General features: G+C 68.9%; 34 protein-coding genes and 1 pseudogene (1 of these 35 only partly in view). 17 read left to right on the top strand and 18 right to left on the bottom strand.

All coding sequences use genetic code 11. From position 1 onward, the window contains the following. Positions 1–71: 71 nt before the first annotated feature. Positions 72–1,259, top strand: coding sequence for a benzoate/H(+) symporter BenE family transporter (locus tag J3A72_RS02010; protein WP_075076419.1), 1,188 nt, complete (start codon positions 72–74; stop codon positions 1,257–1,259). Between the two features lie 23 nt (positions 1,260–1,282). On the opposite strand, the gene J3A72_RS02005 is transcribed toward J3A72_RS02010, so the two are convergent. From J3A72_RS02005 to egtB, 6 genes are all read right to left on the bottom strand, one after another. Next, positions 1,283–1,828, bottom strand: a complete 546-nt coding sequence (locus J3A72_RS02005; protein ID WP_075076418.1) for a DUF2628 domain-containing protein — start codon at positions 1,826–1,828, stop codon at positions 1,283–1,285. 71 nt (positions 1,829–1,899) lie between these two features. Beyond that, entirely contained in the window at positions 1,900–2,670 is a 771-nt protein-coding gene (locus tag J3A72_RS02000; RefSeq protein ID WP_032960164.1) for a DUF2628 domain-containing protein, read from the bottom strand. A gap of 26 nt (positions 2,671–2,696) precedes the next feature. Beyond that, on the bottom strand, positions 2,697–3,587 hold the full coding sequence (locus J3A72_RS01995; RefSeq protein WP_075076417.1) for a D-hexose-6-phosphate mutarotase: 891 nt from the start codon (positions 3,585–3,587) through the stop codon (positions 2,697–2,699). 61 nt (positions 3,588–3,648) lie between these two features. Continuing rightward, positions 3,649–4,896: a lytic murein transglycosylase gene (locus J3A72_RS01990; protein ID WP_014648917.1), complete on the bottom strand. Its 1,248-nt coding sequence runs from the start codon at positions 4,894–4,896 to the stop codon at positions 3,649–3,651. 84 nt (positions 4,897–4,980) lie between these two features. Next, positions 4,981–5,955 carry an L-histidine N(alpha)-methyltransferase gene (gene egtD / locus J3A72_RS01985; RefSeq protein WP_049405566.1) on the bottom strand — a complete coding sequence of 325 codons (975 nt, stop codon included), beginning with the start codon at positions 5,953–5,955 and terminating at the stop codon, positions 4,981–4,983. After that, complete coding sequence (egtB, locus tag J3A72_RS01980; protein WP_075076416.1) at positions 5,952–7,223, bottom strand: ergothioneine biosynthesis protein EgtB; 1,272 nt, start codon at positions 7,221–7,223, stop codon at positions 5,952–5,954. The genes egtD and egtB overlap by 4 nt, the downstream gene beginning before the upstream one ends. 151 nt (positions 7,224–7,374) lie before the next feature. Between egtB and J3A72_RS01975 the strand changes: the two genes are divergently transcribed. Next, a complete protein-coding gene (locus tag J3A72_RS01975) occupies positions 7,375–8,655 on the top strand; it encodes a GGDEF domain-containing protein (protein WP_075076415.1) in 1,281 nt (426 codons plus the stop codon). A gap of 3 nt (positions 8,656–8,658) precedes the next feature. Here J3A72_RS01975 and J3A72_RS01970 read toward each other — a convergent pair whose 3' ends face one another. Then, the gene (locus tag J3A72_RS01970; protein ID WP_041863982.1) at positions 8,659–9,051 is read right to left on the bottom strand and encodes a YchJ family protein; all 393 of its coding nucleotides are present in this window, start codon (positions 9,049–9,051) and stop codon (positions 8,659–8,661) included. Positions 9,052–9,153: 102 nt separating this feature from the next. On the opposite strand from J3A72_RS01970, the gene J3A72_RS01965 reads away from it, so the two are divergent. Next, positions 9,154–9,933: a sulfite exporter TauE/SafE family protein gene (locus J3A72_RS01965; protein WP_032960169.1), complete on the top strand. Its 780-nt coding sequence runs from the start codon at positions 9,154–9,156 to the stop codon at positions 9,931–9,933. 96 nt (positions 9,934–10,029) lie between these two features. On the opposite strand, the gene J3A72_RS01960 is transcribed toward J3A72_RS01965, so the two are convergent. The 4 genes from J3A72_RS01960 to folE form a co-directional block, all read right to left on the bottom strand. Beyond that, entirely contained in the window at positions 10,030–13,410 is a 3,381-nt protein-coding gene (locus J3A72_RS01960; RefSeq protein ID WP_075076414.1) for an SbcC/MukB-like Walker B domain-containing protein, read from the bottom strand. A gap of 16 nt (positions 13,411–13,426) precedes the next feature. Next, positions 13,427–14,128, bottom strand: a complete 702-nt coding sequence (locus tag J3A72_RS01955) for a DUF4194 domain-containing protein (protein ID WP_005421303.1) — start codon at positions 14,126–14,128, stop codon at positions 13,427–13,429. Beyond that, positions 14,115–15,584 (bottom strand): DUF3375 domain-containing protein, encoded by a 1,470-nt coding sequence (locus J3A72_RS01950; RefSeq protein WP_032960145.1) that lies wholly within the window; start codon positions 15,582–15,584, stop codon positions 14,115–14,117. The genes J3A72_RS01955 and J3A72_RS01950 overlap by 14 nt, the downstream gene beginning before the upstream one ends. Before the next feature lie 112 nt (positions 15,585–15,696). After that, a complete protein-coding gene (folE, locus tag J3A72_RS01945) occupies positions 15,697–16,308 on the bottom strand; it encodes a GTP cyclohydrolase I FolE (RefSeq protein ID WP_004141296.1) in 612 nt (203 codons plus the stop codon). Between the two features lie 599 nt (positions 16,309–16,907). On the opposite strand from folE, the gene J3A72_RS01940 reads away from it, so the two are divergent. From J3A72_RS01940 to J3A72_RS01915, 6 genes are all read left to right on the top strand, one after another. Then, positions 16,908–17,363 (top strand): MarR family transcriptional regulator, encoded by a 456-nt coding sequence (locus J3A72_RS01940; protein WP_012481667.1) that lies wholly within the window; start codon positions 16,908–16,910, stop codon positions 17,361–17,363. Positions 17,364–17,471: 108 nt separating this feature from the next. Further along, a complete protein-coding gene (locus J3A72_RS01935) occupies positions 17,472–17,681 on the top strand; it encodes a DUF1656 domain-containing protein (protein ID WP_010487502.1) in 210 nt (69 codons plus the stop codon). After that, positions 17,678–18,595: an HlyD family secretion protein gene (locus J3A72_RS01930; protein WP_014648927.1), complete on the top strand. Its 918-nt coding sequence runs from the start codon at positions 17,678–17,680 to the stop codon at positions 18,593–18,595. Before J3A72_RS01935 ends, J3A72_RS01930 begins: the two co-directional genes overlap by 4 nt. Further along, positions 18,592–20,052 (top strand): efflux transporter outer membrane subunit, encoded by a 1,461-nt coding sequence (locus J3A72_RS01925; protein ID WP_075075958.1) that lies wholly within the window; start codon positions 18,592–18,594, stop codon positions 20,050–20,052. Before J3A72_RS01930 ends, J3A72_RS01925 begins: the two co-directional genes overlap by 4 nt. A 3-nt stretch (positions 20,053–20,055) precedes the next feature. After that, positions 20,056–22,095, top strand: a complete 2,040-nt coding sequence (locus tag J3A72_RS01920; protein ID WP_014648929.1) for an FUSC family protein — start codon at positions 20,056–20,058, stop codon at positions 22,093–22,095. Positions 22,096–22,189: 94 nt separating this feature from the next. Beyond that, on the top strand, positions 22,190–22,588 hold the full coding sequence (locus tag J3A72_RS01915; RefSeq protein WP_014648930.1) for a hypothetical protein: 399 nt from the start codon (positions 22,190–22,192) through the stop codon (positions 22,586–22,588). A 220-nt stretch (positions 22,589–22,808) separates the two neighbouring features. On the opposite strand, the gene recD is transcribed toward J3A72_RS01915, so the two are convergent. From recD to recC, 3 genes are read right to left on the bottom strand one after another with little or no spacing between them, the layout of a single operon-like run. Continuing rightward, positions 22,809–24,689, bottom strand: coding sequence for an exodeoxyribonuclease V subunit alpha (gene recD, locus J3A72_RS01910; RefSeq protein WP_049442554.1), 1,881 nt, complete (start codon positions 24,687–24,689; stop codon positions 22,809–22,811). Further along, entirely contained in the window at positions 24,686–28,363 is a 3,678-nt protein-coding gene (recB, locus tag J3A72_RS01905; protein WP_075075957.1) for an exodeoxyribonuclease V subunit beta, read from the bottom strand. Before recB ends, recD begins: the two co-directional genes overlap by 4 nt. Next, complete coding sequence (gene recC, locus J3A72_RS01900) at positions 28,360–31,704, bottom strand: exodeoxyribonuclease V subunit gamma (RefSeq protein ID WP_075075956.1); 3,345 nt, start codon at positions 31,702–31,704, stop codon at positions 28,360–28,362. The genes recB and recC overlap by 4 nt, the downstream gene beginning before the upstream one ends. A gap of 189 nt (positions 31,705–31,893) precedes the next feature. On the opposite strand from recC, the gene J3A72_RS01895 reads away from it, so the two are divergent. The 6 genes and pseudogenes from J3A72_RS01895 to J3A72_RS01870 all read left to right on the top strand — a co-directional run bounded on the left by J3A72_RS01895 (position 31,894) and on the right by J3A72_RS01870 (position 35,993). Continuing rightward, positions 31,894–32,682: an ATP-binding cassette domain-containing protein gene (locus J3A72_RS01895; RefSeq protein WP_014648934.1), complete on the top strand. Its 789-nt coding sequence runs from the start codon at positions 31,894–31,896 to the stop codon at positions 32,680–32,682. Beyond that, entirely contained in the window at positions 32,682–33,431 is a 750-nt protein-coding gene (locus J3A72_RS01890; protein WP_005414955.1) for an MlaE family lipid ABC transporter permease subunit, read from the top strand. The genes J3A72_RS01895 and J3A72_RS01890 overlap by 1 nt, the downstream gene beginning before the upstream one ends. Before the next feature lie 59 nt (positions 33,432–33,490). Then, positions 33,491–33,955 (top strand): annotated as a pseudogene (mlaD, locus tag J3A72_RS01885) (outer membrane lipid asymmetry maintenance protein MlaD); the annotation flags it as partial. A 56-nt stretch (positions 33,956–34,011) separates the two neighbouring features. After that, positions 34,012–34,680 (top strand): ABC transporter substrate-binding protein, encoded by a 669-nt coding sequence (locus J3A72_RS01880; RefSeq protein ID WP_014648935.1) that lies wholly within the window; start codon positions 34,012–34,014, stop codon positions 34,678–34,680. Continuing rightward, positions 34,670–34,981 (top strand): STAS domain-containing protein, encoded by a 312-nt coding sequence (locus tag J3A72_RS01875; RefSeq protein ID WP_014648936.1) that lies wholly within the window; start codon positions 34,670–34,672, stop codon positions 34,979–34,981. The genes J3A72_RS01880 and J3A72_RS01875 overlap by 11 nt, the downstream gene beginning before the upstream one ends. Position 34,982: 1 nt before the next feature. After that, positions 34,983–35,993: a VacJ family lipoprotein gene (locus J3A72_RS01870; protein WP_053494824.1), complete on the top strand. Its 1,011-nt coding sequence runs from the start codon at positions 34,983–34,985 to the stop codon at positions 35,991–35,993. Between the two features lie 85 nt (positions 35,994–36,078). On the opposite strand, the gene J3A72_RS01865 is transcribed toward J3A72_RS01870, so the two are convergent. The 3 genes from J3A72_RS01865 to rmuC all read right to left on the bottom strand — a co-directional run bounded on the left by J3A72_RS01865 (position 36,079) and on the right by rmuC (position 38,770). Further along, complete coding sequence (locus J3A72_RS01865; RefSeq protein WP_014648938.1) at positions 36,079–36,624, bottom strand: glutathione peroxidase; 546 nt, start codon at positions 36,622–36,624, stop codon at positions 36,079–36,081. A gap of 126 nt (positions 36,625–36,750) precedes the next feature. Continuing rightward, positions 36,751–37,140, bottom strand: coding sequence for a hypothetical protein (locus J3A72_RS01860; protein ID WP_075075955.1), 390 nt, complete (start codon positions 37,138–37,140; stop codon positions 36,751–36,753). A 61-nt stretch (positions 37,141–37,201) separates the two neighbouring features. Further along, complete coding sequence (rmuC, locus tag J3A72_RS01855) at positions 37,202–38,770, bottom strand: DNA recombination protein RmuC (protein ID WP_014648940.1); 1,569 nt, start codon at positions 38,768–38,770, stop codon at positions 37,202–37,204. A 56-nt stretch (positions 38,771–38,826) separates the two neighbouring features. Between rmuC and J3A72_RS01850 the strand changes: the two genes are divergently transcribed. Then, a complete protein-coding gene (locus J3A72_RS01850) occupies positions 38,827–39,432 on the top strand; it encodes a glutathione S-transferase N-terminal domain-containing protein (RefSeq protein WP_075075954.1) in 606 nt (201 codons plus the stop codon). A gap of 64 nt (positions 39,433–39,496) precedes the next feature. Here the strand turns inward: J3A72_RS01850 and J3A72_RS01845 are convergent, their stop codons facing one another. Next, on the bottom strand, positions 39,497–40,504 hold the full coding sequence (locus tag J3A72_RS01845; RefSeq protein ID WP_014648942.1) for a zinc-binding alcohol dehydrogenase family protein: 1,008 nt from the start codon (positions 40,502–40,504) through the stop codon (positions 39,497–39,499). 91 nt (positions 40,505–40,595) lie between these two features. Here J3A72_RS01845 and J3A72_RS01840 point away from each other — a divergent pair, with 91 nt between their 5' ends. After that, positions 40,596–40,818, top strand: partial view of a LysR family transcriptional regulator gene (locus J3A72_RS01840; protein WP_014648943.1) — the 5' portion only. Its footprint extends 749 nt past the window's final position; only the first 223 of its 972 coding nucleotides appear in the window; the start codon lies at positions 40,596–40,598; its stop codon lies beyond the right edge, outside the window.

The raw sequence follows: 40,818 nt of genomic DNA, 5'->3' as shown, positions 1-40,818 counted from the left end.
CGTTGCCCGCGCGTTGCGCGGTCAACGCCGAAACCCTTATCAATGCAGGGATGCACAGTGGAGACAGGGCAATGAGCATGCAGGTGCGGCGCGCGTGGTGGCGCGATCTTTCGATGCCGGCAATCGTCGCTGGCTTCATTACGGTACTGGTGGGCTTCGCCAGCTCGGCCGTGATCGTGTTCCAGGCGGCACAGGCCGTCGGTGCCGACCAGGCGCAGATCGCCTCCTGGATGTGGGCGCTGGGGCTGGGCATGGGCGTGACCTGCATTGGCCTGTCGCTGCGCTATCGGGTGCCGGTGGTGACAGCGTGGTCGACCCCGGGTGCAGCGATGCTGGTGGTGGGTGCCGGCGGTGCTTCGCTCTCCGAGGCCACGGGCGCATTCCTGCTGGCCGCCGTGCTGGGCCTGCTTGCGGGTTTCTCGGGGGTCTTCGCGCGACTGATGCAACGGGTACCGATGGCGCTGGCCGCCGGCATGCTGGCCGGTGTGCTGCTGCGCTTCGGGCTGGATGTGTTCGTCGCCATGAACACCCAGCTGGTGCTCGCGCTGGCAATGTTCGCCACCTGGCTGGCCGGGCGCCGGCTGTTCCCGCGCTATGCGGTGATCGCCACATTGCTGGTCGGCATCGCCGTCGCCGCGAGCCGTGGCCTGCTGCACGCCCAGCAGGTGCATCTGCAACTGGCGATCCCGCAGTGGGTGACGCCCTCGCTGTCGTGGACCGCCGTGGCCGGCATTGCCCTGCCCCTGTTCGTGGTCACCATGGCCTCGCAGAACATTCCCGGTGTGGCGGTGATGCGCGCGTCCGGCTACGACGCCCCGGTGTCGCCGTTGATCGGCTGGATCGGTGCAGTCAATACGCTGCTGGCGCCGTTCGGTGCGTATGCACTGAACCTGGCGGCGATCACCGCCGCCATCTGCATGGGCCGCGATGCGCACGAGGATCCGGCGCGCCGCTACACCGCAGCGATGGCGGCCGGCGCCTTCTACATTGTCATCGGGCTGTTCGGCGCCACGGTGGCCGCACTGTTCGCGGCCTTCCCCAGGGAGCTGGTGGCCTGCGTGGCCGGTATCGCGCTGTTCGGCACCATCGGCAACAGCCTGGCCAGTGCATTGGCGGTGGAGCGCGACCGCGAGGCGGCGCTGGTCACCTTCCTTGTTACCGCCTCCGGAGTTTCCCTGGCCGGGATCGGCTCGGCGTTCTGGGGACTGCTGGCCGGTGCGCTGTGCCTGCTGGTGTTGCGGGCACGGACAACGGCCTGAGCAACCCTATCAGGCCGGCATGATCAGGCCGCCATGCGGGCGACGGTATTGATCACCGCGTTGGCCGCCATGCCGATCACCACCGCCCACACGCTGGTGCCGCCACGACGCTGCAGTTCGGCACGGATGCGGTTGTGCTGCCCGGCGTGGGCAGCCTTCACTTTGCCCAGCAGTCGCGTGCAGTAGCGCAGGCACAGGGTATTGGCGGTCACCGCGATGGCGAACCGAGGCACCGCCAGCAACGCCACCGTGAGCAGCGGGTTGGCGCGGGCCGCCAGCAGCGCGATGCCGATCAGGACCAGCTCGAAGAGGATGGCTGCCAGGTACATCTTCCGGTGCAGCAGCCAGTACGTCGGCACCAGGAAGGCGGGCCAGTGCCACGGTCGCGGCGGCTTCGGCACCGGGCTGCCCAGGTGCCAGCGCTGGCGATAGAGCGCCGCGTTGGGGCCGACGAGGAGGTTCAGGTAGTCCGCGTCGGACGGAGCGGGCGCGTCGTCCACCTCTGTGGCGGGCGCAAGATAGGGATTGTCATCCGCCGGGGAAACCGGCGGAGTATCCAGATGATTCATGTCGGCGATTCCTTGCCCAGGACGATCCCGCGGTAGCGGCAGCCACCGCTGGATCTGAAGCCTTCCCGGCCTCAGCCTGCCAGCGCCTGCCCCACCAGCATCACCGCAACGACGGCGATGGCCACCACCGCCGCCGCCAGTGCATTGGTGTCACCCCGTCTGGCCAGCTCGCTGCGCAGGCGCGCCTCGTCATCTCCCACCAACGCGCGCGCGCGGGCGATCTCACGCTGGCAATGCGCCAGGTACCAGCGGTTGGCATACACCGCGGCGGTGATGTTGATGACGAGGGTGATGACCGTCGACACGCCTTCCGGAACGCCCAGCAACGCCTCGGCGATGCTGAAGAACACCAGCACGCCGGCCCAGATCGCTGCCAGCCGGTACATCCTGCGGTACACCATCCAGATCACGCCGATCAGGAACGCCGGCCAGTGCCAGGTGCCGTTGCCGTCGGCAATGCCCTGGTCGAGCCGCCAGCGCTGTCGATAGATCGGGAAGTTGCCGCCGACCACGGCGGCGTACAAGGCGATGTCGCCTTCCAGCTGCGGCGCGGTCGCGGCCACCGGCGAAGCTGCCGGCGCACGATAGGGGTCGGACGGATCAGCGGTCGATGCGCCGCTGGCGCTGACGGCCTGCGCCGGTTCAATCGACGGCGGGGTCGGATCCATCGGCGCCACCGAAGGATCCAGCTCGGCCAGCGGCCGCCACGATGCCATTCCTTCCCGCCACATCAGCGTACGGGCGGTTACCGTGCCGTCCTGCTGCAGACGGCGCAGCCCGGCCAGGTCCACCGGCCCTTCGCTCTGCTTGCTGTTGGCGTACCACCACTGTGCGTCCTGCATGCCATCCATTCCTGTCGATCCCATGGTTACTCCGAACACCCCGCCACGGCCTGCAGCGGTTCACTGGCCAGTACCTGCACCAGCTGGTGGCGCGCGCCGGGTGCAAGGGCAATCTGCTCCGGCCCGGCATTGGCTACTTCCAGGCACACGTAATCGTGCCAACCGTCGCCGACATCGGCCATCTTCGCCGCTGCCTCCGCGCCCGGATTCCACGCCACCAGGGTCTGGCTGCCTTCGCTGCGGATCTCGATCCGCCGCTGCAGGACGGGATCGCGAAGCACGTAGTGGCCACCGGCACCGGTATAGATGCGGTCGCTGCGCCCCGGATCGCGCGGGTCACGCAGCGACCAGGGCCCCTGCTGCCGGCGCAGCTGCGTGTAATCCTCGTACTTGTCCAGATAGTGCAGGCCATCGAGGCCATCAACCTCGACACGACGGGCATCGCCTACCCGGAAGTAGCTGTGCAGGGCCTGTGTGAAAGCTACCGGGGACGGGCCGGTGTTCTCGGTGGTCAACTGCTGGCGCAGCTGGCGACCGATGCGCAGCTGCATCTGCAGGCGCAGGCCACACTCGGCAATCGACAGGGGCGCCAGCTGCAGCTCCAGTTCAGCGTCATCGTCCTGGCGGGCCTGCAGCAGCTCCCAGCGCGCGGTGCGTACCAGGCCGTGTGCCGGCACGTCATCACCCTGGCCCTGGCGACCGAACCACGGCCAGCACACTGGAACGCCACCCCGGATCGGCGTGGGCAGCCCGGCCCGTTTTGGCGACAGCCACAGCAGGTCCGGCTGCCCCTCCGGGATGAACGACAGCAGCTGTCCGCCGAACACGCTGATGACCGCGGTGGCGCTGGGCGTGCGTATCTGCCAGGCCTCGAGCCCGTGGTACAGGCCGGTGCTGATGTCCGGGTTCGACTGCATGCTATGACGCTCCTTGAAGACCGCGGCGATGATGTCGCGGCCAGCCTGTGATCGGCAAGGTCTAGCGGGTGGCAGGCGTCCCTGCGGCTGCCTCCTGCTGCAACGCGCGCAGGATGCGCTGGCCGGCGCGCCCATCCGCATTGGCCCAGCCCAGGCGCTGCTGCTCGGCCTGGATCGCGCGACGCGTGGCGGTGCCGATCATGCCGTCCGCGCTGCCGATGTCGTGGCCGCGGGCCAGCAGCAGGGTCTGCAGCTGGCGGCGTTCATCGCGGCCGATGCCGGGATCATCGGTCGGCCAGGCGGTGGCCAGGCCGGTGCCGCCGCGCAGCTGGTCGGCCAGCGTGGCGATGGCCAGTGCATAGCTTTCGGCGGCGTTGTAGCTGTAGATCGCATCGTAGTTGCGGAACACCAGCAGCGCCGGGCCCTTGATGCCGGCCGGCAGCAGCAGGGCGGCGCGCGCGTCGGCCGGCAGATTGGGCGGCCCCAGCGCGCTGCCATCCAGCGCGGTCACGCCCTGCACGCGCCAATCGGCGAGGGCTCGACGTTGGGTGCGGCCCGCCTGGCTGGCATTGAAGCCGGGGGGAACACGGACCTCCATGCCCCACGGTTCGCCACTGCGCCAACCCGCACGCTTGAGGTAGTTGGCGGTGGACGCCAGCGCGTCGGGAATGCTGCCGACCAGATCGCGGCGGCCATCGCCATCACCATCGACCGCGATACGTGCGTAGGTGCTGGGCATGAACTGCGTATGCCCGAAGGCGCCGGCCCAGGAACCGGTGAGCCCCTGGGCCTGCAGGTCGCCGCGGTCGATCAGCTTGAGCAGCGCCAGCAGTTCGCCACGGAAGAAGGCCTGGCGGCGGCCGGCGCAGGACAGCGTGGCCAGCGACTGCAGCAGCGGGCGCTTGCCGAAGACGCGGCCATAGTCGCTCTCCACCCCCCAGACCGCGACGATGGTGGCCGGGTCGACGCCATACTGCGCGGAGACGCGATCGAGCAGATCGCGATGTTGCTGCAGCAGGGTGCGGCCATCATCGACGCGCTGGCGGTCGACCAGCGCGGCCAGGTAATCCCAGATCGGCGTGGTGAATTCCGGCTGTGCGTCCAGCAGTCCGAGCACGCTCGGGTCCGGCGTGAGCCCGGTGGTGATCTCGTTGAAACGGTCGGCGCCGATGCCCTGGGTTGCGGCGGTGGCCTGCAAGCCCGCCAGGCAGCGGCTGAACGCCGGATCGTTGCTGGCGGCGGGGGCCGCAGGCAGCGTCGGGGTCGACGCGAGGGCGGCCGCCAGGCCGAGCGTGGTCAGAATGGGCATGGCGTCCTCCGTGTTGCCGTTGCATGGCCATCTTAGGGGCAGCAGTGCGGCCGAACCTGAAGGGGCACCGGCTGGCCGTCCCCCCTAGGCAACGCGCAGCAGGCGCAGGCCATAGGCGGGACTTTCGGCATCCCAACGCTGTGCGACCTGCAGGCCCGCCTGCTGCAACAGCGCCTCGAAGCTGTCATCGGTGTACTTGTGGCTGTACTCGACGCGGATGGGTTCACCGGCAGCAAAGTGGAAGGTGCGGCCACCGAGGTGGACGTCCTGCGGCCACTGGCTGACCAGGTCGGTTTCGATGCGCAGCCGCGCGGTGTTGTAACGGGCGCGGTGGCGGAATCCATCGAGATCGAAATCGCTTCCGATCTCGCGGTTGAGGCGGGCCAGCAGATTGAGGGTGAATGCCGCAGTGACGCCCTGCGCATCGTTGTAGGCCGCTTCGATCAGCGCCGTGTCCTTGTGCAGGTCGATGCCGATCAGGGCCAGGCCGTCGCGGCCCATCGTCTGGCGCATCGCCCGCAGCAGGGCGACGGCCTCCGCTTCGGCGAAATTGCCCAATGTGGAACCGGGGAAGAACAGCAGCCGTCGCGCGGGTTCGCGTTCGGGCATGGGCACGGCGACGGCGCGGGTGAAGTCCGCGCAGACCGGCAGCATCTCGACCTCGGGCAGCGCCGGCGCCAGGTGGTCGATGCTGGACAGCAGTGCGGCCCGCGAGATCTCGATCGGCGTATAGGCCACCGGATCCTGCAGCGCGGCCAGCAGCAACGCGGTCTTGCGGCCACTGCCGCTGCCCAGCTCCACCACATGCAGGCGCGGGCCGACCACGCGCGCGATATCGGGCAGCACCCGCGCCAGCAGCGCCAGCTCGGTGCGCGTGGGGTAGTACTCGCGGGTCTGGGTGATCTGTTCAAACAGACGCGAGCCGCGGGCATCGTAGAAGTACTTGGAAGGCAGCTGCCGCGATGCGCATGACAGACCGGCCAGCGCATCGGCCAGGATCTGCTGGCGGCTGGGGGTCAGGTCGGTCAGCGCCTGCAGCGCGTCATGCACCGTGCTCATATGAGGTCCCTGGCCAGGCGCAGTCCGGAGAACTGCCAGCGCGCCGGCGGCATGAAGAAATTGCGGTAGCTGGCGCGCACATGGCCACGGGGCGTGGCACAGCTGCCGCCGCGCAGCACCCATTGCCCGCACATGAACTTGCCGTTGTATTCGCCGAGGTTGCCGTCAAAAGAGCGGAAGCCCGGGTAGGCACCATAGGCGCTGGCGGTCCATTCCCAGACATCACCGAACAGCTGCCGCAGCCCACTGCCCCCGGCTGCCTGCGGGTGCAGGTGATCGTCATCGGCGAAATGACCGCGCAGGGGCTGCGACGCGGCGGCCGCTTCCCACTCGAACTCGCTGGGCAGGCGCGCACCGGCCCAGCGGGCGCAGGCATCGGCCTCGTAGTAACTGAGGTGGCAGACCGGCGCATGCGGATCCAGCTCGCGCCAACCACCCAGGGTGTACTCGCGCTGCAGGGCATCATCCCAGTACAGGGGGTGCTGCCAGCCTTCGGCTTCTCGCAGCGCCCAGCCTTCGCTGAGCCACCAGCGCGGTTCGCGGTACCCCCCTGCCTCGATGAAGGTGCGGTACTCGGCATTGCTGACGGGACGCTCGGCCAGGGCATGCGCGGGCAGCAGCACGCGGTGCTGCGGCGATTCGTTGTCGTAGGCAAAGGCGGCGTGCCGGGGCCATGCCGCGGCACCGACGGTGACGATGCGTTCGGGCGATTCGATCCAGCCCTGCGTCGCGGCGGTGCTGGCAACGGGCCGCAGGTCGTCGCGATACGGTGGCTGCAGTGGATTGCACCAGAACGCATGCTTGATGTCGGTCAACAGCAGTTCCTGGTGCTGTTGTTCGTGCTGCAGACCCAACTGCAGGTGGTGCAGCGCCTGCGCGTCGAGGTCACCGGCTGCCAGCCGTGACTGCACCTGCATGTCGACCTGTTGCCGGTAGTCGCTCACCTGCTGCAGCGAGGGCCGCGACAGCAGACCGCGCTGCGGCCGCGCATGCGCCGGGCCGATGCTCTTGTAATAGCTGTTGAACAGATAGTCCCAGGCCGGGTCATGCGCGGGCGTGGTGGCGAAACCGGCCAGCACGAAGCGTTCGAAAAACCAGGTGGTATGGGCCAGGTGCCACTTGCTGGGACTGGCGTCGGCCATGCTCTGCAGCATGGCGTCCTCGGCACTGAGCGGCGCGGCCAGCTGCAGGCTGCGCGCCCGCACCTGTGCAAAGCGGCGGGCGAGATCGCGCTGCGGGGCAGCGACGGCGGTGGGTACGCTGTCCATGCCGGAAGCATCGGCGCAGGACGGTGAGCGCAACGTCATGGCACCACATCACCACGTTCACATGACAGCGGGCACGCGCATTCAAGAAGCGCGTGGGGACGCCGCTAACGGCAATGTTGCGGCCGCATCGTCACCGCACTGGACTTACCGCGTGCCCCTGCATCCGCTCCGCCAGCCTGCGCATTACCTGTTCGTGCTGCCCGCCGTGCTGGTCGTCCTGGTGCTGTGGATGGCGCTGGGCACCGAGGATGTCGCCAGCCCGGCGCAGCGCATCCTGCCCTGGCTGCTGGCCTGTCTCGGTGCAGGCCTGGCCCTGCTCTACCACCAGATGCGCACGTTGTGCCTGCTGCTGGTGGTGGCGGTGGTATTCGCCCTGCTGCACCGGGACGTCGGTGGCTACCTGCGCAGCGGCCATGTCGACGCCCTGACCCCGCTGCGCTTCCACGCGATCTCCGCGTGGGTGCCGCTGCTGTTCGCCGGACTGGCACTATGGCCGGAACGCGGACGCCGACGCCAGGACCTGCTGCTGCGCAGCGTAGTGTGCGGCGCGGCGCTGATGATCTTCCTGCTGCTGGCGGCACAGCAGCCGCAGGGGATGCACGATCTGCTGTCGAACCGTCACTGGGCCTGGATTCCCGCCAACTGGAACGCGTTGGCGCAGTTGCCGGCGCTGCTGTTCCTGCTGGCGACCGCAGCATTGGGCTGGCAGGCGTGGCGGCATCCGAGGCCACTGCACACGGCAATGCTGCTGGCCCTGCTGTGCCTGTGGTGGATGCTGCCGCGGATCTTCCTGCAGCCGGTGCTGCTGCCGGCGCTGAGCAGTGCCGCCCTGCTGCTGATGCTGGGCGCGATGCTGCAGGAATCCTTCCACATGGCCTTCCGCGATGAGCTGACCGGCCTGCCGGGGCGACGGGCGTTCAACGAGACCCTGCAGCGGGCACGCGGTACCTACAGCATCGCGATGGTGGACGTTGACCACTTCAAGTCATTCAACGACACCCATGGTCACGACACCGGCGACGATGTGCTGCGCCTGGTGGCGTCGCGGCTGGCGCGGGTGGGCGACGGTGGCCGTGCGTTCCGCTATGGCGGCGAGGAGTTCGCGGTGGTGTTCCTGGACCGGCCGGCGGCAGCCTGTGTCGATGCCGTGGAAGCATTGCGGCAGAGCATCGAGGACACCCGCATGCAGCTTCGCGACCGCAGCACCCGCAGCCGTGACGACGAAGCCGGCCGCCAGCGGCGGGGACGCGGTGGCAGCGGCCAGGTGGTACAGGTGACGGTGAGCATCGGGCTGGCCGACAGCCGCGTGGATCCGCGGCCGATGGCCGTGGTCAAGGCCGCCGACCAGGCCCTGTATGTGGCCAAGGACGGGGGCCGCAACCAGGTGCGCGCGCACGGCGGCCAGCGCGTTCTGGCAGCGCACAGCGCGTAGTGCTCAGACCGCGTCGAGGTAGTACCAGCGGCCGTCGATGCGTTGGAAGCGGCTGTGCTCGGTCATCCTTACCGCGCTGCCGCCGCCGATGCGGTAGCGCGCGGTGAAGCGGACTTCGGCGCTGTCAGCACCAGTGACAGTGTGCTCGTGCACGGTCAGGCCCAGCCAATGGGTGCGCTGGCCGGGGGCATCGTCCAGCGACAGCTCGGCCGGACGCGTGTCCGGATGCCAGGACTGGCGCAGGTAGTCAGCCAGGCCACGCACATAGGCGCTGTAGCGCGAACGCATCAGGTGCTCTGCATCAGGCGCGGCTTCACCGGCATGGAAACGGCCACAGCAGGCGGCATAGTCGGCGGGAAGGCCACAGGGGCAGGGATCGGCGGGTTTTCGGCTCATGCCGGCATTGTCGCCGGGTTGCCGGGATTGATCCACGCGGGGCCGCAGTCGCCCGGAGCAGGACAGGCGTATGCTGTCGCGCCCCCTCCTTGATTGATCGCCGTGCTGGAACTGGTTCCCCCTGAGTTGTGGTGGCTGGTGGTGATCGCCTTCATCGCCGGCCTTGTGGATGCCGCCGTCGGTGGCGGTGGCCTGGTGCAGCTGCCCGGCCTGTTCACGGTGCTGCCGCAGCAGACGCCGGCGATGCTGTTCGGTACCAACAAGTTCAGTTCGATGTTCGGTACCGGTGCGGCCGCCTGGCGCTATGCGCGCAACGTGCGCTTCCCGTGGAAGCCGGTACTGTTCGCGGCCGGTACCGCCTTCATCTTCTCCTTCGCCGGGGCCACCGCGGTGAGCCTGCTGCCCAAGGACGCGGTGCGCCCACTGGTGCTGGTGCTGCTGATCGCGATGCTGGCCTACACGTTGTGGAAGAAGGACTTCGGCGCGTTGCACCGGCCGCAGGAGATCGGCCGCCGCGAACTGGCGATCGCGCTGGCGATCGGTGCGGCGATCGGCTTCTACGACGGCTTCTTCGGGCCGGGCACCGGCAGCTTCCTGATCTTCCTGTTCGTGCGCTTCTTCGGCCTGGATTTCCTGCGTGCGTCAGCGGCGTCGAAGGTGGTGAACCTGGCGACCAATGTGGCGGCAATCTCGTTCTTCGTACCGACCGGCAACATCCTGTGGCTGTTCGCGCTGCCGATGGCGGCGGCCAACATCATCGGCTCGGTGGTGGGCACGCGCCTGGCGTTGAAGGGCGGCACGCCGTTCATCCGCAAGTTGTTCGTGGGGCTGGTGGTGGTACTGATCGCGCGGATGGCGTGGGATACCTTCCGCGGTGCGTGAATGCGGTTGCCGGCCAGCGGCCGGCACTACCGGGTCATGAACGCTGCCCATGGGTAGTGCCGGCCGCTGGCCGGCATCCCCATTCAATCGACCGGGTCAGGCTTCGGCTTCTTCCGGTTCGTTGGCCTGCTGGCGGCTGCGCTCGGGCAGCTTCAGGCGCTTGCCTTCTTCGTCGTACTCGATCAGCAGCACGCCGGAGTCGTGGCGGCCGCTGATCTCGACGAAGCAGGCGCCACCGATGAACGGCTCCAGCGTCATCACCGACTTCAGCGGGGTGGCGACCACCATCTGGAAACCGAAGTTGTCGAAGATGTTCATCGCCAGCGCGGTGAACTCGTTGTCGGCCTTGTCGAAGGCTTCGTCGAGCACGACGGCGGCGTAGCTGGGCAGCTGGCTGTCGGCGCCGCCGAGCTGGTAGCGCAGTGCCGCAGCCAGGCAGGTGGTGGCCAGTTTCTGGCGCTGGCCACCGGACTTGCCCGCGCCACTACGGTAGATCTCGACCTGCTGGCGCGTTTCCGCATCCAGCTCGACGCCGATGAACTCCACGTGCATGCGTACGTCCAGCACCAGCTCGCGCCAGCGCTTGTCCTCGCCTTCCTGCGAACCCAGGCGGTTGACCAGCTGGCGCAGCACGGTGAACTGCGATTCGGCCAGCTCGCGCTGCTCGGTCTGCTGCTGCGCCAGCACCTCGCGCAGCTGCAGGTGGAACTCGCCGACTTCCGGCAGGCGGCGGTCGCTCAGTTCGATGGTCAGCAGCGTGCCACGGTTGAACGGCACCTGCTCCAGGCTGGCGTTCACTTCGTCCAGGCGCTGGCCGATCGACTTGCGGGCCTCGGCGCTGTGGCGCTGCAGGGCCAGCAGGTTGTTCTTGCTCTGGTTCTGCAGCAGATCGAAGAAGCGCTCTTCGTGCTGCGGCAGGCCGTCGCGCTCCAGGCGCTCGAGACGGGCAAGGAAATCCTCGGCCGAGGCCACCGATACGGTGAAGTCGCCCGATTCCTCCGGCCACTGCTGGATGAAGCGACGGAAGCAACCGATCAGCTGGTTCTCGATGCGGTTGAGGTCCTGCTGCGAGGTCGACAGCTGCTCGTTCAGCGCGTTGCTGACCTGGCGCATGTGCGCCTCCAGCGTTTCCAGGCTGAGCGGGCCCTGCTCCTGCAGGCGCTCGGCGAGCCCGGCTTCCTGCTCCTGGGCCAGGCTCGGCAGCACCAGCGCACGGCTCTGCTGGCGGGCGCGGTCGAGGCGATCGCGCTCCTTGACCAGCTGGCCGCGCTCGACGCGGACGTCTTCATAGGTGCGGCGGGCCTGCTCGATGTCGGCGCGCACGGCGTCGATCTGCTTGGCCAGCTTGGCCAGGTCGGCATTGCCTTCGCGCAGGTCGCGCAGGGTGGCCTCGATATCGCTCAGCCGCTGCTGCGGGGCGGCGATGTCGATCTCGTTCCAGCTGATGCTGACCAGCTCGTGGCAGGCCAGCCGGCGCTCGTTGTCGCGGTCACGCTGGCCGCGCAGGCGCGCGATGTCGGTCTCGCAGCTGGCGATGCGCTTGGCCAGTTCCTGGGCTTCGCGCTCGAAGGCGCCCACCTTGTCGTGGTTGTTGAAGCCGAGGATCCAGCGACGGCGGTCGCCCACCGCACTGCGGTCGTCCTTCTCGAAGCGGTCGCCGGGATGCTTGACCTGGCCTTCTCGGGTGATGCCGCGGTCGACGTTGCGCAGCTGCTTGGCATCCACGCACTCGTAGTCGAAGCGCTTGCCGAGCTCACGGCGCAGCCAGCTTTCGAATACGTGCTCGCGCAGCTCCAGCTTGTGCAGCAGCGACTTCGCCGACGGCTCGCGCGCGAACGCATCATCGTTGCGGCGCACACGGTAGTAGGTGAAGCGCATGCCCAGGTGAGTGCGATTCACCCACTCGGCGACGTCGTTGTAGTGCTTGTCATCGACCAGCAGCGACAGCGCGAAGCCACCCAGCACACGCTCGATGGCACCCTGCCAGCCCTGCTCTTCCGAGCGGACCTGGATCAGCTCGCCGACGAACGGCAGCGCCGCCTCGGCAATGCCGGTTTCCTCGGCCAGGCGCGCGCGCAGCTTCTGCATCGGCGCCGGGATGTTGGAGGGCGTGCGCTGCATCGCTTCGAGTTCCGCACGGACTTCGCCGAAACGGCGCTCGTCATCGCGCTTGCCACCCAGGCGATCGCTGATAGCATCGTCCAGCGCCGACGAGGCACGCTGGCGGTCCTGCAGTTCGTTCTGCGCACGCTCGACCAGCTCGGCGAAGCCGTGTGCGTCGTCCGGAAGTTCAGCCCCGAGCTGCTGCGCGGCCAGGCTTGCCTGCTCGCGCTTGGCTTGGCGGCGGTCACGCTCGGCTTCGGCGCGGCCCTGCTCGCGTTCCAGTTCCTCGATGCGCTCACCGCCCTGCTGGCGACGCTGCAGTTCCAGTTCGGCCAGGCGCTCGGTGTGGTTGTCCAGTGCGGCACGGCGCTGGGCTTCTTCCCCGAGCAGGCCACGGTCACGCACGTCCATCTCGCGCAGGCGCGCCTCGATCAGCGCCTGGCGGCGGCTTTCACGGAAGCTGTCGACGCCAAGCTTGAGGGCTTCGTCGTCGCCGCGCCGGCGGTGCATTTCCTTCAGGTCGTTGTAGTAGGCGCGTGCCGGCAGCAGGGTCTCCACCTGGCGGCGGGCGGTGACCACGGCCTGGTGCGCGCCATCGAGTTCGGCGAAGTCGCTGACCAGGCGCTCGGCGGCGTCGAAGGTCTTCGGCGTGTCGAGCATGAAGTCGCGCAGGAAGACGTTGAGGTCGCCCAGGTTCTTCGCCGACTGCGTCTTGTGCAGCAGGCGCAGCGCCATCTCGTTGTCGATGCCGAGCAGGTCGCGGAAGCGCTCGGCGTAGCCGGAGAAGGTGTCGAAGTGGTGCAGGTCGGACAGCTTCTGCTTGAGCTTGCGCAGGTCCAGGTCGAAGCCGCCAAGATCCTTGGCGATGTCGAACGGACGCTCGGCGATCATGTAGTGCTTGCGCACGTCACCGGCAGAGGTGCCGTTGCCGGAGATCCACAGCAGGCGCACCAGGCTGACCACGCGGCCATCGCCGGCGCGGTACTCCAGCACCAGCGCAGTCCAGGTCGCGCCCTTGCGAAGGTACTGGGTGGCGATTTCGCCGGTGCCGCTGTCCTGCTGGTCGGCCCACGCGCCACGCACGTAGGACACCAGGTTGCGGTCGCGGCCACTGCGCTCGGCTTCACGCGCGGCGGCGTTGAAATCGACGATGGCCGGCGGCGTCAGCAGCGCGGACATGGCATCGAGCAGGGTCGACTTGCCCGAGCCGGAACGGCCGACGAACAGGAAGCCACGCTCGGCAATCGGTACTTCGGTCAGTCCGTTGAACGTGCCCCAGTTGTGTACCTGCAGGCGACGCATGCGGAACTGCTGCAGGCGCGGGTCCGGCAGGCCTTCGTTGAACAGGGCGGGAGTGTGCTTGGAGATAGCCATGCGATGGTCGGGTCTCTCAGGCCTCGGCGGCCGGGGTTTCACGCAGCTGGCGGTAGACCGCCGAAAGCTGGGATACGTCTTCGGCGGAGAACAGCAGCTTCAGCGCCGGCGAGACTTCGTGGCGGTCTTCCTGGCCGCTGAGGCGGGTCAGGATGTGGTTGTCCTTCATCTTCTGCACCGCCGAGGCGACACGGCGGTTGAAGCCGGCGCGGTCGGTGGACAGGTTCTTCTCGTAGATGGCCAGCGCTTCGGCCATCTCGGCGTCGGCGACCACCGCGCGGTTGCCGCGCGCATCGGCCTCGGCCAGCTGCTGGCGCAGGTACAGCAGCAGCACCGAATCGATGAAGGTCAGCGGCGAGGTGCGCAGCAGCACCGGCGCATCCACGTCTTCGGTATCGGCCTGGCGGGTGAAGGCCACGCCGCTGTCACGGTCGAGCACCAGTTCCAGGAACAGGTCCGCCAGCGAGGAGCGGATGGCCGCCTCGCTGCGGATCAGTGCCGGCCACAGCTTGGCGTGGCGCAGCTGGTCGATGCTGGGGCCGATCAGCAGCTGGCACAGCGCGCGGCGTGCATCCAGCGGCAGGCGCCCGGTGTCGCCGAGGTAATACACGTCATTGCCACGGCGGGGCTGCGCCACGGCCGCCACCGGTTCGGCTTCGTAGGCGTCTTCCGCCACGTCGGCCTGCGGTGCGTCGATGGGATCTTCATGCCAGCTCATGGCGTCTCTCCTGGGTGAACCAAACCAGCGGGATGCGGGCGCGACGGACCTGGCCGTCGCCACCACGCCATTCGGCAAGCTCCTGCTCACCAGCGATCACGTTGCCGAAGCGCGTGCCCAGCGACAGGTAGCCGATGACGCTGCCGAGCCCCTGCGGTGCTTCGCGCTGCGACAGTGCCTGGGCGATGCTGAGCCGCGGCTGTGCATCGAGCAGGTCGTGCAGGTCGCGGCGCAGGGTGCGGAAGTCGATTTCAGACGAAGCGACCAGATCACCGACGCTCTCCAGGCTGATGGCTGCGGCGTCGTTGTACTCGACGTTGCCATCGACCTGGGCGCTGCGCGGATCGTGCAGCTTCCACTGCGACCACGAGCGCAGGCGGCTGGTGGTCAGCTGCAGGTCGCGGCCGATGCCGCGTTGTGCGGGGAATTCGTCACGCAGGGCCAGCGCTTCGGACTGCGCCTGCTTCAGCAGCTGGTTGAGGCGGCGCTGTTCCAGATAGCCACGGCTCTGCACGAAGCCACGCAGGCTGCGCGCGAAATTCTGCAGCACGTCGTGCACCTGGCCACCGCGCTCGAGCATGGTGCTGGTGAAGCCGCGCAGGAAGTTGCGTTCATTGCGGTCCAGGCGGCGGGCGAAGCCACGCGCCAGCACCGCTTCCAGCGCGGCATCGAGCTGGGCGCTCTGTTCGGCGTCGTTGAGCAGGCGCCAGAAGGCCTGGAAGCTGCGACCGGCATCGCTCTCGCCGATCACATCCACGCCTTCGAACAGCTGCGACAGCACATCGCCGCGCTCGCCCTCGTCGTCGATGATGCGTTCGCGGAAGTCGCGGTTGAGCTGCTCGAAATCGTCGCGCACGCGACGGAAATCCTCGGTCAGCTCGTCGGCCAGGCCGATGATCTGGCGCGCACGCTCCAGCGCGCGCTTGCCATCCAGCGCGACCACGCGGCCGGCACCGACGCGGGCGATCTCGGCGTCGATGCGGTCGCGCTCGTCGCGCAGTGCTGACAGGCGTGCATCCGGGTCGGACTCGGTCTGCGCGGCCAACTGCGAGAGCTGTTCGATGACCAGCGCCAGGCGGCTTTCGGTGGCGGCCACGCGCGCCTGCTCAAGACCATCGGCGAAGCGGATGGCCTGCAGTGCCGCAGTCGACAGCTCGTACTGCTCCTGGTCGGCGCCTTCGGGCAGGCGGCGTTCCAGCCAGCCCTGGGCCAGCCAGTGCGCGATGTAGGCCTGCGCGGTACGCGGCAGCTCACGCGACAGTTCGTCCCCGTTGAGCTGGTCCAGCGCACGCTGCAGGCGCTCGTTGAGCACCGACGACGGCAGCGTGCGCTCGCCGTCCATCAGCAGCCCCTGCAGCAGGCCGATGATTTCCGGGGCGTGGTCGGCGGCAAGCAGCTTCCACTGGGGCTGTTCGCGCAGATGGCGGTAACGGGAGATGCGTTCGCGGTGCTTCATGCAGCGAAAGGAGTCATGAGGGCTGGCGGGGACGAGCAGCCGCCCGCGGCGGCCGCGCGGGCAGCCGTGGGCATGCCGGCCCGCAGAGGCCGGCGCAGTGCGGTCAAGCGGCTCAGCGCTTGCCGCCCACTTCGATGAAGCGCAGGAACTCGGCGCGGGTACGCGCGTCGTCGCGGAAGCTGCCCAGCATCTTCGAGGTGACCATGCTGACGCCGCGCTTGTGGATGCCGCGGGTGGTCATGCATTCGTGGGCACCTTCGACGACCACACCGACGCCGATCGGCTGCAGCACATCCTGGATGCACTGGGCGATCTGCGCGGTCATCTTCTCCTGCACCTGGAAACGGCGGGCGTAGGCTTCGACGACGCGGGCCAGCTTGCTGATGCCCACCACCTTGCCGGCCGGCAGGTAGCCGACGTGGACGCGGCCGATGATCGGCGCCATGTGGTGCTCGCAGTGGCTTTCGTACTCGATGTCACGCAGGACGATCAGTTCGTCGTAGCCGGCCACTTCCTCGAAGGTCCGCTCCATGTAGGCGCGCGGGTCGTCGCGGTAACCGCTGAACCAGTCGCCATAGGCTTCGGCGACACGGCGGGGGGTATCCAGCAGGCCTTCGCGGGACGGGTCCTCACCGGCCCAGCGCAGCAGGGTGCGCACGGCATCCTCGGCCTGGTCCTGGGTCACGTCGCCCTGCGGGGCGGCCTTTTCGTTGTTCTTGCTCATTGCGTACAGCGTCCCGAACGGGGGGCGAGCATCGTACCCGACCGGGGGGTGGGTCGTCCTGTTGGGACGGTTCATCGGGGGGTTCTTCCGGCGCCTCGTTGCTGCTGAGCGAGAGGGGGGAGGGGCAGGCCGGGCAGGACACGCCGCAAGTACGTCCCTGTAGGCTCGGCCACGGCATCCATGCCGTGGACGGTCCTGCCCGGCCTGCCCCTCCCCCTCTCCGACGGTTTCCTGCGGGCGCGGCCGGACCGCCCGAAAGCGGGGGCAAAAGCGGGGGTTCATGACTTCGGAAGCACCGCGGGCCGCTGCTGCGGTGGGTGCGGGCCGTTGGTCCGCACTGCTCCGGCCTTTAAAGAGCCAACCCACCGCGCTCGCGGGGTGATGGGAGGGCAGCGGGGGCCGGGCGGGGCAGGACCGTCCGCGGCATGGATGCCGCGGCCGAGCCTACAGGGACGTACTTGCGGCGTGTCCTGCACCGTCCGGCCCCCGCTGCCCCACCCGACACCAAGCGGGCGCAACGCTTTCCTCAGTATTCCTGCCCACCCATTCAGCAATACCTATTGATAGGAATGAAATTAGTAGTATCCTATCTATCTCTTATGGACCGACCCCTCGACGAGCGCACCGTGCTGCAGATGCAGCTCAGCTCCGGCCTGCTGTACGCAGGGCGGCAGTGGCAGCGCCTGGCCGACAGCCGGCTCGGCAGCTACGGCATCTCCACCGCCTGCACCATGCCCCTGCTGATGATCGGCCGCTCCGGCGGTGGCATCCGCCAGGTGGCGCTGGCCCAGCAGCTGGGCATGGAGGGTCCTTCCCTGGTGCGCCTGCTGGACAAGCTGTGCGCCAGCGACCTGGTCCGCCGCGAGAGCGACGCCAGCGACCGCCGCGCCAACCTGCTGTGGCTGACCGACGCGGGCCATGCGCTGGTCAGCGAGCTGGAAGACCAGTTGATCGGCCTGCGCCAGGACGTGTTCGGCGAGCTTTCCATGGATGAACTGCACGCCGTGCTGAAGGCATGGCGCCTGCTGGCCGAGGCCGCCGACCGCATCACGTAAGACCGCTGCCCCCGAATACCGCCGCTGCCGTGCACACGCCAGCGGCTTTTACCCGTTGCCGCTGTTTCGTTGTTCCTCCCCTCCCCCATCTCGCCCCCGCCCCTACCGATGCCCGGTGAATTCAGTCTCCACGGAGTGTTCGTCCCGACCCTGCTCGGGCTGATGTTGTTGGCCTACCTGGTCAACAGCGGCCTGCACGCGCTGCTGCAGCGTGCCGGCGCCTATCGCCACGTATGGCACCCGGCGCTGTTCAACCTGGCCCTGTACGGGATCGTGCTTGGCCTGCTGTTCCACCTCCTGCGTTGGATGCAATCGTGAACAAGATCGTGAAGAAGACCCTGCCGGTGCTGCTCACCACCGCAGCCGTGATCATCGCCCTGCTGGTGCTGCGCCAGCTGTGGGTCTATTACATGGATGAGCCGTGGACCCGCGATGCCCATGTCGGCGCCGACGTGGTGCAGGTGGCGCCGGACGTGTCCGGGCTGGTGGAAACGGTGCAGGTGGCCGACAACCAGGCGGTGAAGAAGGGTGACCTGCTGTTCGTGGTCGACCGCGCCCGCTACCGCATCGCGCTGGAGCAGGCCCGCGCCAACCTGGCCGAGCGCCAGGCATCGGTGGCGCAGCTGCGCCGCGAGATCGGCCGTGACCGCAGCCTGCAGGACCTGGTCGCCGCCGAGGACGCCGAAGTGCGCCGCGCCAAGCTGCAGGCCGCACAGGCTGCGCTGGCCACCGCACAGGCGGCGGTCGACCTGGCCGAGCTCAACCTGGGCCGCACCGAAGTGCGCGCACCGGCCGATGGCCGGGTCAACGACCGCACCCTGCGCGTGGGCGACTACGTGGTAGCCGGCAAGCCGGTGCTGGCGCTGCTGGATACCGGCTCGTTCCGCATCGATGGCTACTTCGAGGAAACCCGCCTGCGCGGCGTGGCCCCGGGGCAGCGCGTGGACATCCGCCTGATGGGCGAGTCGGCCCCGCTGCGTGGCCATGTGGAGAGCATCGCCGCCGGCATCGAAGACCGCTACCGCAGCAACGGCAGCACCCTGCTGCCGAACGTGACCCCGGCCTTCGACTGGGTGCGGCTGGCACAACGCATTCCGGTGCGCATCGCCATCGACGAAGTACCCAAGGGCGTGGAACTGATCGCCGGCCGTACCGCCACGGTGACCGTGGACACCGGCCGCCATCCGCACAACGACAAGGCCGGCACTGCGCCGACACAGGCGGGCCTGTGAACGCCGCCCTGCCCCGTCTCGGCCTGATCGTTGCGCTGGCCAGCCTGGCGGCCTGCAAGACCGTCGGCCCGGATTACGCCCTGCCGGAGGGCTCGGCCTTCAAGCGCCCGCAGGCCAATGCGGCCTTCATCGATACGCAGAACCCGCAGGTGGCCGCCAACCAGGCGCTGCCCGATCGCTGGTGGTCGCTGTACAACGACCCGGTGCTGGACGGCCTGATCACGCAGGCGCTGCGTGACAACGTCGAGCTGAAGGCCGCCGATGCACACCTGCGCCGTGCCGCGGCAGTGTACGAGCAGGCGCTGGACGCCGGTGGCTTCGAGTACGAGGCCGAGGCCGGGGTCAGCCGCGCGCAGCTGTCGGCCGAATCGTTCCTGCAGGAGCACGAGCTGCCGGTGATCAACCTGGCCGATGGCAAGTTCGCGGTCAGCTACCAGTTCGACCTGTTCGGCAAGCTCAAGCGCGGCGCCGAGGCAGCGCGTGCCGACGAGCAGTCCGTTGCTGCCGCGCGCGACCTGGCCCAGGTCAGCGTGGTCGCGCAGGTGGCCGACAGCTATCTGGAAATCTGCCATGCCAACCACGAGCTGCACGTGGTCGAACATTCGCTGCAGCTGCAGCAACGCAGCCGTACGGTCACCGAGCGCCTGATCGCGGCTGGCCGTGGCACGCCGCCGGAACTGGCCCGCGCCAATGCCCAGGTGGCGCTGCTGGAGGCGGCACTGCCGCCGCTGCGCGCGCAGCGTTCGGCGGCCGCCTATTCGTTGGCCGCGTTGCTGGGCCAGACCCCGGGCCAGCTGCCGGCCGGCGTGATCGACTGCGCGCACGCGCCCAGCCTGGCGCAGCCGCTGCCGGTCGGTGATGGGCGTGCGCTGCTGCAGCGCCGTCCGGACGTGCGCCAGGCCGAACGCAAGCTGGCCTCGGCCACCGCGCGGATCGGCGTGGCCACCGCCGAGCTGTACCCGGACATCCGCCTGGGTGCCTCGATGGGTGCCGCCGGCCTGCTGGAAGACTTCGGCACGCCGATGACCCAGCAGTGGTCGATCGGCCCGCTGATCTCGTGGACGCTGCCGTCCTCCGGCACGCACGCACGCATCCACGCCGCCGAGGCGGGCGCCGATGCCGCGCTGGCCGAGTTCGACCACACCGTGCTGCAGGCGCTGCGCGAGACCCAGACAGCGCTGGACCGCTATGCGCAGGACCTGCGCCGGCTGCAGTCGCTGCGCATCGCGCAGGAGCAGGCCGCACTGGCCGCCGAGCAGAACCGCCGGCTGTACCAGGGTGGCCGTACGCCGTACCTGTCCAGCCTGGATGCCGACCGCAGCCTGGCCACCAGCGATGCCACCCTGGCGGCCGCCGAAGCGCAGGTCTCGCGCGACCAGATCCATCTGTTCCTGGTGCTGGGCGGTGGCTGGCAGGCAAGCGCCACCGCGCCCAACGCCTCGACCGCAGCGAAGTAAACCATGAACGCGCTGACCGACCGCCAGGCCTGGCTGTTCTCGATCAAGACCTACCTGGCCGCGGTGGCCGCGCTGTACATCGCCATGGCCGGCAACCTGTCGCGCCCGTACTGGGCGATGGGCACGGTGTACATCGTCAGCCAGCCGCTGCTGGGCCCAACCCGCGCCAAGGGCGTGTACCGCATCGTTGGCACCCTGGTGGCCGGCCTGGCCACCCTGCTGGTGCTGCCGGCGCTGGTGGAAACGCCGCTGGTGCTGAGCGCGGCGATGTCGATCTGGCTGGCCGGCTGCCTGTTCATGGCCCTGCTCAACCGCGGCCCGCGCGGCTACGCGTTCCTGCTGGCCGGCTACACCACCGCCTTCATCGGTTTCCCTGCGGTGACTTCGCCGGAGACCATCTTCGACACGGTGGTGGCACGCAGCGAGGAGATCATCCTCGGCACGGTCGTGGCGGTGCTGGCCGCTTCGCTGCTGTTCCCGGCCTCGGTACGCCCGATGCTGCGCGCGCGCATCGGCAACTGGATGGAGGACGCCGCGCAGTGGTGCCGGCAGATCCTTGAACGTGGACGCGCGCACGCGCCGCGCAACCGGCTGGCCGCCGACCTGGTGCAGTTCGAGGCACTGATCGAATTCCTGCGCCGCGATGATCCGCGCCATGCCGGGTCTGCGGTGTCGATGGAGCGCCTGCGTGAGCGCATGCTGCTGCTGTTGCCAGTGCTGTCCTCGATTGCCGATCGCCTGAGTGCGCTGCGCAGCGACGGCCAGGCCCTGCCCGAAGGGCTGCCGGCGCTGGTCGATGACATCCACGATTGGCTGGATGGCCCAACCAACGCCAGTGAATACGCCCGCCTGCGCGCGCGCATCAGTGCCCTGAAGCCGCAGGTGGACCGCGACCTGCAGCATCTGCAGCTGGCCAGCCTGCTGCTGCGCCTGGAGGAACTGGTGGACCTGTGGCAGGACTGCCGCACCCTGCAGCACGCCATCGACCACGGCACCGCGCCGCTGGACCGCGCGCATTACCGCATCCGTACCGAACGCGTAGCCGCTGACAAGCACGTCGACTACGGCATGGCGCTGTTCTCCGCGCTCAGTGCCGGCGTGGCACTGATGAGCTACTGCGTGCTGTGGATCGCGCTGGGTTGGGAGGGCGGTGGCAACGGCGCGATGATGGCCGCGGTGACCGCGGCGTTCTTCGCCGCGCAGGACGACCCGGCACCGAGCATGGTGTCGTTCCTGGTGTGGGCCATGGTCGCCTCGGTGGTGGCCGGCGTGTACCTGTTCGGCGTGTTCCCGGCCGTGCACGACTTCGGCCTGCTGGCGCTGGTGCTGGCGGTGGCGTTCCTGCCGCTGGGGCTGATGCTGCACCACCCCAAGAGCGCGCTGTTCGCACTGCCGCTGACGGTGAACCTGGCCGCGCTGCTGAGCCTGCAGAACACCTACAGCGCCAACATCCAGACCTTCCTCAACTCGTCGATCGCGATGTTCATCGGCATTGGCTTTGCGGTGGTGATGACCCGCCTGTTCCGTTCGGTGGGTGCCGAGTGGACCGCGCGCCGGCTGGTGCGGCAGGGCTGGACTACGCTGGCCGAGGCCGCCGAAGGGCGCGGCCAGCAGGACCGCCAGCGCTTCGCCGCACGCATGCTCGACCTGCTGGGCCTGCTCGCGCCGCGCCTGGCGGCAACCCCGGAGGGCAGCGACATCGCCTCGGTGGATATGCTCAACGAAGCGCGCATTGGCCTGAACATCCTGCAGCTGCGCCGCGCGCGGCTGGAACTGCCCGAGCGCAGCCGCGAAGCGGTCGAGCACATTCTTGAGGAGATCGCCGCGCACTACCGGCGGCAGATTGCCGCACGCAAGCCGATGGTGGCGGCCGACGCATTGCGCGAGCGGCTGGATACCTCGCTGGGACGGGTCGGCAGCGTAGCCGCCTGCAAGGCACGCGACGAGGCGCTGATGGGCCTGATCGGCCTGCGCTTCGCGCTGTTCCCGGAGGCGAAGGCGCTGGCGCCGGGCCTGGCCATGAGTGCAGCCGAACAGCCGTAGCGCGATACCCTGTGCGTCCACAGACCCCGTTGCCGGGGTCGGGTCCTTCGCCGCGGACGAAGGCTCTGACCCCTGCTCTGCACAGGAAGCTCCAATGAGTTACGACATGATGGTGTTCGAGGCCAGCGCCGCGCCACGCGAGGCGGCAGCCTTCATCGCCTGGTTCGAGAAGCAGACGCAGTGGAACGAGCGCCACGAGTACGACGACCCGGCAGTCAGCAGCGCGGCGCTGCAGGCGTGGTTCGCGGAGATGGCGGAGGACTTCCCGCCGTTGAACGGCCCATTGAGCAACGACGATGACGACCGCGCCGAGGTGACCGAGTACAGCATCGGCCAGCAGGTGATCTACGGTGCGTTTGCCTATTCGGTGGCCGAGCGTGCGCATGGCCGCGTGCAGGACTTGGCCGAAAAGCACGGCGTGGGCTTCTTCGACGTGAGTGCCGATGAAGCGGCGATCGTGTTCCCGGATGGGCTGGTGTTGATCGCGGAATAGGTGCGGCGGCAGGGCTGCGCCCTGCACCTGCCGAATCAACGGCAACGTCAAATGCGCGCTATCCGTGGGTTGGCGGGGCGGGTCCACGCCATGCGTGGATGAACGTCGGAATGATCGAAGTACGCATTTGTAGAGTCGAGCCATGCTCGACTGCTTTTGCCTGGCGATCAGGTGAAGGGGTCAGAGCCCGTTCCCGGTGGGAACGGGATCCGACCCCGATTCAGAACAACTGGCCCTGCACCGTGGGCTGTTCGAGGCGCGCCGGTGCTTCGGCCACCGCTTCCGCACCCAGCCGCCAGGCCAGGCCACCCAACCGGCTGGCGTGGCGTTTCAATGCGGCCTGCAGCACCTCTGCGCTGCCCGCCACATGCAGCACCTGGCGGGCGCGGGTGAGGCCGGTGTAGACCAGTTCGCGCGACAGCACGCGGCTGTCCTGGCGTGGCAGCTGCAACCACACTTCATCGAACTCCGAGCCCTGTGCCTTGTGCACGGTCATCGCAAAGGCGCTTTCGTGCGCGGGCAGTGCTGCGGGGTGGAAGGCGCGCGGCTGCTCGACGGTGTCGCCGGGGAACCAGGCCACCATCGCGCCGCTGCGGTCGCGCAGGCAGATGCCGATATCGCCGTTGAACAGGCGGTGCCGGTAGCTGTTCTCGGTCACCAGCAGCAGGCGGCCCTGGAAGTAGCCCGGGGTGTTGCCGGCCAGGAGTTGCTCGATACGGCTGTTGAGGCCACGCGCGCCCTGCGGGCCTTCGCGCAGCGCGGTCAGCACGCGCAGTCGCCCGGCCTGCTGCAGGGCAAGCACCGGATCGGCGGCGTCGGCCAACGCACGCCAATGGCCCAGCAGGTGCTCGCGCTGGCCGCGCAGCGGGTCTGCCTCACCTTCATTGAAATGCACGCCTGCCAGTTCACCGCCGCGCAGCAGCTGCAAAGCGGCGACGGCGTCACCCTCGCGCACGGCATCTGCCAACGGGGCCAGCACCAGTGCATCGCTCTGCCGGTACCCTCGTTGCAGCTGCACGCGGCGGCCGGCGAAGGTGTTCGGTTCGGCCTGGGGCTGCAGCGTGGACGGCGCCAGCAATCCACGCAGCGCCTGCGCGTCATCGGCGCGGGTGCCGATGCCATCACCGCTGGCACGCAGGATCGCACTGAGTACGTCGCCGGCCTCCACCGACGGCAGCTGGTCGGGATCGCCGAGCAGGATCAGCCGCGTGCCGCTGGCGATCGCATCGACCAGCTTGGCCATCATCGGCAGATCGATCATCGAGGCTTCGTCGACCACCACCACGTCTACCGGCAGCGGATTGTCGGCGTGGTGGCGGAAGCGCGGCGAATCCGGGATCACGCCGAGCAGGCGATGCAGGGTGGTGCCGGAACTGGGCAGTGCCGCGCACAGCGCCGGGTCCACGCCGTGCTCCTGCAGGCGCTGCACGGCCAGCCGCAGGCTCTCGGCCATGCGTTCGGCGGCGCGCCCGGTGGGCGCGGCCAGCGCCACCTCGGGCAGCGGCTGGCCAGCGTGCCGGGCCTGTGCGGCCAGCAGCAGCAACAGCCGCGCGATGGTGGTGGTCTTGCCGGTGCCGGGACCGCCGGTGACCAGCGCCAGCGGATGGCGCAGGGTCACGCCGGCGGCGCGTGCCTGGTGATCCTCGCTGCCCAGTGCCTGCGGGAACAGCTGCGCGAACAACGGTGCCAGCGCGGCCATGTCCGGTGCCGGCAGCGGATGCCGGCCGATGCGCTGCAGCCCGGCCGCCAACTGCCGCTCGTACTCGCGATAGCGGCGCAGGTAGAGCAGGCCGTTCTCCAGCACCAGCGGCGCATCCTCGGCGATGGCATCGGCCTGCTCCGGCGTCGCTACCCAGGGCGATGCGCGCAGCTGCGCCAGCCAGTCCTGCGCGGCAGGCCACTCGGGCACGCCGTCCAGCAACCGCTGCGGCTGTGCCGGATCAAACCCGGCGTGGCCCTGCGACACCGCCAGCGAGGCGAGCGCGGCCGCCAGCGCCACACTGTCCGGCGTGTCGTCGCGCAACCGCTGCAGGCTGGTCGCCAACGCGTGATCGAGGGTGCGCAGCAGGCCCTTCTGGTGCAGTTCCTTCAGCAGGCTCATGCGCTGGCCCCACGGGCACGTGCGGCCAGTTCGGCCTGGGCCTGTTCGCCACCTGCGAACAGTGCGTCGAGTGCATCCACCAGCGCGAACGGGAAGCGGTCCACATGCACGCCGTTGCCGGCAGCATCCAGGCCGCGGCAGAACAGGTAGCGGATGCCCCCCATGTCGCGCTCGTAATCGTAGGCCGCGCCCAGACGGAAGCGCAGCCAGCGATGCAGGGCCACGGTATAGATCAGCGCCTGCAGGTCGTACTCGCTGTGGCGCATGGCAATGGCCAGCAGGTCCGGACTGTAGCCGGGCAGCCGGTTGGATTTGTAGTCGAGCACGTACCAGCGCCCGTCGCGCACGTAGGTCAGGTCGATCATGCCGGTCATCAGCCCTTCCAGGCGGCGGCGCTGGCCGAAGCCGCGACGCGCACTGGAAACCCCATGTGCATGCAGCAGCTGCAACAGCGCCGGTACCGTGGTCGGTTCGATGGCGAAATGGAAGTCGATTTCCGCGCGCCGCTCGCCTTCGCCCAGGCTGTGCAGCGCACCGCCCTCGGGCAGTGGCACGGTGAGCGTGTGGCCGACCAACGGCACCAGCACCGCCACGCCATCGTCCAGGTCGACGTCGGCATAGCCTTCATCGTGCAGCGCCTTGCGCAGCACCTCGGCCTGGCCCTCGGGCGCTTCCAGGCCCGGCTGCCAGCCCCCCCACGCAGCGAAGTCGACGTTCTCCATCGCCTCGTGCAGCACGTTGCCGAAGCGGCTGCCCATGAAGCGCGGGTCGACCGGCGGGCTGTCTTCGACGGCGGCGGGTTCCGGCAGCGCGGGCTCCAGCGGCAGTTCCGGGCCCGCGGGTTCGTCGGCGGCGGGCGCCGGCAGCTCGGTGGCGGCGGCTTCAATATCACTGCCAGCGCCCGCGTCGGCATGCGCCAGCTGGGTGAAGCTGTATACCCACCAGTCGTGCGGCACGCGCCGGGTCAGTGCACGCACTGCCGGAAGATCCCCTTCCACTTCGGCCGCCAGCTGCGGCAGCGCGGCCACTGTCTCACTGTCATCGATGTGCACGTCGCCGTGCGCGCGCAGCGCCTGCAGGTCGCCCAGCAGCGGCGCCAGGCGCGTCTTGCCAAGCCCGGCCAGATCACCCACGGCGATCCACAGCGCATGCTCGGCGCGGGTCAGTCCCACATACAGCAGGCGCGCATCCTCGGCCCGCTGCTCACGCTCGCGCTGTGTGCTGGCCGCTTCCCAGGCCTCGTCCCTGTCCAGCTTCCAGTGCAGCTGGCGCTGGCCATCGACGTGCACGGTGCAGTGCGAGGCGGTGTTCGGTGCGCCGCCGTCGATGCCGACGAAGGGCAGGAACACCAGCGGATACTCCAGGCCCTTGCTCTTGTGCAGGGTGATGATCTGCACGCGGCGTGCATCCGATTCCAGGCGCAGCAACTGCTGCTCGTCATCCTGGTCGGCGCTGGCCATCTGCCCCTGCAGCCAGTCCAGCAGGCCATGCATGCCCAGCGCCTGCGCCGAGGCTTCCTGCAGCAGTTCGCCCAGTTGCAGGTAGTTGGTCAGGCGGCGCTCGCCGTCGATCAGCGCCAGCAGGCGTTCGCCGTGCGCGGCACAGACATCGGCGATCACCGCGAACGGACCACCGCGCTGCCAGCGCTCGCGCCAGTGCAGCAGCTGCGCCTGGAACCCGCGCTGCAGGTCGCCCTCGCGCTCCATCGCCGCGATCGCACTGGCCCGCTGGCCCAGCAACACCGTGGCCAGCGCTGCACGCAGGCGGCCTTCGTCTGCCGGTTGCAGCAGCGCCAGCAGCAACGCGCGCAGATCACGTGCCTCACTGGTGGCGAACAGGCTCTGCTTGCCCGCCGCCACTGCGGGTATGCCAACCGCAGCCAGCGCGCGCTGCACCAGCGTGGCCTCGCGATGCGAGCGCACCAGCACCGCGATATCACCAGGCTGCACCGGGCGCCCACGCAACACCGCTTTGCCCGCACGCGCCTCGACCAGGGCCTGGTGGATCGCAGCGACGCAGGCCTGGGTCGCTGCCTCACGCGAGGCATCGGCACTCATCGCCTTGTCACCCCCGCTGCGCAGCACGCGCAGGGTGAGTGCCTTGGCGGCGTGGCCGTCGTGCAGATAGTCCTCATCGGTGCGCACGCCACCGGGACGCACCCGCTCGAACTGGATGTCAGGCTCGAGGAAGGCGTCCTCACCCCCGTTGTCGTACAGCGCCTGCAACGCGCGCAGCACTGACGGTCGCGAGCGGAAGTTCTGGTCCAGCACCGGCGCCTGCTGCGCCACCTGCTTGGCCTTCAGGTAGGTGTGGATGTCGCCGCCGCGGAACCCGTAGATCGCCTGCTTGGGATCGCCGATCAGGAACAGCGCCGGTGCCAGGCCGAGTTCGCGCACCTCCGGCGAATCGCCGAACACGGTGTGGAAGATGTTCCACTGGCGATCATCGGTGTCCTGGAACTCATCGACCAGCGCGATGCGGTACTGCGCGCGCAGCTGCCTTACCAGCGGCAGCCGCTGCGGGCCTTCCAGGGCCAGTGCCACGCCATCGATCAGATCGTCGTAGGTCTGCACCCGGCGCGTGCGCTTCAGCGCCTGCAGGCGCTGCATGGCTTCGGCGCGAAGCGCGTGCAGGAAATTCAGCGCGGTACCACGCAGCCAGGCATCGCGTTCGGCCAGCAGCGCGACATAGCGCGCCAATGGCACCTGCACTGGCGACGACGGCGTGCGGTCGGGGAACTTCTTGTTGGTCTTGTCGGCCAGCACCTCCGGCAGCAGTGCCGGCAGGCGCTCGCTGGCCAGCAGCTCGCGCGGGTCGCCGCGCTCGGCCCAGGCCAGCAGCTGCCGGCCCAGCGAGTGCAGCCAACCCAGCTTGTAGGACACCCCGTTGATCCACTTGTTGTCGACGGCATCGCAGAGGTCGATGAAGAACTGCTCGCCATGCCCGCGCAGCGCCTGCTGCAGTTCGGTGGCGGCGGCCTGCAAAGCCGGCTGTGGATCGGCCAGCGCCACCGGCCGCGGCAACGGGTGCAGAGGCGGCGCAGCCAGCAACGCGCGCAGATCGGTGGCCAGCGCGTCCGGGTTGGACCACAGCCAGGTCAGCGGCTCCAGCGTGGCCGCGTCGTTGGCATGCACCCGCCACAGATCGGCCGCCAGTTCCTCCAACAGCTCACGGTCGCTGGCCAGTAGTTCCGGCGGATCGAAGGTATGGCCGCTCTCCAGCGCATGCTCGCGCAGCACGCGGGTGCAGAAGCCGTGGATGGTGAAGATCGACGCCAGGTCGATCTCATCGGCGGCCACCTGCAGGCGGCGCTTCAGTGCGGCGGCGCTCTCGGTGCCCCCCTGCAGATGGCGCTGCAGCACCTGGCGGGTCAGCCTCGTGTCCGGTGCTTCGCCCTCGGCCGGTTCCAGATCGACCAGGCGCGCGGCCAGCGACAGGCGCTCGCGGATGCGCTTGCGCAGTTCCTGGGTGGCGGCATCGGTGAAGGTCACCGCCAGGATCTGGCCGATGCGCAGGCCCTGCTCCACCACCAGGCGGGTGAACAGCGTGGCCAGGGTGAAGGTCTTGCCGGTACCGGCGCTGGCCTCGATCAGGCGGATACCATCCAGCGGCAGGGCCAGATAGGGATCGCCCGCCATGCGCTGGGAGTCCTCATCGACGATGGCGGTGCTCATGTGCTGCCCTCCTGGCGTGCATCGGCGTCAAGGGTGCGGCCTTCGCGCACCGCGCTGAAGACCACCTGGCTGTTGCGCAGCAGATCGGCATAGCCGGCGTCGGTGGCAAATGGATCGGCACCGCGCAGCAGCAGCTGCCAGGCGTCGCTGCTGGATTCACCCCAACTGCGGTCGCTGCCGTGCCACTGCTTCCAGCCTTCGCTGCGCTGCTTTTCGGCCGGCGCGTTGTACAGCACCCAGCCGGTGTAGGGGGCAAAGCGCAGCGGTTCACGCAGTCCGCGTTGGCGCAACTGCAGCAATGCGCGCAATGCCGCGCGTGCAGCAGGAGCGCTCAGTGCCGGTAGTACATGCGGGCCGGGACCGGCGTCCCCGCCATCATGGAACTGCACCAGCGGCAGGGCATCGCCGGCAGCGTTGGCCAGCAGCCAATCCAGGCCCTGGCGGATCACCGCAGTGCCATTGAGGGTGCCAGCGCGCAGGCGCACCAGCCCGTCGGGGTGTCGATCGGCCACACGGCCATGCAGGCGCACGCCATCGATCTCCACTTCATAGCGGCGGCTTTCCAGCGGCTCGCCCCGCATCCAGCCCAGCAATGCACTGGCATACGGGCGGGTCTTCAACTGCTCCACCTCGAACTGGCGCTCGCCCAGGGGGCCCGACGGCAGCAGGCCACGCGCGCGCAGCCGCGGATACAACGGCTCGGTATCGCCACTGAGCGTGGCGCGTACCACCGCCGCCTGCACGCTGCGCTTTTCCGGCCCGCGCGAGGACAGCACCAGCGGTTCCAGGTCATCGACCTCCTCGACATCGTCGGCCAGGCGCAGGCCCAGCGACTGCGCCAGGAACTGCCCGGCCGGATCGCACAGGAAGCGGCGCAGGGTATCGAGTGCAACGTCGTCTTCCACCGCATCGTCGAGCGGCGGCAACGCGGCATCGAACCACGGCTGCAGGCCTCCGCGCGCGCCGGTGAGGCGACCGGCGGCCGGATGCCATTGGCGGCGATAGCTGAAGCGGCGTGGATCACCGTCACCGAACGCCGCCGGGGAGAACGGCTGCAATGCGTGGCGCACGGTGAAGTCGCGGACCGCCGCAGGCGGATCGAGGTGATACGCAGCGGCGGCATCGATCAGTTCACTGACCAGCACCGATGGCTCACGCGCGCTGCCATCGCGCGGATCGGCACCGAGGTAGCTCAGGTAGAACACCTCCTGCGCGGCGGCGAACAGCTGCAGGAACAGGAAGCGGTCGTCTTCGCGGGTGGAGCGGTCGCCGGGCCGGCGGCGCGGCGTGTCCAGCTCGGCAGTAAGCTGGTTGAGACCGGCAGCCGGGTCACGGCGCGGGAAATCGCCATCATTGAGACCGAGCACGCAGATCACCCGGAACGGCAGCAGGCGCATCGGCACCATGCGGCCAAAGCTGATGCCACCGGTCAGCAGCGGCGCGCGCGTATCGGCCTCGCCCAGTGCTCCGGCGAAGTGCGCGCGCACGACCTCCGGCGGCACCCCGTCCGTGAAGCCGGCCTTGGCGGCATCATCGGCGAACTGGTTGAGCAGCTTGCGCAGGCGCTCCAGGGCACGCTGGCTGTTGGGCGAACTGGGCGCAGTCGGCAGCAGCGCGTCCAGCAGCGACAGCAGGCGTTGCCGCCACTGCGCCGGCGTCAGCAGTTCGCCGAGGCGGCGCTGGTAGACCGCCAACACGCGCAACAGGCGCAGCAGCCGGTCCAGGGCGTCCAATGCGCCGCCCTCCAGCTCGATCCACGGGGCAACACCGGCCAGGTCGGCCTCGCTGCCGGTGGCATGACCGAGCACCAGGCGATCCAGCGCGAACTGCCAGGTGTAGGCGTCGTCGGCCGGGGCCTGGTGCTGGTTGCGGTGCTTCGCATCCAGGCCCCAGCGTGCGCCAGCCTGCTGCAGCCAGCCATGCAGGCGATCAAAGTCCACCGCCTCCAGCCCGGCCGCTTCGGCCAGCGGCGCGCTGGCCAGCAGGTCCAGCACTTCGTTCAGGCCGAAACGCGAGACCGGCAGGCCCAGCAGGTGCACGAACACGTCGGCCAGTGGCTCGCCGGCGAGCGGACTGCTGTCGGCCAGCGCATAGGGAATGTGCTCGTCCTCGCCCCCACGGCCGCCGAACACGGCTTCCAGATACGGCACATAGGGGTCGATGTCCGGTGCAAGCACGGCGATCTCCCGCGCCTGCAGCGGCGGGTCGAAGCGCGGGTCCTGCAGCAGGCTGCGCAGCTGGTCGTGCAGCACCTGCAGTTCGCGCAGGCGGGTATGGCAGGCATGCACCTGCAGGCTGGGATCGTCGCTGCGCAGCCCGTCGCGCAGCTCGCCCGAGGGCAGCGCACGGCGGTGGAACAGATCGCGCTGCAGGCGATGCAGCAGGCTGTCGGACAGTCCACCTTCGGCCAGCGTCGGCCGGGTGTCGTCCTCCGGATCCGAATACGCGGCAATCTCGCCGGCCGGGTGCACCACCTCGTAACTGCCCAGCACCGCCATGAAATCGCGCCCGGCCGCGCCCCAGGCTTCCAGCAGGCGGTTCTCACCGGCCGCTTCACCGAAGGGATCGGGCGCGCCGCTGCGCAGGCGCTCGGCCAGCGTCTGCAGGTCACCCCAGTACGACTGCACCGGCGTGGGCATATAGAAGTGCAGCTCGCCCACCCGCGCCTGGGTGGCCATCACCCGCAGCACATCGGGCGAGATGTTGAGCGTCGCGAACGCGGACATGCGTGGTGGCAGGCCCTGCGGCAACGGCTGGCCGGCGCCCTCGAAGCGGTCCAGGTAAGCCTGGATGCGGCGCGCGCGGTAGTCGTGGCCAGCGGCGATGCTGCGCCAGAGGATGGCCTGCGGGTCGGCCGGGTCGGCGCCGGCCTCCCAGCGCAGCAGCCAGTCGCGGCGCCAGGCCTGGTACTTCTCGAACACCGACGCCAGTTCACCGGCCAACGCCCACGGCTTCAATGCATCGCTACCGGCAAGATAGGACTGCAGCGCGCGCATCGGTGGCTGCGCCAGCAACGCCGGGTCGCGCAGTGCCTGGTACACCTTCCAGTGCAGGCCGGCCGCGTCCAGGTCGTCGCGTTCGCCGGGCACATTGGCGTTGAGTGCACGGGCAACGAACTCGCCCGGGGTCAGGAACTCAAGATTGGCGGCCACGCCATATTCGGCAGCGAGTGTTGCTTGCAGCCAACGCCGCATCGCCACCTGCGGAATCAGCACCACCTCCGGCGCCAGCAGCGGCTGACCCGCAACCGGCGCACGCACGTTGCGCGCCAGCAGCGCGGCCAGCACGTCCAGGGAGTTGGAATGGTAGAGGCGGAAATCGCTGCCCGGGTCACTCATCATGCACAGTGTGCAGCACGGCAGGCAGTATTCAATGGCCGGCCCATCGCCGGTACGGATTGTTCCGGGCTGCCGGCCGATTATCCCGGCCTGGCAGGGATCTTGCCGTGCCACAATACTGGACCGTCCAGTCTGCTTATGTTCAGCCGACGGGCCCGATCCTTCGATGTCTAAAAAACGTTAATGGTGCCCATGTCGGCTTCCACCTCCAGTCTGGTGCAGTTATCCAACGTCCGCATCGACCGGAGCGGGCGCACGATCCTGCGCGACGTGTCGCTGCAGGTGCCCAAAGGCAGCATCACGGCCGTGCTGGGTCCGTCCGGCAGCGGCAAGTCGACCCTGCTGGCGGCACTGACCGGCGAACTGCGCCCGGTGGCTGGCGAGGTCACCCTGTTCGGCAAGCCGATTCCGCAGGACAGCGGCGCGCTGCTGGAAATGCGCAAGAGTGTGGGGGTACTGCTGCAGGGCAACGGCCTGCTGACCGACCTCACTGTGGCCGAAAACGTCGCGCTGCCGCTGCGCACGCATACCCGCCTGCCGACCGCCGTGCTGCGCCGCCTTGTGGAAATGAAGCTGCATGCGGTGGGCCTGCTGGCCGCTGCCGATGCCTGGCCGCGCGAGCTGTCCGGTGGCATGGCGCGCCGCGTCGCACTGGCCCGCGCGCTGGCGCTGGACCCGCCGCTGATGATCTACGACGAGCCACTGACCGGGCTGGACCCGATCGCCTCTGGCGTGATCATGAGCCTGATCCAGCGCCTCAACCACAGCCTGGGCCTGACCAGCATCATCGTCAGCCACCACGTGCACGAGACCCTGCCGATCTGCGACCAGGTGATCGCCATCGCCAATGGCGGCATCGTGTTCCAGGGCACGCCCGAGGCGCTGCAGTCCAGCCAGGACCCGTTGCTGCGGCAGTTCCTGCACGGCCAGCCTGATGGCCCCATCCCGTTCGATGCCGCACCGCGCGCGAGGGTCGCCTGATGCCGTTCGTCCAAGCCACCCGCTCGCTCGGCCGCGCCGGCCTGTTCTCGCTGACCGTGCTGCGTGGTTCGCTGCCGACCCGTGATTTCCTGGCCGAACTGACCCGCGAGATCTACAAGATCGGCGCGCGCTCGCTGCCGATCATCGCCGTCGGTGGCGCCTTCGTCGGCCTGGTGCTGACGCTGCAGGGCTACCGCACGCTGACCACCTTCGGTGCGGCCGACGCGCTGTCGACCCTGCTCGGCCTGTCGCTGTACCGCGAACTGGCACCGGTGCTGACCGCGCTGCTGTTCATCGGCCGCGCCGGCAGCTCGATCGCCGCCGAACTGGGCCTGATGCGCGCCACCGACCAGATCAAGGCACTGGAGCTGATGGCGATCGACCCGGTGGCCAAGGCCGTGGCGCCGCGCTTCTGGGCGGCGGTGCTGACCGTGCCCCTGCTGACCGGCATCTTCTGTTCGCTGGCGATCAGTGCCAGCTACTTCGAAGCGGTACACGTGCTGGGCCTGGACAATGGCGTGTTCTGGTCGGCGCTGCGCAACAGCGTCGATTTCTGGGATGACTTCGGCGTGGCGATGCTGAAGTCGGCGATCTTCGGCGGCACCGCCGCGCTGGTCGCCGCCTACGTTGGTTTCCACGCCGAGCCGACCATCGAGGGCACCTCGGTGGCGACCACCCGTGCGGTGGTCAACGCCTCGCTGCTGGTACTGATGTTCAACTTCGTGCTGTCGGCAATGTTGTTCACCTAACCCCTCCACCGGCGGTGCGCAGGCGCGCGCGGCCACCACGACTCGATCAGGTAATCCACATGGCCATCCGCGGTCCCAGACTCGAATTCTCCGTCGGCGCCTTCCTGCTGCTGGCCCTGGCCTCGCTGATGGTGCTGGCCGTGGCCTCGACCAACCAGCGCTGGAGCTGGGGCAGCCAGGGCTACGAGCTGAAGGCGCGTTTCTCCCAGGTCGGCCAGCTGCGCAAGCAGGCGCCGGTGAAGATCGGCGGCGTCACCGTCGGCCAGGTCGCCTCGATCGACCTGGATCCGGTGAAGTTCGAATCCATCGTGACCCTGCGCATGGACAGCAAGGTCAAGGACCTGCCGGCGGACACCTCGGCCGGCATCTTCACCAGTGGTTTGCTCGGCGAGAGCTATATCGGTCTGCAGCCGGGCGGTGACCCGGACGTGCTCAAGGCCGGTGACGAGATCGTCTTCACCCAGCCGGCGGTGGACCTGATCCAGCTGGTCGGCAAGTACATGTTCAGTGGCGGCGCCGGTGGTGGCGCAGGCCAGAAGCCCAACGATGGCGCGCAGGCGCCTGCAACGGAACCGCAACCATGAAGATGAAACTGATCCCGGCCCTGCTCGCCTCGGCGCTGCTGGCGGCTACTCCATTCCTCGCCCAGGCCCAGGCCACCGCTCCCGCCCCCGCCGCTGCCGCGGCGCAGGGCCAGGCCGGCAAGGTGGTGATCGATGCCAGCACGCGCATCCTCACCACCCTGCAGCAGCGCCGCAGCGAGTTCAGCAGCAACCCGGCCAGCCTGCGCAGCTACATCGACAGCGAACTGAACCGCACCTTCGATCGCGACTATGCCGCGCGCCTGGTGCTGGGCCCGCATGCCCGCGGCGCCTCGGATGCCGACATCAAGCTGTTCGCCGATGCCATGGCCGACAGCCTGATGCAGCGCTACGGTTCGACCCTGCTCAACATCCAGGGCAAGCCGAGCTTCCGCCTGAAGGGTGAAAGCCCGCTGCCGGGCAACCGTGGTGTGCGCGTGAGCACCGAACTGGTGCGCGCCGGCAACGAACCGACCCCGGTCGAATACTGGATGCGCAACGTGAACGGCCAGTGGAAGATCTTCGACGTCAACATCGAAGGCATCTCCTACGTGCAGACCTTCCGCAACCAGTTCGATACCCCGCTGCGCCAGAAGGGCATCAAGCAGGTGGCCAGCGAGCTGCACAGCGGCAGCATGCAGGCCGGGCCCGCGGGCAATGGCAAGTAACGCACTTGCGCTGCTGGAAGGCGACACCCTGCGCCTGCGCGGGGTGCTTGACCGTGCCGCGGTGATCGCACTGTGGCCGCAGCTGCAGGCCCTGCCGGCCAAGCTGGCGCGGCTGGAGCTGGGTGAGGTCGAGCGCGTGGACAGCGCCGGCCTGGCGCTGCTGGCCGAGCTGGCGGCCCGTGCACGCAAGGCGGGCCATGCGCTAGCCATTTCCGGCGCGCCCGCCGGCTTCAACGAGCTGAGCGCAGCCTACCGGCTGTCGCCCGACCTGGATTTCAACGCTACTTCTGCTGCGAGCTGACATGAACGTCGTACGCACTTTCCCCCTGATCCTCCTGGCCACCGCCCTGACCGCCTGTGCCGGCAAGCCCGCGCGCAGCGATGCACCGGTCGCCAGCACCGTGGTTGCGCCCGGCCCTGCTGCTCCGGCCGCAACGGCCGATACCGGCGGGGTCGACGCTGCTCCGGTCGCCTCCGTGGCCAACCCTGCCGCGCCCACCGCTTCAGCGCCGACGGCTGCGCCGCAGGGCGCAGAGGCCAGGCCACCGAAGGCCGCAGCGTCCACCGCCGCCGCCGGCGACGATGATTTCGACGCCCTCTATGGTGGTACCGGCAACACCGGCAACGCGGCGGCCTACGATCCGTGGGAACCGTTCAACCGCAAGGTGCACACCTTCAACAATGCGGTCGACCGCGGCGTGGCGCGCCCGCTGGCCACCGCCTATACCCATGTGGTGCCGCGCTTCGCGCGCACCGGCGTCAGCAACTTCTTCAGCAACCTGCGTGCGCCGGTGACCATCACCAACCAGTTGCTGCAGGGCCGTGGTGCCGATGCGTGGGACAGCCTCGGCCGCTTCCTGATGAACAGCACGCTGGGCATCGGTGGCCTGTTCGATCCAGCCAGCAAGGCGATGGTGCCGCGTCGCAATGAAGACTTCGGCCAGACCCTGGGTGCCTGGGGCTGGCGTCGTTCGCGCTACGTGGAACTGCCGTTCTTCGGCCCGCGTACCGTACGCGACGTGTTCGGCCTGGCCGGTGACATCCCGTTGTCGCCGATCCGGCGCGTCGAGGAAGACAAGATCCGCATCGGCCTGCAGGGCCTGCAGCTGGTCGACACCCGCGCACAGCTGCTGGCGATCGACGATCTGCGCGACACCGCAGTGGACGAATACGCCCTGGTCCGCGATGCCTGGATGCAGCGCCGCAACTACCAGATCGAGAACGATCTGCGCAGCAAGCGCGACCGCGGCCATGACGATGCCAATTCGCCGATCCCGGTCGATGCGATGCCGATGCCGCAGTGGACCCACTGAGGCCGCGCGACGGTGCATGAAAAACCCCGCCTCGGCGGGGTTTTTCTTTTCCGGTGGGTGCCAACCCTGGGTTGGCACGCCGTGCTCAGGCCGCCAGCGCGGCCTCGATGGCCTCGCGCAGGCGCGCGTCATCGGCGGCCACGTCCGGGGCAAAGCGTGCGACGACCTTGCCATCACGGCCGACCAGGAACTTCTCGAAGTTCCACAGCACCGCCGGTGCCGGATGGATCGGGATCTCCTTGCTGGCCAGGCGCTCACGCAGCGGGCCTTCGCCGATCGACTGCGGCTGCGCGGCGGTCAGCTGCTGGTACAGCGGGTGGGTGTCCTCGCCAGCCACGCTGATCTTGGAGAACATCGGGAAACTGACATCGTAGGTGAGCTGGCAGAACTGCTGGATCTCGGCCTCGCTGCCCGGCTCCTGGCCAAGGAAGTTGTTGGCGGGGAAGCCCAGCACTTCCAGGCCCTGCGCGTGCTTTTCCGCATACAGCGCCTGCAGGCCTTCGTACTGCGGGGTCAGGCCGCACTTGGAGGCGACGTTGACCAGCAGCAGCACCTTGCCCTGGTAGTCGGCAAGCGAGGACGGCTGGCCGTCGATGGTGGTGAGGGGAATGTCCTGGATCGGGGTGCTCACGCGGGGGCTCCGGCTACGGCGGGGAATGGCCCACCAGCATAGCGCCGCGCGCGCTGTTGTAGAGCCGAGCCCATGCTCGGCTGATGGCATGGCAGCCGAGCGTGGGCTCGGCTCTACAGGCAGGATTCAGTCCACGCAGATCGTGCCCTGCGCCTTGCCATCATCGATGCGCTGGCGGCACCCGAAGTTCTGGCGCACATCACGCTGGCAGGTACCGGTGGCGGCACTGCCGGCGGCCACCTCGGCTCCGGCCAGGCACTGGCCCGTGCAGTCGCTCTTGCGGCTGCAGGCCTTGCCGGCGTCGGCATAGGGAATCACGCACTGCTCGCGCTGCAGGCGGCCGAGCCGCTGCAGCGTGCCGCCAGCGGCCTGGCAGTCGACGTCACGTGCTTCGCGGTAGGCCTCGCTGGCTTCCGGCGCAGGAGCGGCCGCAGTCGTGTCGGCGACCGGGGGCGTGCTGCTGCATGCAGCCAGCAACGCTGCCAGGACAAGAACGGCACAGGAGCGCAAGCGCATGTCGATACCCGCCACGGACTCAGGGTGCCCAGCATAGCCAGGCGCAGGTGCACGGGACGTGTCAACCCGCATTGCCGTCCTCGTCGTCCTCCGGCGCGCCCAGCTGCTGCATCGGGTCCGGGGTCAGCTCCGGGGGCAGCGCGCGCTTGGCCTTGCTGCCCAGTTCGGCAAGCCGACGGGCGCGGCTGATGGCCGACTGCGGCGAATCGATCAGGCGATTGCGCGCATCGGCGTAGGCCTTGCCGGCATCGTCCAGCTTCTTGCCCATGGCGGTGAAGTCCTGCAGGAACCCGGTCAGGGCGTCCAGCACCAGACCGCCGGCCTCGCTGATCTTCAGCGCCTGCTTCTGCACCTTGTCGCGCGTCCACAGGCGCTCGGCCACGCGCAGCAGCGCCATCAGGGTGTTGGGCGAGGCGAACACCACGCGGTTGTCGAAGGCGAACGCCTGCAGGCTGCCATCGGCGCCCAGTGCGGCTGACAAGGCACCCTCGATGGGAACGAAGGCGATGGTGATGTCCAGCGTCTCGCTGCCCAACGCCTTCGGATAATTCTTCTCGCCCAGGTCCTTAACGTGCTGGCGCAGCGCAACCGCGTGCCTGCGCAACGCGTCTTCCGACTGCTCCGGGGTAGTGGCATTCATGGCTTCCTGCCAGGCGATCAGGTTCACCTTGCTGTCGATCACCACGCTGCGTTCGTCGGGGAACTGCACCACCACGTCCGGTCGCAGGCGCGCACCTTCGTCATCCACGGCATGCTTCTGACGCTGGTAGTGCACGCCCTCTTCCAGCCCCGATCCGCGCAGTACGTTGTCGAGCATCAGCTCGCCCCAGTCGCCGCGGACCTTGGCATTGCCCTTCAGCGCATTCGTCAGCGCCGATGCCTGCGCCGCCATGTCCTGGTTGAGCGTCTTCAGTTCGCCCACCGCACCCAGCAGGCTGGCGCGTTGCCGCGCTTCCTCGCCATACAGCGTATCGACGCGGGTGCGGAAATCGCCCAGCTTGTCGGCGAACGGCTTGAGCAGCCCCTCGATGTCCGCGCGTGACTGCACTGTCGCCTGCCGCACGTTCTTCTCGAACTGCTGTCCGCGTTCGTCGAACACCTTGCCCGCCAGTTCGGCGAAGGCGCCCGACAGCTTTTCCTTGGCGGTATCAAGATAGCTGCGCAGTTCGGCACTGGCCCGTTCGGAGTGCTGCAGATTGGCCACCGCGCGGGCATGTTCACCGTGCAACTGCTGGTAGCGCTGCTGCGCCTGCTGCAACTCGCTGCTGGTCTCCGCAACGGCAGCGCGCGCCTGCGCCAGGGCCGCTTCACGTTCGGCCAGCTGTGCTTCGCGACTGGCCGACAGCGCTGCTTCGCGCTCCACCCGGGCGGTCAGCGTAGTGACGGCCTGTGCGTGCTGCTGGCTGCGGCTCCGTTCGTTCTCCAGTTCAGCGCTCAGCGCATCGAGGCGGCCGCGCAGCTGGCCGGCATCGACCAGGGCGAGGCGATGCTGTTCGCGTTCGCTGTCCAGCAGCCGCTGCAGTTCGTCGGAGGGTGCACCGCCAGCACTGCGACGCCACAGCAGCACCAGCGCGACCAGGGTCGCCAGCAGCAGGACCACTGCCAGGATCATGAGGACTTCGATATTCATGCGATCAGTTTAGCCCCGCTGCGCTAGGCTGGGTCGGTCTGCCCCGGAAGCCCCCAATGCTCGCTCTGTACGGAAAGCCCACCTCCATCAACGTGCGCAAGGTGCTGTGGCTGTGCGTCGGCCTCGACCTGCCACTTCACCACGAGCCAGCGCCGCCGGCGGACCTGCTGGCCACACTGAACCCGAACCGGCAGGTGCCGGTGCTGCGCGATGGCGGCTTCGTGCTGTGGGAATCCAACAGCATCTGCCGCTACCTGGCCGTACGCGCTGGCCGTGATGACCTGCTGCCCCGCGCGGCACAGGATCGTGCGCGGGTCGAACAATGGATGGACTGGCAGGCCAGCGACCTCAACAGTGCCTGGCGGCACGTGTTCATGGCGCGCGTGCGCCAGCACCCGGATTACCCGGATGACGCCCGCGCCGCAGCCAGCCTGGCGCAGTGGAACCGGCTGATGGCTGTCCTTGATGCACAGCTGGCCACTACCGACGGCTACGTGGCGGGCAACACCTTCACTCTGGCCGACATCGTGCTCGGGCTGTCGACCCAACGCTGGCGCAGCACGCCCGGCAACAAGCCCGTGCTGCCACACCTCGCGGCGTGGTTCGAGCGCCTGCGACAGCAGCCGGGTTTCACCACCCACGTCGACAACGGCGTGGCCTGAGGCAGGGGTCAGATCCTTTCCCGGGAAAGATATCTGACCCCAAGGGCGCGGGAACGATCCGGCGTTACCAGCCTTCCAGCACGATCTTGCCCTTGGCGCGGTGGCTCTCCAGCAGCGCGTGGGCGCGCCGCAGGTTGGCCGCGTCGATGCGCCCGAAGTGCTCGCCCAGCGTGGTCTGCAGCACGCCCGTGTCGATCAGCTCGGCCACACGGTTCAGCAGGTCGTGCTGGCGCTGCATGTCGGCGGTGCGGTACAGCGGCCGGGTGAACATCGACTCCCAGTGCAGTGACAACGCCTTGCGCTTGAGCGCCATCACGTCCACCTGGCCAGGATCATCGATCAGCCCCAGCTGGCCCTGCGGCGCCAGCAGTTCCACGATCTGCGCGTAGTACTGGTCGGAGTGGGTCAGGCTGGCCACATGCTGCACTTCGCTGATGCCGAGCCGCGCCAGTCCCTCGGCCAGCGGCAGGCGGTGGTCGATCACGTGGTGCGCGCCCATTGCGTATGCCCAGTCCTGGGTATCCGGACGCGAGGCGGTGCCGATCACGGTCAGCCTGGTCAGCTTCCGCGCCAGCTGCACCAGGATCGAACCGACACCACCGGCAGCACCGATCACCAGCAGGGTCTGGCCCTCGCCACCACCCTCGGGGATGCGCAGGCGGTCGAACAGCAGCTCCCAGGCGGTGATTGCAGTCAATGGCAGCGCCGCGGCGGCGGCATCATCGAGGCTGGCCGGCTTGCGCCCGACGCTGCGCTCGTCCACCAGCTGGTACTCGGCATTGCTGCCCGGGCGGTCGATGACGCCGGCGTAGTAGACCGCGTCGCCGGGCTGGAACAGGGTCACCTCGCTGCCCACCGCGTCGACGATGCCGACCGCATCCCAGCCCAGTACGCGCGGGCCATCGGTGGCCACGCCGCGGCGGACCTTGGTGTCGACCGGGTTCACCGCCACCGCGCGTACCGCCACGCGCAGGTCGCGGGGGCCGGGCTGCGGCAGCTCCAGTTCGATGTCGATCAGGGCCCGGGCATCATCGATCGGCAGGCCGGCGTGGGTATAGGCAATGGCGCGCATGGCAGCGGTCCAGTGGGGAAGGAGGCGACAGGTTGCGCCGCGCGCGCTCCCTCGGAAAGGCGCAGAATCGGGCAGCACTTTCACTCTGGCGATGAAGATGATCCGCTTCGACGATCTGCAGCTGTTCGTCCGCACTGCCGCGCTGGGCAGCTTCTCGCAGGCCGCCCGCGAGGCCGACCTGCTGCCCGGGCAGGTCGCTGCGGCGGTGGCTCGGCTGGAGCGCGAGCTGGACCTGCGCCTGTTCGTGCGCACGACCCGCAGCCTGCGCCTGACCGGCGAGGGCGCGCTCTACCTGCCGTATGCGCAGGAGGTGC

The organism is Stenotrophomonas sp. PvP093 (genome assembly GCF_017876915.1).
Classification (GTDB): domain Bacteria; phylum Pseudomonadota; class Gammaproteobacteria; order Xanthomonadales; family Xanthomonadaceae; genus Stenotrophomonas; species Stenotrophomonas muris.
This window is presented reverse-complemented; position numbering and strand designations above follow the sequence as displayed.

Coding starts and splice junctions, on each gene's coding strand:
- J3A72_RS02010 (WP_075076419.1), top strand. CDS start 72: ATGAGCATGCAGGTGCGGCGCGCGTGGTGGCGCGATCTTTCGATGCCG.
- J3A72_RS02005 (WP_075076418.1), bottom strand. CDS start 1,828: ATGAATCATCTGGATACTCCGCCGGTTTCCCCGGCGGATGACAATCCC.
- J3A72_RS02000 (WP_032960164.1), bottom strand. CDS start 2,670: ATGCAGGACGCACAGTGGTGGTACGCCAACAGCAAGCAGAGCGAAGGG.
- J3A72_RS01995 (WP_075076417.1), bottom strand. CDS start 3,587: ATGCAGTCGAACCCGGACATCAGCACCGGCCTGTACCACGGGCTCGAG.
- J3A72_RS01990 (WP_014648917.1), bottom strand. CDS start 4,896: ATGCCCATTCTGACCACGCTCGGCCTGGCGGCCGCCCTCGCGTCGACC.
- egtD (WP_049405566.1), bottom strand. CDS start 5,955: ATGAGCACGGTGCATGACGCGCTGCAGGCGCTGACCGACCTGACCCCC.
- egtB (WP_075076416.1), bottom strand. CDS start 7,223: ATGGACAGCGTACCCACCGCCGTCGCTGCCCCGCAGCGCGATCTCGCC.
- J3A72_RS01970 (WP_041863982.1), bottom strand. CDS start 9,051: ATGAGCCGAAAACCCGCCGATCCCTGCCCCTGTGGCCTTCCCGCCGAC.
- J3A72_RS01960 (WP_075076414.1), bottom strand. CDS start 13,410: ATGGCTATCTCCAAGCACACTCCCGCCCTGTTCAACGAAGGCCTGCCG.
- J3A72_RS01955 (WP_005421303.1), bottom strand. CDS start 14,128: ATGAGCTGGCATGAAGATCCCATCGACGCACCGCAGGCCGACGTGGCG.
- J3A72_RS01950 (WP_032960145.1), bottom strand. CDS start 15,584: ATGAAGCACCGCGAACGCATCTCCCGTTACCGCCATCTGCGCGAACAG.
- folE (WP_004141296.1), bottom strand. CDS start 16,308: ATGAGCAAGAACAACGAAAAGGCCGCCCCGCAGGGCGACGTGACCCAG.
- J3A72_RS01940 (WP_012481667.1), top strand. CDS start 16,908: ATGGACCGACCCCTCGACGAGCGCACCGTGCTGCAGATGCAGCTCAGC.
- J3A72_RS01935 (WP_010487502.1), top strand. CDS start 17,472: ATGCCCGGTGAATTCAGTCTCCACGGAGTGTTCGTCCCGACCCTGCTC.
- J3A72_RS01920 (WP_014648929.1), top strand. CDS start 20,056: ATGAACGCGCTGACCGACCGCCAGGCCTGGCTGTTCTCGATCAAGACC.
- J3A72_RS01915 (WP_014648930.1), top strand. CDS start 22,190: ATGAGTTACGACATGATGGTGTTCGAGGCCAGCGCCGCGCCACGCGAG.
- recD (WP_049442554.1), bottom strand. CDS start 24,689: ATGAGCCTGCTGAAGGAACTGCACCAGAAGGGCCTGCTGCGCACCCTC.
- recB (WP_075075957.1), bottom strand. CDS start 28,363: ATGAGCACCGCCATCGTCGATGAGGACTCCCAGCGCATGGCGGGCGAT.
- recC (WP_075075956.1), bottom strand. CDS start 31,704: ATGATGAGTGACCCGGGCAGCGATTTCCGCCTCTACCATTCCAACTCC.
- J3A72_RS01895 (WP_014648934.1), top strand. CDS start 31,894: ATGTCGGCTTCCACCTCCAGTCTGGTGCAGTTATCCAACGTCCGCATC.
- J3A72_RS01890 (WP_005414955.1), top strand. CDS start 32,682: ATGCCGTTCGTCCAAGCCACCCGCTCGCTCGGCCGCGCCGGCCTGTTC.
- J3A72_RS01880 (WP_014648935.1), top strand. CDS start 34,012: ATGAAGATGAAACTGATCCCGGCCCTGCTCGCCTCGGCGCTGCTGGCG.
- J3A72_RS01875 (WP_014648936.1), top strand. CDS start 34,670: ATGGCAAGTAACGCACTTGCGCTGCTGGAAGGCGACACCCTGCGCCTG.
- J3A72_RS01870 (WP_053494824.1), top strand. CDS start 34,983: ATGAACGTCGTACGCACTTTCCCCCTGATCCTCCTGGCCACCGCCCTG.
- J3A72_RS01860 (WP_075075955.1), bottom strand. CDS start 37,140: ATGCGCTTGCGCTCCTGTGCCGTTCTTGTCCTGGCAGCGTTGCTGGCT.
- rmuC (WP_014648940.1), bottom strand. CDS start 38,770: ATGAATATCGAAGTCCTCATGATCCTGGCAGTGGTCCTGCTGCTGGCG.
- J3A72_RS01850 (WP_075075954.1), top strand. CDS start 38,827: ATGCTCGCTCTGTACGGAAAGCCCACCTCCATCAACGTGCGCAAGGTG.
- J3A72_RS01845 (WP_014648942.1), bottom strand. CDS start 40,504: ATGCGCGCCATTGCCTATACCCACGCCGGCCTGCCGATCGATGATGCC.